The sequence below is a fragment of the Immundisolibacter sp. genome, from assembly GCF_050250495.1.
In the GTDB taxonomy this organism is placed as follows: domain Bacteria; phylum Pseudomonadota; class Gammaproteobacteria; order Immundisolibacterales; family Immundisolibacteraceae; genus Immundisolibacter.
In genome coordinates this window covers 1-57671 of the sequence record NZ_JBFWOM010000010.1, presented here as the reverse complement: position 1 = coordinate 57671, position 57671 = coordinate 1, and the positions used below count along the sequence as shown (strand labels likewise).

The following is a 57671-nucleotide window of genomic DNA, read 5'->3' as shown; positions in this document are numbered from 1 at the left end:
CCCCCACGAGCCCCCGGCGATGTCCGAGCAGATCACCATCACCGTCAAGTAACGACTGCCCGCCCACCGCGCCGCTGCCACACCGGCGGCGGCGCTTTTCTTGCGCTACCAACCGCCCCCTTCCCATGCCGGCACCGGAACCGAGTCTGCTGCAAGTCATCGTGCTCGCCATCGTGCAGGGCATCACCGAATTCCTGCCGATTTCGAGTTCGGCGCACCTGATCCTGGTGCCGGAACTGCTCGGTTGGCCGGACCAGGGCCTCGCCTTCGACGGCGCCATGCACGTCGGCACGCTCGCCGCCGTGCTGTGGTACTTCCGCAAGAACCTGTGGCCGCTGACGCGCGATTTCGGACTCAGCCTGCGCGGCCAGGGCCTGACACCAAACGGGCGTCTCGCCTGGGCGGTGCTGCTCGGCACGCTGCCGGCCGCGGTAGCCGGTCTCCTGCTGCACGACGTGGTCGAGACCACGCTGCGCAGCCCGAAGGTGATCGCCGCCACCACCATCGGCTACGGCCTGCTGCTGCTGCTCGCCGACCGCATCGGCAAGCAGCGGCGGGACGAGTACACGTTTCGCTGGCGCGACGCGGCGCTCGTGGCCTGCGCGCAGGCGCTGGCGCTGGTGCCCGGCACCTCGCGCTCGGGTGTAACCATGACGGCGGGTCTGCTGATGGGCCTCACGCGCGCCGGCGCGGCGCGGTTCTCGTTTCTGCTGTCGATCCCGATCACCGCGCTGGCGGGCGGTTACGAACTGCTCAAGATCGCCCAGACTGGCCCCACCGCCGCACTCGACATGACCCTGCTGGCGGCCGTGGTGGCGGGTATCAGCGGCTATCTCGCCATCGCCTTCCTGCTGCGCCTGTTGCAAAGCCGCGGCATGACGCCTTTCGTCGTCTACCGCCTGTTGCTCGGCGCGTACCTGATCGCAGCGTTTTATTGATCGATGACGGGCCGGCGTCGTGCTGGCCCGTCAGTCACGCCACGTCAGCCGAAGTGACACACGTAGTGCGTCGGCTCCACGACCTCGATGTCGAAGTGGCTGTCGCCCGGCACGTCGAAGGCCTGCCCGGCGCCATACTCCAGCCAGGCTTCGCTGCCGGCCTGGCGCACGCGGCAGCGCCCGGCGACGATTTCCATGCGCTCCGGCGCGCCGGTGTTGAAGGTGAGCGTCGCCGGCAGGATCACGCCAACGGACTTGCGCGTGCCGTCGGCCAGCAGCACGGTGTGGCTGACGCACTTGCCGTCGAAGTAGACGTTGGCTTGCGTGAGGACGCTCACGGCGTCGATGCGGTCGGACATGTCAGGCTCCCGTCGAAAGTTCTAGATGCCGCAGTGTGGGAGCGGCGCCCTCGCCGCGAATCTTGCGGTCTCAAGCATTCGGCCCGAGGGCGGGCCTCCCACCACCCCAATCAGTCGCTTGCGCCCAGACTCACCGCAGCGCCTTGAAGCGCAGCCGGTGCGGTCGGGCGGCTTCCTCGCCCAGGCGCTGGCGCTTGTCCGCCTCGTATTCCTGGTAGTTGCCGGCAAAGAAGGTCCACTGCGAGTCGCCCTCGGCGGCCAGAATGTGCGTGGCGATGCGGTCGAGGAACCAGCGGTCGTGGCTGATGACGAGCGCGCTGCCGGCGAACTCCAGCAGCGCTTCTTCGAGCGCGCGCAGGGTCTCGACGTCGAGGTCGTTGGACGGCTCGTCCAGCAGCAGCACGTTGCCGCCCTTGAGCAACGTCTTGGCCAGATGCAGGCGACCGCGTTCGCCACCGGACAGGCTCCCGACGCGCTTTTGCTGGTCCGCGCCCTTGAAGTTGAAGCGCCCGAGGTACGCCCGCGACGGCATCTCGAACTTGCCGACGGTGATGATGTCCGCGCCGCCCGAGATGTCCTCCCAGGCGGTCTTGTCGTTGCCGAGCTCGTCGCGGCTCTGGTCCACCAGCGCGATGCTGACCGTCTGGCCGAGCTTGATGGCGCCACCGTCCGGCTGCTCGCGGCCGGTCAGCATGCGAAACAGCGTGGATTTGCCGGCGCCGTTCGGGCCGATGATGCCGACGATGGCGCCCGGCGGAACCTGGAAACTCAGGTCATCGATCAGCAGCCGGTCGCCGTAGCTCTTGCGGACGTGCGTGAACTCGATCACCTCGTTGCCAAGGCGCTCGGCGACCGGGATGAAGATTTCCTTGGTCTCGTTGCGCTTCTGGTAGTCGTGGCTCGCCAGTTCCTCGAAACGGTTCAGGCGCGCCTTGCTCTTGGCCTGGCGGCCCTTGGGGTTCTGGCGCACCCATTCGAGTTCCTGCGCGATCGCCTTCTGGCGGGCGGACTCGGAGGATTCTTCCTGCTTCAGGCGCTGTTCCTTCTGCTCCAGCCACGTGCTGTAGTTGCCCTTGAACGGGATGCCGCGCCCGCGGTCGAGCTCCAGGATCCACTCGGCGACGTTGTCGAGGAAATAACGGTCGTGCGTCACGGCCACCACGGTGCCTGGGAAGCGGTGCAGGAACTGCTCCAGCCACTCGACGGACTCGGCGTCCAGATGGTTGGTCGGCTCGTCCAGCAACAGCATGTCGGGCTTCGACAGCAGCAGCCGGCACAGCGCCACGCGGCGCTTCTCGCCGCCTGACAGATGCTCGATGCGGGCGTCCCAGGCCGGCAGGCGCAGCGCGTCGGCGGCGACGTCGAGCTGCACGTCGGCGCTGTCGCCGTCGGCGGCGGCGATTTCCGCTTCGAGTCGGCCCTGCTCCTCGGCCAGCTTGTCGAAATCGGCGTCCGGCTCGGCATACGCGGCGTAGATTTCGTCCAGCCGCTTTTGCGCCGCCAGCACGCCGCCGATGCCCTGCTCCACCGCCTCGCGCACGGTCTGCGTGGGGTCGAGCTGCGGCTCCTGCGGCAAATAGCCGATCTTGATGCCCGGCATGGGCACGGCCTCGCCCTCGATCTCGGTATCCACGCCGGCCATGATGCGCAGCAGCGTCGACTTGCCGGAGCCGTTCAGGCCCAGCACGCCGATCTTGGCGCCCGGAAAGAACGACAGCGAAATGTCCTTCAGGATCTCCCGCTTGGGCGGCACGATCTTGCCCACGCGGTTCATGGTGAAAACGTATTGAGCCATTGGCGGAAAGCGGCGAAAAAAATGGGCGGCAAGGATAGAGCAAAGCGGCCGGTGCTGCCGGCCGCGTACCGCGCCGCCTAACGCCCCGGCCAGCCCACCAGCAGGCCGTTCAGCGCGCTGCACAGCGCGCGCGGCGAATCCAGCATCAGGTGGTGATGGCCGCCCGGAATGGCGAACATGGGCCAGCCGCGCGTGCCTGCCATGCGCTGCATGTAATCGCGCACCGGCGCCGAGAACACGGCGCTGCGGTCGCCGTAGATGACCGCGAGCGGCGTTTGCAGGGCTTTGAGTTCCCGCCAGGGCTCGTGCGCCTGCATGTGCTTGAACAGCGCGTCGTCGAATTTCCAGCTCCAGCCGCCCTGCATGGGCGCCACCGAGTGCTGCGCAACGTGGCGCAGCAGATACGGGTGCTGGCAGGGCTGCTGCGGCAGCGGGAAGAACCGCGCCACGGCGGCCTCAAAATCGGCGCAGATGGTCTTCGGGCGGTACGGCGCCTTGGCCGGGTCGAACGGCGACGGCAGGTCCGGCGGAAACACCGCGGAATCCAGCATGACGATGCCGCGCACGCGCCCGGCGTGGCGCACGCCGAGCGTGAGCGCCACCGCGCCGCCCAGGCTGTGGCCGACCAGCACCGTGCCCGTGCCGAGCCCGGCGTGGTCCATCACGGCGACGACATCGTCCGCGAACACGGCAGTCGAGTACGCGTCCCGGTGGCCGCTGTCGCCCATGCCGGACAGGTGTGGCGCCACCACGTGGTAGCGATCCGCAAACCGTGGCGCGATGACGTCCCACCAGTTGGCGTGCGCCATGGCGCCGTGCACCAGCACCAGGCCCGGGTTTTCCGGCCGGCCCCAGGCGCGGTACGCCAGGGTCACGCCGTGGTGCTCAAAGCGCGTGTCGGCGGCCGGCGTTTGCAGTGCCTCGGCCACCCAGGCGGGCAGCTCGGCGGCGTCGGGGCTCGGCGTGTCGGCACTCATCGCCGACCGCTCGCTGGGGATAGCAGCGTCATGAAGGTCACCTGAAATCGTGGGTCGCCCGCGGGCGTAGACGTTTCAGGATGCCAAAAAAATGGCCGCGGGGCGCCGACTCAAGCGCCCCGCGGCCATGTCGGGACATGGAAGCCTAGATCGGATACGCGACGTAGCGCGGCACGACGTTGGTGTCGAGCACCGCCCGGCGGCTGCGAAACCGCGCGTCGCCGTTCACGACCACGTCATCCACGTAGGTGCCGCTTGCCAGCACGTCGGTGCGGCCGGTATCCGCCGGCGTGTAGTTGACCGTGAAGTGCGTCTCCACGCGGTAGTTCACGCCGCCCAGGTGCTTGATGTCCACCAGTTGCGTGAAATGGCGCGGCTGGTAGTGCTCCACGGCGTCCGGCTGGATCTTGGTGACCTGCGTCACGCGGTCCTGCAGGCGCTCGTAGCAGTCGTCCAGCATGTAGCCGATCGGCAGGCCGCGGTCCTCGTTTTCCTTGGGGATACACACGTAGGAGCCCGGCCGGTCGAAGGTGGCCAGCCAGCCGTGCATGTCGCGCCGGTCGAGCGCGCGGATATAGGTGAGGTTCAGCCGCTCGATGGCGTCGCGAACCTTGCTGTCGATGCCGTTCATGCCTTGGCCCTCCGAAAGCCCATGCGTTTGCGGTAGTGCTCCCAGCGCGGGAGGTTGCCGGATTCGTCGTTCTGTTGGACGTTGAACTCGAGCTTGTACTCGTCCGTCACGCCCTTCTGGAAGATGGCGTTGCCCGGCGAGCGGTTGCCGAGATCGATGCGCGTGAAGATGGCCGCGTCCTCCAGGCTGATGAGACCGCTCGGCCCCAGCAGGTTGGCGGACTGGCGCGTGCGGTGGGCCAGTAGCTCCGGGCTGTCGTCGTCGCGCGCGAAGTAGGTGTAGTGCACCTCCACGCCGCGCGGGCCTTTCGGGAACGCGTAGCGGATGTTCAGCATGTCCATGTGCTTGGTGAACACGGTGATCGGGAACGTGCTGACCACGATCGAGCCCTTGCTGTCCGGGTCGCCCTTGAACTGCACGATGGAGCTGTCCTCCAGCGCCTCGATCTTGCCCGGGATGGTGAGCTCGGAGTCGAACGCGATGTGGCCGTTGTCGGTCACGATCTGCACGCCCTTGCCGCCCTGCCAGCCCATCAGCTTGAACGCCAGATGCAGCAGCGGCGCGTGGTAGCCGTCGTTGTCGACGTAGGCCTTCCAGTTGCAGTCGTAATGGACCTTCTGGTAGCCCAGCAGCTTGAGGTTGTGGCCGTTGCCGAGCACACGCGACAGCGGGTCCGTCACCGCGTCCGTGAGGTAGGTTCGAAGGTCCGGCGTCTTGTCACTCATGGTGACGAAGGTCAGTTCCGAGAAGGAATCGCTGCGCAGTTCCTTCAGCCCGAAGCCTTCCTTGGTGAAGCTCGGCGAGAACTCCTGACTGTTCGGGCAGCCGACCAGCGCACCCTCGCGGCTGAACAGCCAGCGATGGTAGGGGCACTCGAAATCGGCCTTGTTGCCGGCACTGTCGGTCACCAGCGTGGCGCCGCGATGCGCGCAGGCGTTGTGGAACACGCGGATTTTCCCGTCGTCGCCGTGCACGGCGAAGATCGGCATCTCGCCGATGAAGGCCGCCTTGTAGTCGCCGGGGTTCGGAATCTCGGCGCGGTGCACGATGGGGTGCCACTCCTCGCCGTAGAAGATGTTTTCGAGTTCGAGCCGCCACAGGCCCGGTTCCTCGAACACGGCCTTGGGGATCTCGTTGTACTTGGCCGGCCACTCCATGACGGTGTCCGGCAGGTTGATGTTGGCGGTCATCGACGCGACTCCTCCGGGGGAAGAACAGCCGCACGCGGCGTGCGGTGAGCGGCGATCCTAGTCAGCGCCCAGCCGGGACTCCTGACGCGCATCAAGGTTTGCAGCGGAAGTGCGACCGGCCTCGCGATGACCTCGCAGGTGACCGGCGCGCATATAATTGCCGGCATTCCCCGAGACCTTTTTTGCCCCGTGATTCTGGTGGCGGGTTGCCTGCATCCAAATACTGACCGACCGGTCAGCCGCGGGCGACGGCGCCTTCTATGGAGATGGTTCATGGAAGTTGTTCGACCGATCGTGCGCGTCACCCTGCTGGCGGCGGCCATGACCGTGCTGGCTGCCTGCGGTCGGGGCGGTCCGCCGCCGGGGCAGCGACCGCCGCCAGAAGTGGGCGTGGTCGAGCTGCAACCCCGGCCGTTCGAACTGACCACCGAGTTGCCGGGCCGCACGGCGGCGTTTCGCGTCGCCGAGGTGCGCCCACAGGTAAGCGGCATCCTGCAACGGCGCCTGTTCGATGAAGGCAGCACGGTCAAGGCCGGACAGGCGCTGTACCAGATCGACCCCGCGCCCTACGCCGCCGCGGTGCAGCGCGCCGAGGCTGACCTGCAACGCGCCCGTGCCGCCGCCGAGGTGGCCCGCCTGCGCGCCGAGCGCTTTGCGCCGCTCGCCAAGGCCGGCGCCGTGCCCAAACAGGACAACGACGATGTGCAGGCCGCCCACCAGCAGGCGCTGGCCAACGTGCAGGCGGCGCGCGCCGCGCTCGACAGTGCACGCATCGATCTGGGCTACACGCGCATCACGGCGCCGATCGACGGCGTGATCAGCGAATCGTTCGTCACCGAGGGCGCGCTGGTCACCACCGGCCAGGCCCAGGCGCTGGCGCGCGTGACGCAGCTCGACCCGATCTACGTCGACATCCAGCGCCCGACCGCCGAGATGCTGCGCTTGCAACGTGAATTCGAGGCCGGGCGGCTTGAGCGCGCCGGCCCGGACAGCGCGCGGCTGGACCTTATCCTCGAAGACGGCGGCGCCTACCCGCAGCCCGGCCAGTTGCAGTTCTCGGGCGTGACGGTGGACCTGGGCACCGGCTCGGTGAACCTGCGCGCCACCTTCCCCAACCCGAAACACCAGCTACTGCCCGGCATGTACGTGCGCGGTCGCCTGAAGGAAGGCGTGGAACCGGCCGCGCTGCTGGTGCCGCAACGCGCCGTGACGCGCGACGCCGACGGCAACGCCAGCGTGCTGGTGGTGGGCAAGGACGACAAGCTCGAACTGCGGCGGATCGAAACCCGCCGCGCGGCCGGCGATGCGTGGCTGATCGGCAGCGGCCTCAGCGCCGGCGACCGGGTTGTCGTCAGCGGTCCGCTGCGCCTGTCGCCGGGCATGCCGGTGCGGGTGGCGCCCGCGGGAGGCGCCCCGACAGGCGCACCGGGCGCTCCGGGGGCGCCGGCCGCACCGGGCGGGGGCGCCAGGCATGGTTAATTTCTTCATCGATCGACCCATCTTCGCGTGGGTGATCGCGATCGCCATCATGCTGGCCGGTGGCCTTGCCATCACCACGCTGCCGATCGAGAGCTACCCCGACGTCGCCCCGCCGGGCGTGCAGATTCGCGCCGTCTACCCGGGCGCCTCGGCGCAGACCGTGGACAGCACCGTCACGCAGGTCATCGAACAGAAGATGGTCGGCTTGGACGGCCTGCTGTACATGAGCTCCGAGAGCAACATCACCGGCGACTCGCAGATCACCCTCACGTTCGAGGCCGGCACCGATCCCGACATCGCGCAGGTGCAGGTGCAGAACAAGCTGCGCGGCGCGGAACCCCTGCTGCCGGACGAGGTGGTGCAGCAGGGCGTGCAGGTGAACAAGGTCAGCCAGACGTACCTGATGGTGCTGGCCTTCGTGTCCGAGGACGGCCGGCTCGGCATTGCCGACCTTGCCGACTACGTGGCGGCGCACATCCAGGAACCGCTTGGCCGCATCGACGGCGTGGGTGACGTGCTGCTGTTCGGCGCCCAGCACGCCATGAGAATCTGGCTGGACCCGGATCGCCTGGCGCAGTACGGACTGACCGTCCCCGACGTGAACGCCGCCATCCGGGTGCAGAACGCGCAGGTGGCCGGCGGCCAGTTGGGCGGGCTACCGGCCGTGCCGGGGCAGGACCTGAACGCCACCGTGCTGGCACAAAGCCGCCTGCAAACACCCGAGCAGTTCGCCAACATCCTGCTGAAGGTGCAGCCGGATGGCGCGCAGGTGCGCCTGCGCGACGTGGCGCGCATCGGCATCGGCAGCGAGAACTACGCGTTTCGCAACATCTACAGCAGCAAGGCGGCGTCCGGCATCGGCATCGTGCCGGCGCCAGGCGCCAACGCGCTCGAAACCGCCCGCCGCATCCGCGAGCGCCTGGCGGAAATCGAACCCACCTTCCCGCCGGGCGTGGTGGTGCGCTACGCCGAGGACAGCACGCCGTTCGTCAGCACCGCCATCAAGGAAGTGGCGCTCACGCTGCTGGTGGCGGTGGGGCTGGTGTTCCTGGTGATGCTGATCTTCCTGCAGAACCTGCGCGCCACGCTGATCCCGACGCTCGCCGTGCCGGTGGTGCTACTGGGCACGTTCGGCGTGATCGCCGTGGCCGGCTTCTCCATCAACATGCTGACCATGTTCAGCCTGGTGCTGGCGATCGGCCTGCTGGTGGACGACGCCATCGTGGTGGTGGAGAACGTCGAGCGCGTCATGCACGAGGAGAACCTCGACCCGCGCTCGGCAACGCGCAAGTCCATGCGCCAGATCACCGGCGCCCTGGTCGGCATTGCGCTCGTGCTGTCGGCGGTGTTCATCCCGATGGCGTTCTTCCCCGGCACCACCGGCGCCATCTACCGTCAGTTCTCGCTGACGATTGCGTCGGCCATGGGACTTTCGGTGCTGGTGGCGCTGGTGTTCACGCCGTCCCTGTGCGCCACGCTGCTCAAGCCTGCGCGCCATGGCCCGCCGCGGCGTGGCCCGCTCGGCCTGTTCAGCCGCGGTGTGGAGGGCGCCACCAAGCGCTACGTCGGCATCGTCGGCTATATGGCGAAACACTCGCCTCGGTTCCTGGTGCTGTACGCGCTGATCGTCGGCGTGCTCGGCGTGCTGTTCATCCGCCTGCCGGGCGGCTTTCTGCCGGACGAGGACCAGGGCACGCTGTACGCCAACGTGCTGCTGCCACCGGGCGCCACCAACGAGCGCACCGGCAAGGTCATCGAACAGGTCGGCCGCTATTTCTACGAAACCGAGAAGGACATCGTGTTCGGCGCCATGAACGTGTACGGCTTCAGCTTCGGCGGCCGTGGCCAGAACGTGGGTCTGGTGTTCATCAACCTCAAGGACTGGGACGAGCGCCCACGGCCGGACCAGAGCGCGCAGGCGCTGGCCATGCGCGCCACGATGGCGTTTGCCGGCATGGTCAAGGACGGCATGGCGTTCGCGTTCTCGCCCCCGTCGGTGCGCGCACTCGGCCGCTCGGCCGGTTTCGACCTGCACCTGCAGGACCGCGCCGGGCTCGGGCATGAGGCGCTGATCGGCGCCCGCAACCAGCTGCTCGGCATGGCGGCGCAAAGCCCGGTGCTGGCCGCCGTGCGGCCGAACGGCCTCGAAGACGCGCCCCAGTACCGCCTGAACGTGGATCAGCCAAAGGCACGCGCGCTTGGCCTGTCGCTCGCCGACATCAACCAGACGCTCGGCACCGCCTGGGGATCGAGCTACGTCAACGACTTCATCGAAGAAGGACGCACCAAGAAGGTGTACGTGCAGGGGGACGCGCCGTTTCGCATGCTGCCGCAGGATCTCGACCGCTGGTACGTGCGCAACGCGGCGGGCGACATGGTGCCGTTCAGCGCCTTTTCGAGCGCCGAGTGGACGCGCGGCTCGCCGCGCCTGGAACGCTTCAACGGCACCGCGTCGGTAAACATCCTGGGCCAGGCAGCGCCCGGCCACAGCTCCGGCGAGGCGATGGCGGAAATCGAACGCATCGCAAGCCAGTTGCCTCCCGGCATCGGCTACGCGTGGTCAGGCCTCTCCTACCAGCAAAAGCAGGCCGGCTCGCAGGCGCCGGCGCTGTACGCCATCTCGGCCATCGTGGTGTTCCTGGCGCTCGCCGCGCTGTACGAGAGCTGGTCGGTGCCGTTCGCCGTGATGCTGGTGGTGCCGCTCGGCCTGCTCGGCGCGGTGCTGGCGGCGCTGCTGCGCGGGCTCAACAACGACGTGTTCTTTCAGGTGGGCCTGCTGACCACCATGGGCCTGACCGCCAAGAACGCCATCCTGATTGTCGAGTTCGCGCACAACCTGCACATGCACCAGGGCAAGCCGCTGCTCGATGCCGTACTCGAAGCCGCGCGCATTCGCCTGCGGCCGATCCTGATGACGTCGATGTCCTTCATCCTCGGCGTGTCGCCGCTGGCTATTGCCACCGGCGCCGGCAGCGCGTCGCGCATCGCCATTGGCACCGGCGTGATCGGCGGCATGCTGGCGGCGCTGCTGCTGGCAACGTTCTTCATCCCGATGTTCTACGTGCTGGTGCGCCGGCTGATGGGCCGGGCGCCCGCGCGCAAGATGCCGACACCGCACACGGGGGTTTGACCCGCCCGCCCCGGCCGTTGTGGCCGGGGCAAGAAAAAGCCGCGACGAGCGCGGCTTTTTCCAGGACTGCGGCGCGGCCGGCGCGATGCCGGCCGCAAGACCTCGTTACAGCCCCATCGCCTTCTTGACCGTCACGCCCAGGTCCGCCGGCGAGCGCGCGATGTGCACGCCGGCCTTTTCCATGGCGCGGAACTTGTCTTCGGCCGTGCCCTTGCCGCCGGCGATGATGGCGCCGGCATGGCCCATGCGCTTGCCGGCCGGGGCCGTGGCGCCGGCGATGAAGCCGACCACCGGCTTCTTGATCTCGGACGCGATGTACTCGGCGGCTTCTTCTTCGGCGCTGCCGCCGATCTCGCCCACCATCACGATGCACTCGGTCTGCGGGTCGTCCTTGAACAGGCGCAGCGCGTCGATGAAGCTCGTGCCCGGAATCGGGTCACCGCCGATGCCGATGCAGGTGGATTGGCCGGCGCCGATGGCGGTGGTCTGGGCGACCGCCTCGTAGGTCAGCGTGCCGGAGCGCGACACGATGCCGACCTTGCCCGGCAGGTGGATCGAGCCCGGCATGATGCCGATCTTGCACGCGCCCGGCGTGATGATGCCGGGGCAGTTGGGACCGATCAGGCGCGAGCCCGAGCGGTCGACCACCATCTTCACTTCCAGCATGTCGAGTGTCGGCACGCCTTCCGTAATGCACACGATCAGCGGCACACCGGCGTCGACGGCCTCCAGGATCGAGTCCTTGCAGAACGCCGCCGGCACGTAGATGACGCTGGCATCGGCGCCGGTCTGCCGCACCGCGTCGCGCACCGTGTCGAACACCGGCAGACCCAGGTGCTCGCTGCCGCCCTTGCCGGGCGTGACGCCGCCCACCATGCGCGTGCCGTAGGCGATGGCCTGGTCGGAATGGAAGGTGCCCTGCTTGCCGGTGAAGCCCTGGCAGATGACCTTGGTGTTCTTGTCGACCAGTACGCTCATGCCACGCTCTCCACTGCCTTCACGACTTTCTGCGCGGCATCGGTCAGACCGTCCGCGGGGATGATGTTGAGGCCGCTGTCGGCCAGCTTGCGGCCGCCAAGATCAGCGTTGTTGCCGGCCAGGCGCACCACCACCGGCACCTTCACGCCGACCTCCTTCACCGCGGCGATGATGCCGTCGGCAATCAGGTCACAGCGCACGATGCCGCCGAAGATGTTGACCAGCACGCCCTTCACGTTGTCGTCGGCGAGAATGATCTTGAACGCCTCGGTCACGCGCGCCGCTGTGGCGGTGCCGCCGACGTCGAGGAAGTTGGCCGGGTTGCCGCCGTGCAGCTTGATGATGTCCATGGTGGCCATGGCCAGGCCCGCGCCGTTGACCATGCAGCCGATGTTGCCGTCGAGCGCCACGTAGCTGATGTCGTGCTCGCGGGCGCGGTTTTCCTTGGCGTCCTCCTGCGAGGGGTCGCGCATGGCGGCCAGGCGCGGCTGGCGGTACAGCGCGTTGTCGTCGATGTTGATCTTGCCGTCGAGGCACACCAGGCGCCCGTCGCCGGTCACCACCAGCGGGTTCACTTCGAGCAGCGCGAGGTCGCACTCGACGAACATGCGCGCCATGCCGGTCATCAGCGTGGTGAACTGCTTGATCTGGTCGCCGCTGAGGCCGAGGCCGAACGCGAACTGCCGGCACTGGTAGGGCTGCAGACCGACGGTGGGGTCGATGGCGGTGGTGAGGATCTTCTCGGGCGTCTCGGCGGCGACCTTCTCGATCTCGACCCCGCCCTCGGTCGAGGCCATGAACACCACGCGTTGACTGGCGCGGTCGATCACGGCGCCGAGATACAGCTCGCGCGCGATCTGGCTGACCTCTTCCACCAGCACGCTGTGCACCGGCTGGCCCTCGGCGGTGGTCTGGTAGGTGACGAGGTTCCTGCCGAGCATGCCCTCGGCGGCCTGAGCGACCGCTTCGGGGCTGTCGACCAGCTTCACGCCGCCGGCCTTGCCGCGGCCCCCGGCGTGCACCTGCGCCTTCACCACCCAGCGCGTGCCGGGAATGCGCCCGGCAGCGGCTTGGGCGGCCTTGGGACTGTCGGCGACCTCGCCGCGCGGCGCGGCGATGCCGTAATCGGCATAAAGCTGTTTTGCCTGGTACTCGTGCAGGTTCATGGGTGTGTTGTTTCCCTAGCGCTGAGGGAACGGCAACCGGCCGCGGCCGACCCGTTCCCGGGACCGAACGTCATCAAACCCTGACGGCGCGCCGCGGCGACGGTGCCGCGACCGCATCAGATGTGTATCGCCCGCTTGTGGGCGGCCAGCGCCGCCTCGTGCAATGCCTCCGACAGGGTCGGGTGGGCGTGCACGATGCGCGCGAGGTCTTCCGCGCTGGCGCAGAACTCCATCGCCACCACCGCCTCGGCGATCAGTTCCGAGGCATGCGGGCCGATGATGTGCACGCCGAGCACGCGGTCGGTTTCGGCATGGGCAAGCAGCTTCACCTGCCCCTGCGCGGCCTCCATGGCGCGCGCCCGACCGTTCGCCTGAAACGGGAAGGTGCCCACCGTATATGGCACGCCCTCAGCCTTGAGGGCCTGCTCGGTGCGACCGACCCAGGCGATTTCCGGCCAAGTGTAAATGATCCAGGGGATGGTCCCGTAGTCGACATGGCAGTGCTGGCCGGCGATGCCCTCGGCGACGGCGATGCCGTCCTCCGACGCGCGGTGCGCCAGCATGGGCCCGCGCACCACGTCACCGATGGCGTAGACACCCGCTGCGCTGGTACGAAACTGCCCATCGACCGGGATGAAGCCGCGCTCGTCCGGCGCGATGCCGACGGCGTCGAGGCCGAGGCGGTCTGTTACAGGCTGGCGACCCACCGCGACGATCAGGCGGTCGAACGCAGCCTGTTGCGCGCCCTTGGCGTCCTCGAAATCCACCGTCACGCCGTCGCCAGCCAGCGCGGCAGCCGTCACGCGGGCTCCGAGGCGGATTTGCAGGCCCTGGCCGGTGAGTTCCTTGTGCGCCAGCGCCGCGATGGCCCGATCGGCGACCGGCAGGAACTCCGGCATCGCCTCCAGCAGCGTCACCGCGCTGCCCAGGCGCGCCCACACGCTGCCAAGTTCGAGGCCGATCACGCCCGCGCCGATGATGCCAAGCCGCGCCGGCACGTCCGTGAAATCGAGCGCACCGGCCGAGTCGACAATGCGCACGCCATCCAGCGGCGCCACCAGCAAGGGTGTCGGCCGCGAACCGGTGGCGATGATGATGTGCTCGGCCGATACGGTTTGAGCCGCACCATCGGTGCCCGCCACCTCGACCTTGCCCTCGCCCACCAGGCGCCCGCTGCCCTTCAGCCACGTGACGCCGTTTTTCCTGAACAACCCGCCGATGCCGCCCGTGAACTGGCGCACGATGCCGTCCTTGCGCGCCACCATGGCGGCCGGATCGATCGCCACCTCGCCCACGGTGATGCCATGCGCGGCAAGCCCATGGCGGGCGCGGTGGTACTGCTCGGACGATTCGAGCAGCGCCTTCGACGGAATGCAGCCGACGTTAAGACACGTGCCGCCCAGTGCCGGCTGGCCGTCCTTGCCGATCCAGCGCTCCACGCAGGCGGTCTTCAGACCCAGCTGCGCGGCGCGGATAGCCGCCACGTAACCGCCGGGGCCACCGCCGATCACCAGCACGTCGTAACGATCCACGGCCATGCCTTACAGCCCCAGCAGCAGGCGCGAGGGATCCTCCAGCGCCTGCTTGATGGATACCAGGAACTGCACCGCCTCGCGCCCGTCGATGAGCCGGTGGTCGTAGGACAGCGCCAGGTACATGACCGGGCGGATCACCACCGCGCCGTTCTCGGCCACCGGCCGGTCGACGATGTTGTGCATGCCCAGGATCGCGCTTTGCGGCGGGTTCAGGATCGGCGTCGACAGCATCGAACCGAAAATGCCACCGTTGGTGATGGAGAAGGTGCCGCCGGACAGCTCCTCGACGGTGAGCTTGCCGTCGCGGGCGCGCTGGCCGAATTCGGCGATGGCCTTCTCGATGTCGCCAAACGACATGCCGTCCACGTCGCGCAGCACCGGCACCACGAGTCCCCGCGGGCTGCTGACGGCGATGCCGATGTCGAAATAGCCGTGGTAGACCACGTCCGTGCCGTCGATGGAGGCGTTGACGAGGGGGAATTTCTTGAGCGCCTCCACCGCCGCGCGTACGAAGAACGACATGAAGCCGAGCTTGACGCCGTGCGCCTTCTCGAACGCCTCCCGGTGCCGGGCGCGCAGGTCCATCACCGGCTGCATGTTGACCTCGTTGAACGTGGTCAGGATGGCCGCGGTGCGCTGCGCGTCCAGCAGGCGCTCCGCGATGCGCTGGCGGATGCGCGTCATCGGCACGCGCTGCTCGGGCCGCGGGCCGGCGGCGATGACCGGCGACGGCGTCGTTGTGGGCCCAGGCGGGGGGAGCGCGGCCTTGCTGGCGGCCACCACGTCTTCCTTGATGACACGGCCGTCGCGGCCACTGCCGGCGAGTTCCGCCGTGTCGACGCCCTGCTCGGCGGCGAGCTTGCGCGCGGCCGGGCTCGCCGGCGCCACGGCGCGCACCTCCGGCATGATTTGCATAGGTTCCGCGGGCGGCGTCGGGTCGCCCACGGCGGTGTCGAGCGTCGCCAGCAGATCCCCGGAGTGCACCGTGGCGCCGTCGGGCTGGTGCACGGCGCCCAGCACACCATCGGCCGGCGCCACCACCTCCAGCACCACCTTGTCGGTCTCGACGTCGATGAGGCTCTCGTCGCGCCGCACAGTCTCACCCGGCTTTTTCTTCCACTGGAGCAGCGTGGCTTCCGAGACGGACTCCGGCAGTACCGGCGCCTTGATTTCGATCTGCATGGGATCCCCGGCAGGCGATGAAACGAATCAGGCGGATTTTTGCTTGCGCGCGGCACGCGGCGGCGCCAGCGCCAGCGCCTCGTCGACCAGCGCCTGCTGCTGGGCCTGATGCAGCTTGTAACTGCCGCACGCCGGCGCCGCCGAGCGCGGCCGGCCGACGTAGCGCAGCGTCTGGCCGGGCGCCAGGGCATCGGTCAGCTTGTGGCGAATCTGGTACCAGGCGCCCTGGTTGAGCGGCTCTTCCTGCACCCACACCACTTCTGTGGCCTTGCCGTAACGGGCGAGTTCCTCGGCGAGTTGCGTCTTCGGGAACGGGTACAGCTGCTCGACGCGTACGACGGCGATGTCGCCGCTGCTGCGCTCCACGGCACCCGTGTAGAGGTCGAAATAGACCTTGCCGCTGCACAGCAGCACGCGCCGCACTTGAGCCGGGTCGGGCGCGCGCGTGTCGCCGATCAGCACCTGGAACTCGCCCTGCGCGAGATCCTCCAGCGACGACACCGACAGGCGGTGCCGCAGCAGGCTCTTGGGCGTCATCACCACCAGCGGGCGACGATACCGGCGCAGCATCTGCCGGCGCAGCATGTGGAACATCTGCGCCGGCGTGGAGGGCACGCACACCTGCATGTTCTGCTCCGCGCACAGTTGCATGTACCGCTCAAGACGCGCCGACGAGTGCTCCGGGCCCTGGCCCTCGAAGCCATGCGGCAGCAGCAGCACCATGCCGCACAGGCGCTGCCATTTGGCCTCCGACGAGCTGATGAACTGGTCGATCACCACCTGCGCGCCGTTCGCGAAGTCGCCGAACTGCGCCTCCCAGATCACCAGCGTGTGCGGGTCGGCGCTGGCGTAGCCGTACTCGAAGCCGAGCACCGCCTCCTCGGACAGCAGCGAGTCGATGATGAAGATGCTCGGCTGATCCGGCGCGAGATGCTGCAGCGGCACGTGACGCTGGCGGTCGTCCGGCGCGTCGATGTCCTGGTTGTGCAGCACCGCGTGGCGGTGGGCGAAGGTGCCGCGGCCGCTGTCCTGCCCGGACAGGCGCACGCGGTGGCCCTGGACCACGAGTGAGGCGTAAGCGAGCGTCTCCGCGCCGCCCCAGTCGAGCGGCAGGTCGCCGGCTGCCATCTGCCGGCGATCATCCAGAATCTTGGCGACGCGCGGATGCACCTTGAAGTCCGCCGGCACCTCACACAGCTTGCTGCCAAGACTGCGCAGCGTGTCGATCGGGACTGCCGTCGTGGCGGGCTCGGTCCACACCGCGTCCATGTACGGCGCCCAGTCGATGGCGAGCAGCGGCCGCTCGTCGCTCATCGGCCACGGCGCCACGGACTCGCAACGCTCCAGCGCCTGCTGGTAATCCTCGGCCATGCGCTGTGCGTCGCCCGCAGCCAGCACGCCGGCGGCTTCGAGTCGCCTGGCGTAGATCTCGCGCACCGTCGGGTGCGGCACGATCTTCGCGTACATGCGCGGCTGCGTGATGGCCGGCTCGTCGGCCTCGTTGTGGCCCTGGCGGCGGTAGCAGACGACATCAATCACGACGTCGCTGCCGAACGCGAGACGGAAATCGACCGCCAGGCGCGTCACGAACAGCAGCGCCTCCGGGTCGTCGCCATTGACGTGGAAGATCGGCGCCTGCGTCAGGTGGGCGATCTCGGTGCAGTAGTAGGTCGAGCGGGCGTCGGTCGGGTTGCTGGTGGTGAAGCCGATCTGGTTGTTGATGACGATGTGCAGCGTGCCGCCGGTGGCGTAGCCGCGCGTCTTGGCGAGGTTAAGCGTCTCCATCACCACGCCCTGGCCGGCGAACGCGGCATCGCCGTGCATCAGCACCGGCAGCACCTGCCGGCGGGCGAGATCGAGCCGGCGCTCCTGGCGCGCCCGCACCGAGCCCTCGACCACCGGATTGACGATTTCAAGATGCGACGGGTTGAAGGCGAGCGTGAGGTGAATCGGCCCGCCGGCGGTGATCGGGTCAGCCGAGAAGCCCTGGTGGTATTTGACGTCGCCGGAGCCGATGACCTCGACCTTGCCCTCGAATTCCGCGAACAGCTCGCTCGGCCGCTTGCCGAGGATGTTCACCAGCACGTTCAGGCGACCGCGGTGCGCCATGCCAAGCACCAGCTCCTTGACGCCGGCACCACCCGCGCGGCGCACGAGTTCGTCCAGCACCGCGATCAGCCCGTCGCCGCCTTCGAGCGAAAAGCGCTTCTGGCCGACGTAGCGTCGATGCAGGTAGCGTTCGAGTCCTTCGGCTGCGGTGATTGCCTGCATGACCTGCATCTGCTCGTCGGCATTCAGCACCGCCCGGCCACGGCCGGCTTCGATGCGCTCGCGCAGCCACGCCACCTGCGCGGAATCGGACAGGTAGGCATACTCGAAACCGATGGCGCCGCAGTAGGTGGCCTGGAGTGCCGTCACCAACTCGCGCAGCGGCGCGCCAGCGGACAGCGGAAAGTTGCCCGGCGAGAAGCTGAGCGCGAGATCCGCGTCGGTGAGACCGTGGAAGCCCGGCGCGAGACTCGGCACCGGCGTGGGCGGCTGGAGCTTGATCGGGTCGGTATCGGCCGCGAGGTGACCGCGCTGGCGATACTCGTTGATCAACTGCTGGACGGCGTTCTGCTTGTGCAGGTTGTCGGCCGTCACCGCGCCCGACGCGCCCGGCGTCATCGAGTCGGTACGCGGCCTGCGCGCCAGCTCGCGAAACTGCTGCTGCACCGCAGCGTGCGTCGCGGGGGGCTTGCCCGCGGCCCAGGTCTCGAACTCGCACCGCCAAGCGTCGGGCACGCTCGCCGGGTCGACGAGAAAGTCCTCGTACAGCGCCTCGACGAAGCCGGCGCTGCCGAACCCAAGACTGGAACTGACGTCCATCGACGATTCCCTTCAGAGATAGGCGCTGCCGATTTTACGGGCGCCACCCGCGGCAAGCGACCGAAACTACGACAACGCCGTTACCGATCAGTCGCTGCCATGGTGTTCGAGCGCCTGCTGCACACCGGCCGCGAGGCGCCGACTCACCGGTAGAGGCGCCGTCACGCCGTCGACCACCGCCCACACGCGCCCGTCGGCGTCGCGCTGCAAACCGATGAGGTATCGCACGTTCACCAGCAGCGCGCGGTGAATCCGTAGCAACTGCGGGGCCAGACGCAATTCGAGGCGCGCCAGCGAATCTTCGAGCAGCCATTCCCCTGCGGCCGTATGAACGGCGAGGTATTTCGCCTCCGCGCGCACGTACAGCACGCTCGCCACGGTGACGCGCTGGACCTGCGACCCGCGCGATACCAGCAGTGTCGGCGGCGCGGCGCTGCTCACCCGATCGAGCGCCTGGGCCAGGCGCTCGGCCGAGACCGGCTTCAGCAGATAGTGCACGGCGGCGACGTCGAAGGCCTCGGCCGCAAAGTCGCTGAAGGCGGTCGTGAACACCACGGCCGGCGGCACCGGCAGTGCCGCCAGCGCGCGGGCGGTGGACAGGCCGTCGCGGCCCGGCATGCGGATGTCGAGCAACACGAGGTCAGGGTTCAGCCGCTCGCAGGCGTCGAGCGCGGCGTCGCCGTCTGCGGCCTCGCCCACGCAGGCATGCCCCGGCAGGGCTTCAAGCAACCGCCTCAGGCGCGCGCGCGCCAGCGGCTCGTCGTCGACGATCAGCACGTTCATGGCATCACACCGGCCGACCACGGCAGACACAAACGCACCGTGTGGCGCTCGCCGTCCGTGCCTTCCAGCAGACTCGCCGCGGCGCCGAAATGCCCGGCAAGCCGCGCCCGCAGATTGGCGAGGGCCATGTGCAGGCCGGCGCTCGGCCCACTTGCCGGCAGCGGATTGTCGATGCGAATCTCGACGCCGCCGTCCACGGTGCGCTGCACCTGCACCGCGATTCGCCCGCCGCGTGGCAACGGCTCGATGCCGTGAAATACGGCGTTCTCGAGCAGCGGCTGCAGGCTGAGCGGAGGCACCCGGGCCTCGGCCGGCGCCTGCGCCACCGCCCAGTCGACGGCCAGGCGCTCGCCCAGGCGTAGCTGCTCCATCGCCAGGTAACGGCGACACAGGTCGAGCTCGTCGCTGAGCGGAATCAGGCGATCCCCGGCCTGGAGGCTCGCCCGCAGCAGGTCGGCGAGCGCCAGCGTGACCTCCTCGGCGCGCGCAGGGTCGCTCACCGTGAGACTCGCGATGGTGTTCAGGCTGTTGAACAGAAAATGCGGGCGCATGCGCGCCTGCAGCAGGTCCAGTCGCGCGCGGTCGTGAGCGCGCTCGCGCGTACGCGCCACGTGCGCCAGGTACAGGATGCGCAGCACGGCGCCACCCACCAGCGCGGTCAGCAGGAGGTTGCGTGCCAGCAGGCGGGGGAATTCGTCTGACGCCGCCGGCCACCAACCGAAGGCCGCCGCCGCGAGCGTGGTGCAGGTCGCGAGCAGCAGCAGCCAGCCGAGCGCGCACGCGCCGGCGACACCGGCCGGTAACCGCGCGAGCATTCGGCGGGCGGCACACAGGCCGGCCGTGCCGAGCAAGCCCACCCACTGCGTGGCGAGCGACCACATGCCAAGGCGCGACCACCACAGGTCCGGCGGCAGCGGCTGCGCCAGCACCAGCAGCAGCGCCAGCAGCTGCGCGCCAACCACAACCGTGAGCACGGCCCGCGGCTGACACAGGTCTGGAATAAAGCCCCCGTCGGCAGGCGGCCGGTCCGCTATAATCCGCCGCTTCGCCACGCCCGCCTCCCTTCCATGTCCGACGCAGCCCGCAAGCCCTGGGGCGGCCGTTTTGCCGAACCCACCGACGCCTTCGTCGAGCGCTTCACGGCGTCGATCGGCTTCGACCGTCGCCTCGCCCGACACGACATTATGGGTTCCGTCGCCCACGCCCGCATGCTGGGCCGGGTAGGCGTGCTGACAGCGGATGAAGTCAGCGCCATCGTCGGCGGGCTCGAAGGCATCCACACCGAGATAGAGGCCGGCCGCTTCGACTGGCAACTGGCGCTCGAAGACGTGCACATGAACGTCGAGACGGCGCTCGTGGCGCGCATCGGCGAGGTCGGCAAGAAGCTGCACACCGGCCGCTCGCGCAACGACCAGGTGGCGACCGACGTGCGCCTGTGGCTGCGCGACGAGCTCGACGCCATCGACGGCCAGGTGCGGGACGCGCTCGGCATTCTGGTCGACCTTGCCGAGCGCGAGGCCGACACGCTGATGCCGGGCTTCACGCATCTGCAGACGGCTCAACCGATCACGCTCGGGCACCACCTGCTCGCCTGGTTCGAGATGCTGGCACGCGACCGCGAACGCTTTGCCGACTGCCGCCGGCGCGTCAACGTGATGCCGCTCGGCGCCGCTGCCCTGGCCGGCACCAGCTTCCCCATCGACCGCGCCTACACGGCCGAGCTGCTGGGTTTCGAGCGGCCGGCCGAGAACTCGCTCGACGCCGTCAGCGACCGCGACTTCGCCATCGAATTCGTGTCCGCCGCGGCGCTGCTGATGACGCACCTGTCACGACTGTCGGAAGAACTCGTGCTGTGGTCGTCGGCTCAGTTCGGCTTCGTGACGCTTGCCGACGCCTGGTGCACCGGCTCGTCGATCATGCCGCAGAAGAAAAACCCGGACGTGCCGGAACTGCTTCGCGGCAAGACCGGGCGCGTCAACGGGCATCTGGTGGCGCTGCTGACGCTGATGAAGGCGCAGCCGCTCGCCTACAACAAGGACAACCAAGAAGACAAGGAGCCGCTGTTCGACACCGTGGATACGGTACGGGACAGCCTGACGGCGCTTGCCGGGATGCTGCCCGGCATGACCGTGAACGCCTCGCGCATGCGCGAGGCGGCAAAGGCAGGTTTCGCGACGGCGACCGATCTTGCCGATTACCTGGTGCGGCGCGGGCTGCCGTTTCGCGACGCGCACGAGGTGGTCGGCCGGGCGGTGCGCGAGGGCGTGGCGAGCGGCCGCGATCTGGCCGACTTCCCGCTGGATGAACTGCGCGCCTTCTCGCCGCTGATCGAGGCCGACGTGTTCGCCGTGCTGACGCTGGAGGGCTCGGTCGCCGCGCGCGATCACCTCGGCGGCACGGCGCCCCGGCAGGTGCGGGCGGCGGCGGCACGCGCCCGCGCGCGCCTCGGGCTGTCGCCTTGACACGCGCGAAACCAATCGCCGCGGCCATGGTCTTCACTATTTTTCACCGTCCGGGCCGCGGCGGCCCGGACACCGCGCCACGGACCGACGCGGTGCACGGGTCATACGGGGGAATTTGCTCATGACGTCGAATCAGGCGCTCGCGGACTGGGTTCGCGAGGTGGCAGCACTCACGCAGCCGGACCGCATCCACTGGTGCGATGGCTCACAGGCGGAGTACGACACGCTCGTCAGCGACATGCTGCGAAGCGGCACGCTGCTGGAACTGGACCCGGAAACCCGCCCGCACAGCTACCTGCACCGCTCGCACCCGTCCGACGTGGCGCGCACCGAGCATCTCACCTTCGTGTGCACGCCCGAGCGCGACGATGCCGGCCCCAACAACCAGTGGCTGGCGCCGGCCGAAGCGCACAGCAAGATGGACGCCCTGTTCGCGGGCGCCATGCGCGGTCGCACGCTGTACGTGGTGCCCTACTGCATGGGACCGATCGACTCGCCACTGGCGCGCTGCGGGGTCGAGATCACCGACAGCCCGTACGTCGCCGCCAACATGCGCATCATGACGCGCATGGGCAAAGCGGCGCTGGCACGCATCGAGCGCGAGGGCAGCTTCGTGCGCGGCCTGCACTCACTCGGCGACCTCGACCCCGAGCGGCGCTTCATCATGCACTTCCCGCAGGAGCTGCTGATCCAGAGCATCGGCTCCGGCTACGGCGGCAACGCGCTGCTCGGCAAGAAATGCCACGCGCTGCGCATCGCCTCCTACCAGGCGCGCCAGGAAGGCTGGCTCGCCGAGCACATGCTGATCATGGGCGTCGAGGACCCGCAGGGGCGCTTGCACTACATCGCGGCGGCGTTTCCGTCGGCCTGCGGCAAGACCAACATGGCCATGCTGATCCCGCCGGTCGAGTACCAGGGCTGGAAGGTCAAGACCATCGGCGACGACATCGCCTGGCTGCACGTGGGCGAGGATGGCCGGCTGTGGGCCATCAACCCGGAGGCCGGCTTCTTCGGCGTGGCGCCCGGCACCAGCCGGCACACCAACCCCAACGCCGTGGACATGCTGGAGCACGACACCATCTTCACCAACGTGGCGATGACCGGCGACGGCCGTCCGTGGTGGGAAGGTCTCTCGGACGAGACGCCAGCCACCGACTGGCAGGGCCGGCCGTACGATCCGGCCAACGGCCCGGCGGCGCACCCGAACGCCCGCTTCACGGTGTCGGCCAGACAATGCCCGTCCTGGTCACCCGAGGCCGAACACCCTGCCGGCGTGCCGATCACGGCCATCATCTTCGGCGGCCGGCGGGCGTCGCTCGCGCCGCTGGTGCTGGAAGCGAAAAACTGGCAGCACGGCGTGCTGCTCGGCGCCGGCATGGCGTCCGAGACCACCGCCGCCGCCACCGGCAAGGTGGGCGTGGTGCGCCGCGACCCGATGGCCATGCAGCCGTTCTGCGGCTACCACTTCGGCGACTACTGGGCACACTGGCTCGCCACCGGCGCGCGCCTTACCAAGGCGCCCGGCATCTACCAGGTCAACTGGTTCCGCCGCGACGCGGAGCGCCGTTTCCTGTGGCCGGGGTACGGTGAGAATCTGCGCGTGCTGAAGTGGATCATCGAGCGCTGCCAGGGGCAGGTGAACGCCGAGCAGACGCCGGTCGGCAACCTGCCGCTGCACGGCGGCATCGACCTTGCCGGCCTCGACGTGTCGCGCGAGCACATGCGCGAACTCACGCACATCGACCCCCAGGCCTGGCTCGCCGAGATGGACGAGGTCGGCAGCTTCCTGCACGGCTTCGGGCCGCGCGTGCCGCAGGCGCTGCACGACGAGCGCGAGCGGGCGGCCCAGGGCCTGCGTCAGCTCGCCGGCTGAGCGCCCGGCCACCGCCCAGCGGTGGCCCGATCAGGACACCCCGCCAACAAAAAAGCCGGTCGGAGCAATCCCCGACCGGCTTTTTTGTTGGCGGCCGACCCGCCCCGCGGCGGATCGGCAATCGCTTGCGACCTTACTCGCCCTCGGCGAGCGCCTTCATGCTCAGGCGAATGCGGCCCTGCTTGTCGACCTCCAGCACCTTCACGCGCACCACGTCGCCCTCGGTCAGCTTGTCGCTGACGCGCTCGACGCGCTCCTCGGAAATCTGCGAGATGTGCAGCAGCCCGTCGCGGCCCGGCAGGATGGTGACGAACGCGCCGAAGTCCATCAGGCGCGCCACGCGGCCCTCGTAGATCATGCCCACCTCGATGTCCGAGGTGATGCGCTCGATCATGGCCCGCGCCTGCTCGCCGGCGGTGCGGTCCACCGACGCGATGCGCACCGTGCCGTCATCGTCGATGTCGATGGTGGTGCCGGTCTGCTCGGTGATGCCGCGGATGGTCACACCGCCCTTGCCGATGACGTCGCGAATCTTGTCCGGGTGGATGCGCATGGTGAGGATGCGCGGCGCGTAATCGGACATCTGCTCCCGCGGCGCGGCCAGCGCCTTGGCCATTTCGCCCAGGATGTGCACGCGGCCTTCGCGCGCCTGCTCCAGCGCCGCCTGCATGATCTGGGCAGTGATGCCCATCACCTTGATGTCCATCTGCAGCGCGGTGACGCCGGTCGCGGTGCCGGCCACCTTGAAATCCATGTCGCCGAGGTGGTCTTCATCGCCCAGGATGTCGGACAGCACGGCAAAGCGGCCGCCGTCGGTGATCAGACCCATGGCGATGCCGGCCACGGCTTCGGTCACCGGCACGCCGGCATCCATCAGCGCAAGGCTGCCGCCGCACACCGTGGCCATGGAGCTCGACCCGTTCGACTCGGTGATCTCGGACACGATGCGCAGCGTGTACGGGAACGCGCCCTTGGCCGGCAGCACGGCGGCAATCGCCCGCTTCGCCAGGCGCCCGTGGCCGATCTCGCGGCGCTTGGTGGCGCCCATGCGGCCGGTTTCGCCCACGCAGTACGGCGGGAAGTTGTAGTGCAGCAGGAAATCGTCGCGGTACTCGCCTTCCAGCGCGTCGATGATCTGCGCGTCGCGCTCGGTACCGAGCGTGGTCACCACCAGCGCCTGCGTCTCGCCGCGCGTGAACAGCGCCGAGCCGTGCGTGCGCGGCAGCACGCCGGTGCGGATGGTGATGGGGCGCACCTGGCGGGTGGTGCGGCCGTCGATGCGCGGCTGGGCGTCCAGAATGCGCCCGCGCACGATGCCCTTCTCGACCGACGAGAACAGCGACTGCACCTCGTTGCCGCGCTCGCCGTTCTCGCCGGCCAGATGCGACACGCGCTCGCGCACCGCGGCGACAGCCTCCTGGCGCGCCTGCTTGTCCGGAATCGAATACGCCTCGCTCAGCGGCTGCTCGGCGACGGCGCGCACGGCGACGGCGAGTTCCTCGTCCTTCTGCGGCGGCGTCCACGGCCACGGCTGCACACCGGCCTCGGCCACCAGCGCGTGGATGGTCTCGATCACCGCCTGCATGGCCTGATGACCGAACATGACGCCGTCCAGCATCACCGACTCGGACAGCATCTTGGCCTCGGACTCCACCATCAGCACGCTGCTGGCAGTGCCGGCCACGACCAGGTTCAGGTCGGACTCGGCGGTTTCCTTGTAGGTCGGGTTCAGGATGTAGGCGCCGTCCTTGTAGCCGACGCGCGCCGCGCCGACCGGGCCCTGGAACGGCAAGCCGGACAGCATCAGCGCAGCGGACGCGCCGATCATGCCCAGGATGTCCGGATCGACCTCGTCGTCCGCCGACAACACCGTCGGCACCACCTGAACTTCGTTGTAGAAGCCCTTCGGAAACAGCGGCCGCATGGCGCGGTCGATCAGACGCGAGGTCAGGATGGCCTTCTCGGAGGGCCGCGCCTCTCGCTTGAAGAAGCCGCCCGGGATGCGGCCGGCGGCGTAGGTGCGCTCGATGAAATCGACCGTCAGCGGGAAGAAGTCCTGCCCGGGCTTCACGCTCTTGCTGGCGGTAACCGCCGTCAACACCATGGTGTCGCCCATGCGCGCCATGACCGAATACGCCTGCTTGGCGATTTCGCCGGTCTCCAGCGTGAGCAGGTGTTTGCCGAACTGGACTTCCTTGCGGATCAATTTCACGTGCCGTACTTCCTTTGCTTTGAACGACAGCCACCGCCGCCCTGCGGCGGGGCTTTGCCCCAGAATCGGGGCGAGAGCTGCCTCAGCGGCGCAGGCCCAGGCGCTCGACCAGCGCGCGATAGCGGCCGTTGTCGCTGCCCTTGAGGTAATCAAGCAGCTTGCGCCGCTTGGCCACCAGACGCAGCAGGCCCTGACGCGAGTGGTGATCCTGGCGGTGCAGCTTGAAGTGCTCGTTGAGCCCCTCAAGACGCGCCGAGATCAGCGCCACCTGCACTTCCACGGAGCCCGTGTCGTTGCCGGCGCGGCCGTAGGCCTGCACCAGTTCGGATTTCTTCTCGACGCTCAGCGACATGTCTTGCTCACTCCGGACAGGAATTGAAAACGCCGATACGCCAATGCGGGTTCGGCGAAACGGGGCATTCTAACCGCGCGCTTGGGGCCGGCTCAAGCCGATGCGGCGGGCACGCCGTCGGCGGCCGGTTCCTGGCTGACCAGGCGGCGCGGCAACAGCTGACCATCGGCCGACTCGGCCATGCCGAGAAAGGCGCGCTCTTCGTCGAACACGGCCACCCAGCCGGTCGCCGGCAACGCTGCGAGCCTCACGGGCTGGCCGCGCAGCAGGCGCTGCGCCTGGTCGGTGTCGAGCTGTACCTGCGGCAGATGGGCGAGCGCGTCGGCTACCGGCAGCAGGCAGGCGTCGAGCGCCTCCGACCCCTGCTCCGCCACCTCCCGCAGACGGTCGACATCGACGGCTTCTGCGATATCGAGCGCGCCCACGCGCAGGCGGCGCAGCGCCGTCATGTGCGCGCCGCAACCGAGCGCCTCGCCGATGTCCTCGATCAGGCTGCGTACGTAGGTGCCCTTCGAGCAGTCGATCTCGACCTCGAACGCGTCGTCCTCGACATGCAGCAGCTCCAGCCGGCCGATGTGCACCGGCCGCGCCTGGCGCTCTACGGTCTGCCCGCGGCGGGCCAGCTCGTACAGGCGCTGGCCGTCGTGCTTGAGCGCCGAGTGCATGGGCGGCACCTGCAGGATGTCGCCGGTGAGTGCGGCGAGCGCGGCACGGATCGTCGCCTCGTCCACCGCCACCGGGCGTTCGCGCAGCAACTCGCCTTCGCTGTCGCCGGTGGTGGTGGTGATGCCAAGCCGCGCGCGGGCACGATAGGTCTTGTGCGCGCCGAGCAGGAACTGCGACACCTTGGTCGCCTCGCCGAAACACAGTGGCAGAAGGCCCGTCGCCAGCGGGTCGAGGGTGCCGGTGTGGCCGGCCTTGGCGGCATCGAGCAAACGCCGCGCGGTCTGCAGCGCCTGATTCGAGGTGATGCCCGCCGGCTTGTCGAGCAGCAGCACGCCGCTGACCGGCCGGCCGCGACGGCGCCTCAAGCGGCGCTGTCCTCGGCGCTGATCTGGCGCAGCAGTTCACCCACGCGCGACGCCTGGTCGATCTCGAAGCGCAGCTCCGGCATGCGACGCAGGCGCAGCACCGCCGCCAGACGGCTGCGCAGGAAGCCCGCCGCGTGACGCAGACCCTCGGCCGCAGCCTTGGCATCCGCGCCACCCAGCACGTCGAAACGCACCTTCGCGATGCCCAGATCCCGGCTCACCGACACCTCGTGCACGGTGATGAGGCCGGTCACGCGCGGGTCGTTCACCTCGCGCAGCGCCGCCGGCAGCTCTTCTGCTATGGCCTGTGCCACGCGGCGCGTGCGATCGACACCCTGCATGGTTACAGCGTGCGCTCCACGGTGACGCGCTCGAAGCACTCGATCTGGTCGCCCACGCGCACGTCGTCGTACTGCTTGACGGCGATGCCGCACTCGGTGCCGGCGCGCACTTCGGTGACGTCGTCCTTGTGTCGGCGCAGCGATTCGAGCTCGCCCTCGAAGATGACCACGTTGCCGCGCAGCACACGGATCGGGCAGCGCCGACGCACCACGCCGTCGGCCACCATGCAGCCGGCCACGGCACCGAACTTGGCCGAACGGAACACGTCCCGCACCTCGGCCAGACCCAGGATGGTCTCCTTGATCTCCGGCTCCAGCAGCCCGCCAAGCGCCCGCTTCACCTCGTCGATCACCTCGTAGATGATGCTGTGGTAGCGGATCTCGACGCCGGTTTCCTTGAGCAGCTTGCGCGCCGTGGCGTCGGCGCGCACGTTGAAGCCGATCAGCACCGCGCCGGTCGACTGCGCAAGATTGACGTCGGTCTCGGTGATGCCGCCCACACCCGACGCGACCACGCGCACCGTCACCTCGTCGGTCGCAAGACCCAACAGGGAGGCGGCGATGGCCTCGGCCGAACCCTGCACGTCGGCCTTGATGATGACGTTCAGCGCCTTGATCTCGGCCGCGCGCAGCTGACTGAAGATGTCGCCACCCGGCACCACCTCGCGGCGGGTGAGCGCCGCCTCGCGCGCCGATTGCTGGCGGAACTGCGCGATCTCGCGCGCCTTGCGCTCGTCCTCGACCACGTTGACCGGGTCGCCGGCGTTCGGCACGCCGGACAGGCCCAGCACCTCCACCGGCCGCGACGGACCCGCCTCCAGCAGCGGCTGGGCGTGTTCGTCGAGCAGCACGCGGGCGCGGCCGAACTCGCTGCCGATCAGCAGCATGTCGCCGCGCTTGAGCGTGCCGGCCTGCACCAGCACCGTGGCCACCGGACCGCGGCCGCGATCGAGCTTGGCCTCAACCACCACGCCCACCGCCGGACCTTCGGCAACGGCGGTCAGCTCCATCACCTCGGCCTGCAGCAGCACCGCTTCCAGCAGCGTGTCGATGCCCGTCCCCACCTTGGCGGAGACCGGCACGAACTGCACCTCACCGCCGAAATCCTCGGCGATCACCTCATGCTGGATCAGCTCCTGCTTGACGCGGTTCGGGTCCGCGTCCGGCTTGTCCATCTTGTTGACCGCCACCACCAGCGGCACGCCGGCCGCCTTGGCGTGCCGCACGGCCTCGATGGTCTGCGGCATCACGCCATCGTCCGCCGCCACCACCAGGATGACGATGTCGGTCAGCGCCGCGCCGCGCGCGCGCATGGACGAGAACGCCGCGTGACCGGGCGTATCGAGGAAGGTGATGGCGCCGCGCGGCGTCGTCACGTGATACGCGCCGATGTGCTGGGTGATGGCGCCGGCCTCGCCGGCCGCCACCTGGGACTTGCGGATGTAGTCGAGCAGCGTGGTCTTGCCGTGATCGACGTGGCCCATGACGGTGACCACCGGCGCGCGCGCCAGCGCCTCGCCGGTCGGCCCCAGCTGGTCGAGCAGCGATTCCGGCGTCTGCGCGGCGGCAGCCGTTGCGGTGTGGCCCATTTCCTCCACCACCAGCATCGCCGTGTCCTGATCCAGCGCCTGGTTGATGGTGGCCATCTGCCCCATCTTCATGAGGCACTTGATGACCTCGGCCGCCTTCACCGACATGCGGCTTGCGAGTTCCGCCACGGTGATGCTGGCCGGGACTTCCACCGCACGCGTGATGGCGCCCTGCGGGCGCTCGAACTGGTGCCGACCCGCGCCCTGCGAGCGGTGCGCACCCGGCCGGGCGCGGCTGCGCAGCCGGCCCTGCGCGTCGTCGCCGAAGCCGCCGCGGTCGTCACGGCCGCCCTTCTTGCGCTTGCCGGCACCGCGGCCGGGCTCCTCGCGACGGGCGGGCGCGGGGGCCGGGGCACCGCGTACCGGCGGCCTGCCGGGCGCGGGACGCGCGCCGGCCGGCTCGGGTCGTGCGGCGGCCTGGGCCGGACGACGCGGCGCTTCCGCCGCCGGTGCCGGCTCGGGCGCGGCCACCGGCTGGGGCTCGACAACCTCAGGCGCGGCGGCAACCGGCTCCGGCGCCGCCTCGACAACCTCGGGCGGGGACGCGAGCACTTCGGCCGCGGCGGCCGCTTCCAGCTCGACGCCGGCTGCCTCCTCGCCTGCCTTCTCGACATCCTCGCGCTTGACGTAGGTACGCCGCTTGCGGGTGACCACGGTCACCTTGCTGGCTGGCGTGGCCGGCGCCGCGCCGGGCCCGGCGCGGCGCGCCACGGCGGGCTGCTTGAGCTCCGACACCACCTGCCGGGTGAGGGTGATCTTGCGCGGCGTCGGGCTCGCGTCGGTCGCCTCGGCGCCGTGCGAACGGCGCAGGAAACCCAGCAGCTGCGCCTTCTCGTCGTCGGTGATGGAGTCGGCGGCGCTGCGCTCGCCGACGCCGGCCTCCTGCAACTGGCGCAGCAAACGCTCCACCGGCACGCGGATGGAGGCGGCGAATTTTTCGATGGACTGGGCAGCCACGTGCGTTGATCCTCTCAGGCCTGGGCGGCGTCGTCGGTGAACCAGGCGGCGCGGGCGGCCATGATCAGCTGCCCGGCCAGCGCCTCATCGATGCCTTCGATGTCCAGCAGGTCCGGCACCGCCTGGTCGGCGAGATCCTCCCGGCTAACGATGCCGTGGGCGGCCAGCTGATAGGCCACGCGGCGCGTCATGCCGTCGACTTCCAGCAGGTCCGCGGCCGGCTCGGCGTCGCCGAATGCTTCCTCGCGCGAGATTTCCTGCGCCAGCAACACGGCCTGGGCGCGGTCGCGCAGCTCCTGCACCAGGTCTTCGTCGAATTCCTGGATGGCCAACAGCTCGGCTGCCGGCACGAAGGCGACTTCCTCGACGCTGGTGAAGCCTTCCTGCACCAGGATGTCGGCGACGCTTTCGTCCAGATCGAGCTTGTCGACGAACATCTGCCGCAGCACGCCGACCTCGGCCTCCTGCTTCTCGGCCGCCTGTTCCTCGGTCATCAGGTTCAGCGCCCAGCCGGTCAGCTCGCTCGCCAGGCGCACGTTCTGCCCACCGCGGCCGATGGCGATCGACACCTGGTCCTCGGCGACCGCCACGTCCATGGTGTGCGTCTCCTCGTCCATGGTGATCGACACCACCTTGGCCGGCGACAGCGCGTTCAGCACGAACTGGGCCGGGTTGGCGTCGTAGAGCACGATGTCGACACGCTCGCCGGCGAGTTCGTTCGACACCGCCTGCACACGCGTGCCGTGCATGCCGACGCAGGCGCCGATCGGGTCGATGCGCGGGTCGTAGCTGCGCACGGCAATCTTGGCGCGCACGCCCGGATCGCGCGCACAGCCCACCACATCGACGATGCCGTCGGCCACTTCCGGCACCTCGCGGCGGAACAGCTCCATCATCAGCTTCGGCGCGCGGCGCGTCAGGAACAGCTGCGGGCCGCGCGGCTCGATGCGGGCATCCGACAGCAGCGCGCAGACGCGGTCGCCGATGCGGATGTTCTCGCGGGCAATCATGTCCTCGCGCGTCAGCAGCGCGTCGATGTTGCCGCCCAGGTCCACGATCAGGTTGCCGCGGTCCAAGCGCTTCACCTGCCCGACCAGCATGTGGCCGATGCGCGGCGTGTACAGGTCGACGATCTTCTCGCGCTCGGCGTCGCGCACCTTCTGCACGATCACCTGCTTGGCCATCTGCGACGCGATGCGCCCGAACGGCGCGGTCGGCAGCGGCTCCTCGATGGCGTCGCCGATGGCGGCGTCCGGCCGCTCGCGCTGCGCCCGCGACAGCGTCATCTGCTGGTCGGGGTTGAACTCGTCGGCCTCGTCGTCCACCACGGTCCAGCGGCGGAAGGTCTCGTAGGCGCCGGTTTGACGGTCGATGGCGACGCGCACATCCATGTGCTCGCCGGCCACCTTGCGCGTGGCCGCGGCGAGTGCGGCCTCGATGGCCTCGAAGATGACTTCCTTGGAGACGCCCTTCTCGTTCGAGACGACGTCAACGACTTGCAGGATTTCCTTAGTGTCCATCGCCCTTGCTCCGCAGTTCCGCCGCCAGGTCCGGCACCAGGCGGGCTGCCCGGATATCCGCCAGCGACACGGCCAGCCGCTGACCATCCACGTCGATCTCGATCACGCCGTTCGCCTCGGCACACAGGCGCCCGCGCAGGCGGCGCGCGCCGTTCACCGGCCGGTGCAGCTGCACCCTCGCCTCGCTGCCGACAAATCGCCGAAAGTGCTCCGCCGTCACCAGCGGCCGGTCGAGACCCGGCGACGACACTTCCAGCGAGTACGCACCCGGCAGCGGGTCTTCCACGTCCAGCAAGCCGCTCACGTACTCGCTCACCTTCTGGCAGTCGTCCAGCGTCACGCCGCCGGCGTCCTCACCCAGCCGGTCGATGTACAGGCGCAGCACCGGCCGCCGGGTGGCGACCTGCTCCACCTGGATCAACTCGTAGCCCAGTTTTTCGAGCGCCGGCGCAATCGCGTCGCGCAGCCGGTCGGTCAATGGCCCCGACAAATCCGCCACCTGAAATAAAAAATGGGCCAAAGGCCCATTCAATGCACGCTGAATAGAGGGCGGCGATTATAGCCGCCCGCACCGCGAAATGACACCCCGCGGCGGGCCCGGAACGCTCCGTCAGGCGTGCCCGAGGGCCTGGATCAGCCCCTCCACCACCTTCTTGGCGTCGCCGAACACCAGCGCGCAGTTGTCCTGGTAGAACAGCGCATTGTCGACGCCGGCGTAGCCCGGCTTCATGCTGCGCTTGACGAAGAAGATCTGCCGCGCCCGGTGCACGTCCAGGATCGGCATGCCGTAGATGGGGCTCGCCCGATCGGTCTTGGCGGCCGGGTTGGTCACGTCGTTCGCGCCCAGCACCAGCGCCACGTCGCAGGTGGCGAAGTCGGGGTTGATCTCCTCCATCTCGAACACCTTGTCGTAGGCGATGTCGGCCTCGGCCAGCAGCACGTTCATGTGCCCCGGCATGCGGCCGGCGACCGGATGGATGGCGAACTTGACCTCGACGCCGTTTCGTTCGAGCGCGTCCACCAGCTCGGCGGTGGCGTGCTGCGCCTGCGCCACGGCGAGACCATAGCCCGGCACGATGATGACCTTGCCGGCGTTCTCCAGCATGAAGGCGGCGTCGTCCACCGCCGCCGACTTGACCGTACGGCCCTCGGCGCCACCACTCGCCGCCGCAGCCTCCTCGCCGGTGCCAAAGCCGCCGAAGATCACGCTCAGGATCGAGCGGTTCATGGCGCGGCACATGATGTACGACAGGATGGCGCCCGACGCGCCGACCAGCGCGCCGGTGATGATGAGCAGTTCGTTGTGCAGGGTGAAGCCGGTGGCCGCCGCCGCCCAGCCCGAATACGAGTTCAGCATCGACACCACCACCGGCATGTCGGCGCCGCCGATCGGCACGATCAGCAGCACACCCAGCAGCAGCGCCAGCGCGGTCAGCGCCGCGAACGCCGACAGCCCGCCGCCCAGCACGAACTGCACCGTCGCGCCCAGCATGGCGAGCGCCAGCGCGAGATTCACCCAGTGCTGGCCGGCAAAGCGCAGCGGCGCGGAGCCGATCAGCCCCTGCAACTTGCCGAACGCGATCACCGAACCCGTGAACGTGATGGCGCCGATGAAGCTGCCGATGCCGAGCTCGCTCAGCAGCAGCGCGTTCAGCGCCCCGGCGTCGCGGTGCGTGAAGTAGGTACCCAGCGCCACCAGCACCGCGGCAAGACCGACGAAGCTGTGCAGGATGGCCACCAGCTGCGGCATGTCGGTCATCTTCACGCGCCGCGCCAGCACCGCGCCGATGCCGCCGCCGATGGCAACGCCGGCCACGATCCAGCCGTACTCGCCCACCTGCGGCGAGGCCAGCGTGACCAGCGCCGCCAGCACCATGCCGGCCATGGCGTAGGCGTTGCCGGCGCGCGCCGTGCGCGGCGAGGCCAGCCCCTTCAGGCCCAGGATGAACAACACCGCGGCGGCGAGGTACGCCACGGCCAGCGTGCTGGCGCCCATGCTCACTGCTTCTTCTTGAACATGGCGAGCATGCGCTGGGTGACCAGGAAGCCGCCGAAGATGTTGATCGAGGCCAGCACCACGGCCACGAAGCCGATGCCGCGCGTGAGCGTGTCGGCCTCGTGAAAGCCGGTTACCAGCATGGCGCCGACGATGATGATTCCCGAGATGGCGTTGGTCAGCGACATCAGCGGCGTGTGCAGCGCCGGGGTCACACCCCAGATCACCTGGTACCCGATGAAGCAGGCCAGCACGAAGATGTACAGCGATACGACGATGGCGGTCATGGTGGCCTTCGGTCAGCGTTTGGCGAAGCGCACGGCGCCGGTCTGCACGGCCAGTGCGCCTGCGATGATCTCGTCGTCAAGATCGAGCACGACGCGCGTGCCGGCGTCGTCCTTTTTCAACACGAGTTCCAGCAGGTTCAGCAGGTTTCGGGCGTAGAAGGCGCTGGCGTCGGTGGCCAGGCGCGACGGGTAGTCGGTGATGCCGACCAGCGTCACGCCGTGTTTTTCGACCACCTGGTCGGCCTCGGTCAGCGGGCAGTTGCCGCCATTGGCGGCGGCAAGATCGACGATCACCGAGCCCGGCCGCATGCCCTGCACGACCGCTTCCGGCACCAGCACCGGCGCCGGGCGACCGGGAATCAAGGCCGTGGTGACGATGATGTCGGCGGCCTTCAGGCGCTCGCCGAGCAGCTCCTGCTGGCGCGCCTGCGCCTGTGCAGACAACTCGCGCGCGTAGCCGCCCTCGCCGGCACCGCTCTCGCCAACGTCAATGTCGATGAACTTCGCGCCGAGCGACAGCACCTGCTCGCGCGTTTCCGGCCGCACGTCGAAGGCCTCCACCTGCGCGCCGAGGCGCCGCGCGGTGGCAATGGCCTGCAGACCCGCCACGCCGACGCCGAGGATCACCACCCGACTCGGCTTGGCGGTGCCGGCGGAGGTCATCATCAGCGGCAGGAAGCGCCGGTAATGGAAGGTCGCCTCCAGCACCGCCCGGTAGCCGGCGATGTTGGCCTGCGACGACAGTGCGTCCATCGACTGCGCCCGCGAAATGCGCGGGATGAGTTCGACCGACAGCGCGCTCAGGCCCGCCTGCGCCAGCGCATCGAAGCGAGCGGCGTGCGGTTCGAGAAAGCCAACCAGCAGCGCGCCCGGGCGCATGGCCGCGATCTGCGCGTCGGCCGGGCGGCGCACGCACAGCACCACGTCGGCGGCGAGCGCGTCGGCGGCAGTACCGATGCGGGCGCCGGCCTCGGCATAGGCGGCGTCGGGGTAGCGGGCCGCCTCGCCGGCGCCCGCCTCCACGCACACCTGCGCGCCCCGCGCCAGGAATTTCTTGACCGACTCGGGCGTCGCCGCCACGCGGCACTCGCCCGCCGCGCGCTCGCGCAGCACTCCCACCAGGACCGTCATGAATGGAATTGTTGTGGTTGGCTCGAAGGCGATGTTGGATTGCCGGTCGGCGCCGGCCACTGTGGCAAACTCGGCGCCCGGCCCGAACGGCCGGCGCGCGCGAAGAGCGCCGGCATTCTACACGCCGGCCCCCACGTTCCAGCGACCCTCAAACACGGAGAAACGCGATGATTCGGCACATGGTGATGGTGAAGCTGAAGCCCGGCTCGGAGGCTGCCGCGCAGTCCCTGTTCGACCGTTTTCGCAGCATGGTCGGCAGCTTCGACGGCCTGCTGACCTTCAGCGGCGGCGCGTACTCGAGCCCGGAGGGCATCAACCGCGGCTTCAACTACGGCTTCTCGATGGATTTTCGCGACGCCGCCTCGCGCGACCGCTACCTGCCGTCGCCGGAGCACGTCGCCATCGCCCAGGACATCGGCCCGCTGCTCGACGGCAGCTTCGATGACTGCGTGGTGGCCTTCGACTACGTATGCTGAGGGCGGCGCCGGGCCGCGATGTCGTCATCGCCGCGCTCGGGCTCACACCCGCAGCGCGGCGATGTCGCTGAGCCCACAGGCCAGCATCAGCAAGCGATCAAAGCCCAACGCCACGCCGGCGCAGTCCGGCAGGCCATGCTGCAGGGCGGCGAGCAGACCCTCATCCAGCGGCACCGGCGGCAGGCCCTGCGCCTGCCGCGCACGGTTGTCGGCCTCGAAGCGGCGCCGCTGTTCGTCGGCGTCGGCCAATTCGGTGAAGCCATTGGCGAGCTCGATACCGTCCACGTACAGCTCGAAGCGCTCGGCAAGCTCTGGCCGATCCGGCCGCAGGCGCGCCAGCGCCGCCTGGCTCGCCGGGTAGTCAAAGACGAACACCGCGCCAAGCGGCGCAATCGCCGGCTCGACGAGCCGCGTCAGCAGCAAATCGAGCGCCGCATCGCGCCCGGCCGCGCGCAGTGCGGGTGAGGGCTCGATGCCGGCCATCGCCACGCGCTGCCACAGCTCGTCATCGGAGGCCGCAAGCGGATCGAGCCCGGCGTGGCGCTCGAACAGTTCGCCATAACTGAACGCCTGCGCCGGCGGCCGGCCAAGCAGCCCGCACACCAGCGCGGCCACCTCGTCCATCAGCGCCCGGTAGCCGAAACCGAGTCGGTACCACTCGACCAGCGTGAACTCGGTGCGGTGCCGCGGCCCGTCCTCGCCGGCCCGAAACGCCTTGCAGATCTGGTAGATGCTGCCACTGCCGGCCGCGAGCAGGCGCTTCATGGCGTACTCGGGCGACGGCTGCAGGTAGCGCCGGGCGCCACTAGGCAGGGTCACATCGAGGCAGTGCTGCTGCGGGTCGCTGCTCGGCGCGGGGCCGAGCAGGTCGGTGTCGACTTCGAGCACGCCGCGGGCGCCGAAGAACGCCCGGATGTCGGCGAGCAACTGCGCGCGCCGGCGCAGGGTTTCGAGACTGGCCGCCGGACGCCAACTGTCCGGGGCTGGCATCCGTGGCTTATTCCTTGACGCGCGAGATGTACTCGCCGGTGCGGGTATCGACGCGCAGCAGGTCGTCGATCTCGATGAACAGCGGCACCTTCACCGTGGCGCCGGTCTCCAGCGTGGCCAGCTTGGTGGCGCCGCTGCTGGTGTCGCCGCGGACGGCGGGCTCGGTGTAGGTCACCTTCATCACCACGTGGTTCGGCGGCGCCACGGCGATCGGCTCGCCGTTCCACAGCGTGATGGTGCACATGTCCTGTTCCTTGAGCCACTGCGCCTTGTCGCCGACCACGTTGGCGCCGGCATGCACCTGCTCGAAGCTCGACGGGTTCATGAAGCAGAACGCCTCGCCGTCGTTGTAGAGGTACTGCATTTCGGTGTCGAGCACGTCGGCGGCCTCGATGGACTCGCCGGACTTGAAGGTGCGCTCCCACACGCGGCCGGACTTCAGGTTGCGAAGACGCACGCGGTTGAAGGCCTGGCCCTTGCCGGGCTTCACGAACTCGTTCTCGATGATGTCGCACGGATCCCCGTCCAGCATCACCTTGAGCCCGGCGCGAAATTCGTTGGTGGAGTAAGACGCCATAATTTCCCCGTTATTCGGAATGTCAGCGAGAGAACGACATGCATAGCCCGGTCGCGCCACGGCGCCCCGCCGCGCCCTGGCAGCGGCTGCTGGCCGATGCCATCGACGACCCCGCCGTGCTGCTGCGCGCGCTAGAGTTGCCGGAACACCTGCTGCCGGCAGCGCGGCGCGCCGCGGCGCTGTTTCCGCTGCGCGTGCCGGCGCCGTTCCTGCAACGCATCCGGCCCGGCGATGCCGCCGACCCGCTGCTGCGCCAGGTACTGCCGCTGGATGTGGAATGCGAAACCCGGCCCGGCTACAGCGCCGATCCGCTCCACGAATCGGCCGCCCAGCCGGCGCCGGGGCTGCTCAAAAAATACCACGGCCGGGCACTGCTGATCGCCACCGGGGCGTGTGCGGTGCACTGCCGATATTGTTTCCGGCGGCATTTTCCGTACGCCGACGCGCACGCCGGCGGCTCGCGCCTGGAACCCGCACTCACCGCCATCGCGGCCGATGCGAGCATCGGCGAAGTCATCCTGAGCGGCGGCGATCCGCTCACGTTGAGCGACACGCGTCTGGCCGACCTCGCCGCGCGCCTCGCGGCCATCCCCCACGTGCACACGCTGCGCATCCACAGCCGCCTGCCGGTGGTGCTGCCGCAGCGCGTCGACGGCGACCTGCTCGCCTGGCTCGAACGCCTACCGCTGCGGAGCGTACTGGTGCTGCACAGCAACCATCCGGCGGAGATCGACGGCGAGGTCGATGACGCGCTCGCGGCGCTCGCCGAGGCCGGGGTCACGCTGCTCAATCAGACAGTGCTGCTGCGCGGCGTGAACGACGACGCGGGCACGCTGATCGCACTCAGCGAGCGCCTGCACCGCACCGGCGTTCTTCCCTACTACCTGCACCTGCTGGATCGCGTGCAGGGGGCTGCGCATTTCGATGTACCGGAAACCCGCGGCGTGGCGCTGATCGCGGCGCTGCGCGGGCGCCTGCCGGGGTATCTCGTGCCGCGGCTGGTGCGGGAAATTCCGGGCGCCGACGGCAAGACGTTGATTACGTAAAAGACGCGCCGGCGGCGGCGCGTCGAATCAACCGTCGGGGAATTCCGCCAGGGCGCGCGCCTGCGCCAGCACGGGCAGCAGCCCTGCTGTGAGCGGCAGACGTTGTAGTTCCTGTTGCGTCAACCAGCGCGCGTGCGAAGCGTCATCGCCGGCAGTCGGCTCGGCGTCGCGCCGCACGGGCGTCGCGACGAAATCGAGAATCACGTAGTGGTGCGCATCGTCCATGCGCTCGATCCAGGTCACCAGCGGCCCCACCGCGATCTCGACGCCCGTCTCCTCCAGCACCTCGCGCCGGCAGGCGTCGGCCACGGCCTCGCCCCACTCCACCTTGCCGCCTGGCACCGACCACAGGCCCTTGCCGGGCGCGCGACCGCGCTCGATCAGCAGCACCCGGCCGGCGGCGTCGAACACGAACACGCCGACTGCAAGACGCGGTACCTGCGTCAGCGTTGACAGCACTACAGGGTCGGCGCGTGCCGGCCCTGCTCGGCGGCGGTCTGGCAGTCGATGCAGCGCTCGACCGCCGGGTCGGCTTCCAGGCGCGCGCTGCCGATCTGAACGCCGCAGGCCCGGCACAGGCCATAACGCCCCGTGTCGATGGCCCCGAGCGCGGTTTCGATGAGCCGCACACGGTGCACGTGGCGATCGAGCGCGGCGATTTCGAGATCCTCCAGCAGATCGGCTACCGCTTCATCACCGCGGTCGTGTACCTGCCCGGCAAGTTCCACGTAGCGGCCCTGGCTGCTGCGGGCGAGTTCGGCCGCAACCTCGCGGCGCAACTGGCCGTGCTCGGTGCGCAGGCGTTGCTTCAGGTGGTCGACTTCCTGGGCGGACAAACGATTCATCATGGAGGGTGTTCCTCGATCGGCGTTCGGGACGGGCGCCTCAGCGCTCCAGCAGCCGCGGCATCAACTCCACCAGGTTGCAGGGCCGGGTGCGGTAGTCGAGCTGCGGGGCGATCAGCTTATCCCAAGCCGTGCGGCAGGCGCCGGACGAACCCGGCACACAGAACACGTAAGTGCCGTTGGCCACACCCGCCACGGCGCGCGACTGGATCGTCGACGCGCCGATTTCCTCGTAGGACAGCGCCCGGAACACCTCGCCGAAACCGTCGATGGTCTTGTCGAGCAGGGGCGCCAGCGCCTCGGGCGTACCGTCACGACCCGTGAGGCCCGTGCCGCCGGTCGAGATCACCACCTGCACCGCCGGATCGACAATCCACGCCGACACCTGCGCGCGGATGCGGTACACGTCATCCGGCAGGATGGCGCGGCCGGCCAGCCGGTGGCCCGCCGCCGCCAGGCGCTCGATCAGCACACGCCCGGAGCTGTCCTGCTCCAGGCCGCGGCTGTCGCTCACCGTGAGTACCGCGATACCGACCGGTACGAACTCCCTGTCCGCACCTGTGCTCATGACGCCCCCTCGCGCTCAGCGCGTACCGAACTTGCGCATGCCCTGCGGCGTGAAGATTTCCGCATCGATGGTCGAGTCCTTCAACAGACCGACTGTTGGTTGCCCGGCGCCAAGGTTGCCGTACCAGCCGAAGAACGTCGTGTACCGGCCGTTGACCATGTCCACCAGCTGATCGCCCCAGATCAGGTGCGAGCGGCTGTCATACAGGTTCAGCACGTAGGCCTCGCCCATACGCCACAGGCGATCGCGTGCGTCGTACGCCTCGTGGCTCATGCCGTGCCAGGTATCCTCGTCAATGTGCGCCACGATGCGCTTGTACAGGTGCCGCTGGCCGGCCTTGAGGGTGGCTTCCACCTCCCACACCCGGTGCAGCTCGTAGCGCACCAGGTCCTGATTCACATGCTTCTTGCCGAAGATGTCATCCGGCCGCTTGGCTGGATCGGCCAGGGCGTACGCGTTGTACGGCACGAACAGTTCCTTCTTGCCGTTCAGCTTCAGCTCGTGGCGCGATTCCTTGCCGCCGAACCACCACTGCCAGCGCGAGGACACCGTCCGTTGGCCATCCGATCCGAACGAGGGGCTGTCCTGAAAGCCGATCTCCGGCGCCTTGCGCACGCGCCGCTGGCCGGGCACGTACAGGTAGGACTGAAAGTCGACCTCCTGCGCGAAGTTGCAGCCGCCGCCGATCAGGCCCGACTGGCGCGGCGGCTGCTTCACCTGGAACGCGTCACACAGCAGCGGTCCGCCGCGGCTATGGAACCACTCGCTCGCCGGCCGCTCGGCTTTCGGCACCCACCACATCCACGATTGCCACTGCTCCATGATCACGTCGACCCGGTTGCCGAGTGAATCAATCAGGGGCGCGTCCATGGTGCCCTCGATGGATTGCCCCTGGTAGGCGAGGTAGTGGTTCCAGCCGACCTCGAAGGCGTTCTTCGGGATCGGAAACGGATAACCGCCGCCGTCCACGTGGTTTTGCAGGCACACATGGCCTTCCGTGTCCCAGCCAGGACACATCTCCGCGTTCAGCGCCTGTTGCCGCGTCGCCTCGTACACCCAGTCCGGGAACGAGGCGCTGCGTCGGGTGGGGTACACGTGCATCCGGAAACTGTCCGGATACTGCTTGAACATGGCCACCTGACCGGCCGAGAGCTTGCCCTCGTACTGCGAGTAATTCTGGGCTGTGATGGTGAACAACGGCTTGTCGTCCGGGAACGGGTCCACCCACTGCCCGCCGGGTGTGAAGTTGGCCGGCGGTTTCTCGATGCCGCCGGTCCACTCCGGAATGCTGCCGTCGGCATTACCGGCGCGCTCCGCACCGACCGGCGTCAGCGGCGTGCCGGTGAGGCCGAGCTGGGCTGCTTCGTCCGGCGTGATCTTGGCCCAGGCCGCACTGGTCGCCACCAGCAAACCGGCCGCGATCACCTTCAGGCAAGGTCGTGTGTGCATGGTCTCCTCCGTCTTTGTTGAAACCCCGATCGCCTCCCGTCAGGCCGCCGCCGCCGCAGGCCGGGACTGGTCACCTCGCATCAGGAAGCGCGCCAGCGCCGGCATCAGCAACACCGCGCCCAGCATGTTGACGAAGAACATGTACGCCAGCAGCACGCCCATGTCGGACTGGAACTTGAGGTCCGAGAAATACCACAGGGCGACGCCAAGGCTCATGGTGACCGCCGTGAACACCACCGCCGTACCGACCTCGCGATACGAGGTGCGGAATGCGGTCTCGACGTCCTGCCCACTGCGCATGTGCACGAAGGCGCGCGCGAAAAGATAGATGCCGTAGTCCACCCCCACGCCAACGCCAAGCGCCAGCACCGGCAGCGTCGATACCTTGAGGCCGATGTTCAAAAACACCATCACCGCGTTGGCGAAGATCGACACCGCCAGCAGCGGCAGCATCACGCACAGCGATGCCCGCCACGAGAAGAACGTGAAGAACACGCACAGCACGATAGCCACGAACAGGATCACGTCCATCGTGCGCACGGAGCTTTTCACCGCCTCGTTGGTGGCCGCCCAGATGCCGGCGTTGCCCATGGCCATGCGGAAGGTCACGTCCGGATTGGCGTTGGCCGCCTGATAGGTTTTCACCGCCTCGACGATTCGCTGCAACGTGCCCGCCTGGTGATCGACCGGGTAGATCGTGACCGGCATCACGCTGCAGTTGTTGTTGAACAGGCGCTGCGACATCTCCACCCGGTAGATGTTGGCGGCGATCATCTGCTCGTTGCGCGGCAGGCCAAGGAACTTGGGATTGGCCTCGTAGTTGCCCACATTGCGCTCGCGCACCACCTGCGACAGGGACTTGACCGAGCGGACGCCCTCCACGTTGCGCATGCGCCACACGAAGTCGTCGACCGTTTCCATGACGCCGTAGTTCACACAGGCGCTGTCCTTGGTCGACTCGGCGATCACCACGAACTCATCGAGCCCCACCGTGAACTTGCTGACGATGTTCTGGATGTCGCGGTTGTAGCGGGCATCGGGCCAGAACTCCGGCGCACCGGCTTCCGAATCACCGATCACCAGGTCGTCCGACCGCGACGCGCCGAACGCCACAAGCCCCAGCGTCAGCAGCACGATGATGGCCGCCGGCAGCGGACGGCTGGAGCGTGCCAGGAGGTTCCACAACGGGTGGTCGGCGCCCTCCGACGCACGCCTTGCGCGGGCGACCTCCCGCTCGTTCAGGCGCAGGTACGACAGGATCGCCGGCAACATGAACTTGTTGGTCAGCAGCATCACGCCGACGCCGATGCTGGCCGTGATGCCAAGCTCCCGGATGATGTCGATGTCGATGATCATGATCACCGCGAAGCCGACGGCGTCCGAAATCAACGCCGTCGCGCCCGGGATGAACAGCTTGTTGAACGCATCCTTGGCCGCGGCCGGGCCGTCCAGGCCGGACAGCACGCCAAGTCGCCACGCATTCGTCATCTGCACCGCGTGGCTGACGCCGATCGCGAGCACCAGGAACGGCACCAGAATCGACAGCGGATCCACGCCATAACCCAACAGCTTGACCAGCCCGAGCTGCCAGGCCACCGCCGCCAGCGACACCGCCATAGCCGCCACGGCGAGCTTCCACGAGCCGGCAAAGAACACCAGCAGCACGAAGGTGACCACCAGCGTGACGGCGAAGAACAGGATGACGCCCCGAGCGCCCTCGATGATGTCCCCGATGAACGTGGCAAAGCCGATGATGCCGATGTCGACACCCTGGGCCTCGTACTTGGCTCTGAGCGCCTCCAGCCGCTGCGCGACCACCTGATAGTCGAGCTTCGCGCCGGTGGCCGGATCCCGCTCCACCAGCTCGGCGATCACTAGGGCGCCGGAGAAATCCTTAGCCACCGTGCGGCCGATCTCGTCCGACCGGTAGAGGTTCTGCCGGACCTGCTCCATGCCGTCTTCGGTGGCCTCGAAATCCGCCGGCACGATGCGCGAGCCGGTGAAACCTTCCTCGGTCACAGCCACGTAGTTCACGTTCGGCGTGAACAGCGAGGTCACCGTGCGCGCGTCCACGCCGTCCATGACCAGGATCTCCTGCGTCACCTGCTCCAGGGCGCGGAAGAACTCGGCGTTGAACATGTTGCCGCTGCGGTCCTGCACGAACACGGTGATGGTGTTCGAACCGCCAAACTCGGGCTTGTACTCGGTGTAGGTCTTCATGTACGGGTGCGAAACCGGCACCGACTTGTCGAAGCCCGGATCAAGGCGCTGCGTGAAGGCCTGGTAGCCCAGAAAAGCAGTGAGCAACGCCGTCACCGCAAGCACCAGCGCCCGCTTGCCGATCAGAAAACTGGAAATTGCCGCCGAGAAACGTTCGAGCCCGGCGCCGTAGCCCATGTCCGCTGCCATCGTTCAATCAATCCTGTGCTGCACTGAAACGGGCCGACCGGCCCGGCGCTTGGTCGAAACGGTTACTTGAAAAGATCGGACAGCGGCCGGCGCTGCACGCCCCCTGCTTCCGTGGCCACGTACAAGGCATCGCCAATCGGCAGCACGGCCGTGATGCCGTTGCGTTCGGGCAACTGGCCCGCGGACACCTGCTGGGTGAGGGGATCGACGCGCAGCACCGTGCCGCCACCGCCCGCGATCAGCGCTGCACCATCAGGCAACAGACCGCCCGCTAACAGGAACTGCCTGGTAGCTGTATCGATGACTTGCCAGGTGGTCCCGGCGTCCGCGGACACAAAGGCATGGCCATTCATACCAAAGATGACCACACGCCCGTCGCTCAAGGCCTGCGCGCCGAAGAACGAGCCGTCGTACGGCGACTCGATCGGCGCGAACGCGGCGCCTGCCTGTGCGCGGTACAACACGCCCTTTTCCGCGACCGCCAGCGTGGTGCCATCCGCCGCCCAGGCCACGTCGAAAATGTGGTTCTGATACCAATCCTCGACCGCCAGCGTGGTCCGCTGCCAACTGGCGCCGCCGTCCGCTGTGGTCCACAGCTGGCCATTGCTGCCGACCACGTAGCCACGACGCGGATCGCGAAAGCGCACGTTGAGCAGCGCCACATGGGAATCGGGCTCGAAATTGAGCAATGACCAGGTCACGCCGCCATCTACCGTTTTCAGCACGACCGCGTCGTGGCCTACCGCAAACCCGGTCTGCGCGTCGACGAACGTTACCGCCGTCAGCGTGGCGCGCACCGGAACGTCGGATTGCGTCCAGGTGGCGCCCTGATCGTCCGAGCGGATCACCACGCCCCGCTCGCCCACGGCCACCACCCGCTCACCGGGCGCGGCAAGCCCCAGAAAAACTACCCGCGGCGCCAGCGGCACTTTCAGAGCAGGTGCCGGAGAGACCTCCGCCTGCACCACGCCGCCCAACATGAACAACGCCAGCACTGCGCCGGCCAGTCGACTCAACATGGATCGCTCTCACTCAGATCAACCGTGACTCCACATCCCGGCGTCGCACAGACCAAAACACCCCGCGGATCATCCAATCCGCGGGGTGTCTGGCATCCGTAACGCCCGCCGTCCGACAAGCGAGGCCGGGACCGGCCTATCGCGTGCCGAACTTGCGCAATCCCTGCGGCGTGTAAACGGAGATATCCACCGTGGACTCCTCGGTGGTCTCGAACTTTGGCGGCCCGAAGCCCGTCAGGCGCCCGGCCGTCCCGTGCCAGTACGGGTAGGTCGTGTAACGGCCGTTGATCAGGTCGATCTGGGAATCGCCCATGATGCGCAGCAAGGGCTTGTCGTACAGATTCAGCACGTGCTGCTCGCCCATGCGCCACAGGCGATCCTTGGCGTCGTAGGCCTCGAACGCGACGCCCATCCATGTGTCCTCGTCGAAGTACGCCACGTGGCGCTTGTACAGGTGCCGATAGCCGGCCTTGAGCTCGCCGTCGATCACCCACACCCGATGCAGCTCGTAGCGCAGCAGATCCTGGTTGATGTGCTTCTTGCCGTAGATGTCGTCGTAGTTGAGGTTCGGATCGGCAATCTTGTACGAGTTGGCCGACACGAACAGCTCCTTGCCCTGTTCAAGCTTGTAGCTGTGGCGCGGCTCCTTGCCGCCGAACCACCACATCCACCGGGACGACACCGTTCTTTGGCCGTCCGAGGCAAACGACGGGCTGTCGTGGAAACCGATCTCGGGAGCCTTGCGGACCCGCCGTTGGCCTGGGACGTAGAGGTAAACCTGAAAATCGACGTTCTGCGCGAACATGCAACCGCCGAATACGAGCCCGGACGACCGCGGCGGCTGTTCGATCTGCCATGAGTCGCACAGGAACGCGCCGCCCCACTGCGTGAACCATTCGTTGGTCGGCTTCTTGTCAGCCGGCAACTGGTACGGCCAGAATTCACGTGAACGCATGATCACGTCGGTGCGGTTGCCGAGCGAATCGATCAACGCGCCGTTACCCATGGCGTCCATGGTGGTGCCGTTGTAGTGGCCGAGCAGCGTGTTCCAGCCGGCTTCTTCCGGAATCTTCGGAATCGGGAACGGAACGCCGCCACCCGGCTGCACGTTCAGCAGGCACATTTCGTTCTTTTCCGCGTACTGCGGGCAGATCTCGATGGTCTTGGCCTGCGCCTTGGTGGCTTCGACAAACCAGCCGGGATAGGACGTGCTGCGCCGCGTCGGGTACACGTGCATCCGGAACGAATCCGGATACTGCTTGAACATTGCAATCTGGCCGGGCAGCAGGTTGTCCTTGTACTGCTCGTAGTTTTGCGCCGTGATGGTGAACAGCGGCTTGTCGTCCGCGAACGGATCGGCCCAACCCGCGCCGGCCTTGAAATTGGCCGGCGGCGCCTGGATACCGCCAGTCCACTCGGGAATCGTGCCGGCGGCGTTGCCGGCCCGGGTAGCGCCGACCGGGGTCAGCGGCGTACCCGTCATGCCGAGCTGAGCGACTTCATCGTCGTTCAATTTGGCGTTGGCGGTGCCCGCCATCGACAGGCCGGCGATCACCGCGATGACGGCGCCGCAACGGCTATCGTTGACAAACCACATCTTCAAAATCCTCCTGAAACGTGCGAGCGCGCGGCGCTCACTCAGAACGAATAACTGGCGTTGAACGACAGGAAATCGCGATCGTTGGTGCCGTTAAGACGGCTACCTGCGGCGTTCACCTGGTTGTCGTTACCCCAGAAGTTGGTATAGGACACCCCGCCCTTCCAGCGACCGCCGCCATAGTCGAGATTGACGCCGACCGACAGCGCCTTGCGTCCTTCCACCATGAGTTTGGCGCCACCTAGTTCGTTGGAATAACCGTGGAAGTCCCAGGAGAAGGCGAAGTTCGGTTCCAGCGCGATCAGGTTGAACAACGCCGCCTGGTAGGTCATCGAGTGCCGGATCACCAGCTTGCCGAAGTCTTTGCTGATTTGTGGCTCGAAGAGGTTATACAACCTATTGGTACCCCCCAATGGGTTTGGCTGAACGCCGAGTGGCCCGCCGACCGGCGTCAGCGACGGTAGACCGCCAATCCAGCCCCACGCGATCTCCCCGATAGTGCTGGCGGCGTCCGCGCGCAGCGCGTGCAGTACACCCCAGTTCTTCTGGACCGTGAACTGCGTCTGGTAGCGTTCGATGCGCCCATAACCCTTGACGACGTCCCCCAACGCCCCACCGCCAGCGAGATAGGGCCCGATGTACGCGTTGAAGGGACCAAACGCCGGACCTGCCAAGAACAGCGGCAGGGTCATCTGCACCGGCGCGTTACGCCGGTACGAAAACTCCCCGCTCAACGCCAGGCCATACATATTGGTGTTGAACGAGGCCCCCCAACGCTCAATGTTCTCCGGGTAATCCACCTGAAACTTCCCCGCCCCGACGATGCCTGAAATCGACGGCAGGTGATCGTGCAGGTTCTGGTAGTAGATCGCCACCTCGCCACCGTTGCCGAAATTCGGCAGGAACTTGCGCAGCGCGAGACCCCACTGGCCGCCACTGCCCAGATCGTCCCCGGCGCGGGTCAGGAACCCCCCTAACAAGTCACAGGCAACCCCATCCGGCGCAAAACAACGTGGCCTAAACGCCCCTCCCAGAAAACCCGTTGCATTCGCGAAACCACCGCCGTCGGCAATGGCATCCAGACCCGTGAAGAAATTGCCCATCGGGTCGACCTTGATCTCGTCATAGACGAACAGGGCGAAACCCTCGATCGTGTAGTTCTCAAGGAAGTTGTACGACACGTGCAGGGCGGGCGTGCCGGTGAACGCGTCCTTCAACTCCGCGCCAGGCGTGCGCAGCTTGGAAATGTCAACGGTGTTGATGTCGTTGATGGCGCCGCCGATGAAGGTGTTCTCGCCCCAGGAAATCACCTGTTTGCCGAGGCGGACCGACAGCGACTGGTCATCGAAAAACCGCTTGTAAACGTAGGCGTCGGTCAGGTCGCCGTGCTGCTTTGCACGATTTTCGGCCGCGTCGGGCAGGTTCTGGTTCGCCATCTCGAAGTCGTAGAACCAGTTACCACGCAGCAAGCCGCCATAGCTGTCGCCGCTCACCTCAAAGGTATGAGAGCCCTTGATGGTGTTGGAAAAGATGTCCCACTTATCCTGAAACAGATAGCGGTTGCCGTACGGGCCAAGATTCTTGCCGTCCGGCGTCACCGTGCGCTGCGAAAGCCCCCATCCGATATCGGAGTCAAAGGACGCCTCCAGTTCCCCGATCGTGAAATCAAAGGCCAGTACGGACCCCGAAATCACAGCGGTACCCGCCGCCATTGCGATGCGTGATTGCAAACGCTTGGTCATGTTCTGCCTCCACACCCATTCCTAGACCGAAAGCAAAGAGGCGCGCGGCGGTCCGCAGACAGCCGCGCCCCGATAGTCAATGAATCCTAGTGCGACAAGCCACGCGTCGACACCCGTTCCTTGTCGACATCGATCAGCCACGCCGCCAGCGCCGGCAGCAGCAGCACCGCACCGACCATGTTCACGAAGAACATGTAGCCGAGCAGCACGCCCATGTCGGACTGGAACTTCAGCTCCGAGAAATACCAGGTGGCCACGCCGATGGACATGGTGCTGGCCGTGAAGATCACCGCCGTGCCCGCCTGCTTGAGGCCGGTGTAGTAGGCCTCCTTCAGATTGAGTCCGAGGCGGATGTTGGCCTGGGTGCGGGCGAACAGGTAAATGCCGTAGTCGACACCCACGCCCACGCCGAGCGCCACCACTGGCAGCGTCGACACCTTGAGGCCAATGTTCAGTATCACCATCACCGCGTTGGCGAGAATGGACACCAGCGCCAGCGGCAGCAGGATGCACAGCGACGCCCGCCACGACAGGAACGTGAGGTAACACAGGATGCCGACCGCCACGAACAGGGCGCCCATCATGGTCAGCTCGGCGCGCTCGACGGCCTCGTTGGTCGCCGCCATCACGCCGGCCGGGCCGGACACGAGCTTGAATTCAACCTTGGAGCCATCGCCTTCGGCCGGTTTCTGAAAGCTCTTCACTGCCTCGATCACCCGGTGCAGCGTCGGCGCCTTGTGATCCCACAGGAAGATGCGGATGGGCACCGCCTCGCAGGTGTCGTTAAAGAGTTTCTGATTCAGCTCGATGTTGCGCATGGCCGATCCCAGCCCCGGCGCCGTGCGCGGCAGGCCATAGAACTTGATGTGGCCCTCGTTGTTGCCGACGTTGCGGTCCTTCATCACCTGCGACAGGGTGCCGACGGCCTGCACGCCCTCCACGTTGCCGACGTGCCACACGAAGCGGTCGATCGTCTGCATCATGCCAAACGTGGTGCAGCCGTCGCGCGGCATCTCGGCGATGACCGTGATCTCGTCGATGCCGATGTTGAAATTGCTGATGATGGACTGGATGTCCTGGTTGTATCGGGCATCAGGCCAGAACTCCGGGGCGCCGGCCTCGCTGTCGCCGATGATCAGTGACTGCCACTTCCACCAACCTAACCCGAGCAGGACTACCGCCACCAGAATGACGGCCGTGCCGCGACGACGGTCCGCAAATCCCGACAGGAAGCGGAAGAAGGGCTTCTCCTGTTGCAGAACCCGCGTACGAATGCGTTCGACCGTGGCCGGCTTCATGCTCGCGTAGGACAGCAGCACCGGCAGCATGAACTTGTTGGTGGCCACCATTACCGCGACACCAATGCTGGCCGTGATACCCAGCTCCTGGATGATGTCGATGTCGATGATCATGATCACGGCAAAGCCGACGGCATTGGCCAGCAGCGCCGTGGTGCCAGGAATGAACAGCTTGTTGAACGCCTCGCGCGCCGCGGTACGGGAATCGGCGCCACCCAGAATCTCCAGCTTCCAGGTGTTGGTCATCTGGATGGCGTGACTCACGCCGATAGACAGGATCAGGAACGGCACCAGAATCGACAATGGGTCGATGCCATAGCCGAGCAGCCGAATCAGGCCAAGCTGCCAGACCACCGCGGTGACAGCGACCAGAATCGCCAGCACGGTGATCTGAATCGAGTTCGAGTAGAAATACAGCATCACCGCCGTGATGACCACGGCAATAACAAAGAACAGCACGACGCCCAGCGCGCCCTGAATGACGTCATCAATGAACTTGGCGAAGCCGATGATCTTGACGTCGACGTTGTCGCTGGCGTACTTGGTACGGATCTCTTCGAGCGCGGTCGCGACTTCCGTGTAGTCCAGCGGCTTGCCGGTGGCCGGATCCTTGTCAACCAGCTCGGCCCGGATCAGCGCGCCGCGGAAGTCGTGCGACACAAGGCGCCCGACGTGCTGCGATACCAGCAGGTTGCGCCGCACCTGCTCGATGCTTTCCTGACTGGGTTTGAAATCCGGCTCCACCACGCGATGGCCGGCGAAGCCTTCCTCGTTCACCAGCACGTAATCGACGTTCGGCGTGAACAGCGAGGTGACGGACGATCGATCGACACCCTTGATGAACAGCACGTCCTGCGTGGACTGTTCGAGCGTCTTGAAGAAATCGATGTTGAAAATGTCGCCGTCCTTCTGCATCAGGGCGACGATGATCACGTTGGCCCCACCAAACTGGTCCGTGTACTTGGTGTAGGTCTTCATGTACGGGTGGCTCAGCGGGATGGACTTGGTGAAGCCCGGATCCATCCGCAAGAACGAGGCGTGATAGCCCAGAAATGCCGTCAGCAAGGTCAGCACGATCAGAACCGGGACGCGGTTGCGAATCAGCGCGTCGGCCAGCCAGGCGGAAGCGCGCGCCATTGCGTTCGCGTAATTGGACGTCAGCATGTCTCCTCCGAAATTCGTGTGCGCGGACGCTTGCTTACTTGATGGCGAGGTCGATGCTGCGCGCACCGCCCTCGCCAAACGAGAGCCACGTGCCGTCGCGCTTTTGCAGCAGGCGGGCGATCTTGCGCCGGTCGGGCTGGGACATCAGCTCGAAGCTGTCGCCTCCGTCGCGGCTCACGGCGATGGCGCCGTCGAGCCCAGCCAGCACCACCGCGCCACCGGCGGAGAGGGTGGCGGACATGAACGACTTGTCGGTGCCGGTCGGCACCATGCGCCAGGTCACGCCGTCGTCGTCACTGACCGCCACATTGCCCAGCATCGCAAACGCGATCACGCGACCGGTAGCGGTGGTGGTCACGCCAAAGAAGGAGCCGCGGTAGGGGCTATCCAACTGCGTCCAGGTGGCACCGCCATCGTCCGACCGGTACAGAACCCCCTGCTCGGAACCCAGGAAGTAGCTCCCGGATGTCGCCTTGCTGATTCCAAACAGGTGGCTGTCGAACTCGTCCCGCGTCAGGATGACCTGGTTGGTCCAGGTCTTGCCGCCATCCTGAGTACTGAAGAAGTTGCCGCGCCCGCCCACGGCAAAGCCGGTGGTCGGGGACTCGAACAGCACGCCCAGCAGCGGCACATCCAGCTCGGGCTCCGCGTGCTGCAGGGTCCAGTTGGCGCCGCCGTCTTCGGTTGCCAGGATCACGGCATCGTGTCCGGTGGCCCAACCGCGCTGCGCGTCGGCGAACGACACTGCCGTCAGCGTGACGTCGACCGGTGCCGTGCCCTGAGCCCAGGTATGCCCCTCGTCGTCCGAGTACAGCACGATGCCCCGCTCGCCGACGGCGACAATCCGCTCACCCGCGCGGGTGGCATCCAGCAGCAGCGACTTCGCAACGCGCGGGCCGGTGGCCGAGGGCAACATGTTCCCTTCCGCCTGCACCCAACCCGGCAGCGCCAGCGCGGCGAGCGCAAGCGCGCCAACCAGCCAGCCGAAGGCACATGATCTGGCCGCTTTGATCGAGTTCAACACGAATCCCCCTTCACTTGCATCCGGCACAAAACGATGAGAAAGCGACGCCCCCGAGGCGGGGGCGTCCTTGCGATCTGCTACTGATACGCTGCCGCCTCGGCGTCGGCGGCCTTCAGTACTGAATCAACGCACGCCGTACTTGCGCAGCCCGGCCGGGGTCATCAGGTCCGCGTCCGGCTTGCCGGTCGGCGAATAATCCGGCGGGAAGGTGCCGAGCTTGGCGCCGTGGTTGAAATACCCGTTCACGCCGGCGTGACGGCCCGAAATCAGATCGGAGTGGTCATCCCCCCACCAGTGCACCATCGGCACGTTGTAGTAGTTCAGCAGATACGCCTCCGACACGCGCCACAGATTGCCCTGCGCGTCGTACATGTCGGCCAGCGCGCCGGCCCAGCTGTCCTCATCCACGTAGACCAGGCGATGCGGCCCCAGGTGGCGGAAGCCCCCCTTCAGCTTGCCCTCGATCACCCACACGCGGTGCAGCTCATAGCGCTTCAGATCCGCGTTGATGTGCCCCTTGCGCACGATGTCCTTGAAGTCGTACTCCGGCTGCGCGAGTTTGTAGCTGTTGTACGGGATGTACATCTCCTTGCGCACTGGGGCCGACCAGTCGTACCACTCCTCGCCCCCGGTCTGCGCGAACAGGTTGCGCGCATCAGCCGTACGAAGGCCATCCGAGCCAGTGCCGGGGCTGTCGTAAAAGCCGATCTCCGGCGCCTTGCGCACGCGCCGCTGCCCCGGCACGTACAGATACGCGTCGAAGTCGACGCTCTGGAAGTAGTTGCAGCCACTGAACATGGTGCCCGCCGTGCGCGGCGGCGCCAGATCCTCCTGAGAGAAGCACCAGGCAGCGCCCCCCAGACGGTCGAACATCTCTCCCTTCGGCCGCTCGGCGTCGTTCAGATACATCAGCTGGAGCCAGCGCTCGCGCTTTATATGCTCAGCGTAGGTTCCATCGGGGAAGGCGTTGAAGCCGTAGGCAACCGACGTGAACCACTTGCCGAAGAAGTAGAACGTGTGGTTGTACATGGCTTCGCCCCCGTCCTTGGGGATGGGGAAGAACACGCCAGGGCGATAATTTTCCCGTGTCACACAACGCTGGGCGGTGTTGGGGCCGCCCGGCGGCGGATTGCACCAGTCAGTGTTGGTGGCATTCCAGATGGAGTTGTCGTAGAGCCACTGCGGGTAAGACGCGCTGCGACGGCTCGGGTACACGTTCAGCTTGAACGAGTCGGGATACTTCTTGAGCATGGCCACAGTGCCGGCGGACAGCTTGTCCTCGTACTGCTGGTAGTTCTGCGCGGTGATGGTGAACAGCACCTGGTCGTCCTTGTACGGATCCGGGTACCACTTGCCTTCCTCGTAGCCAGCCGGTGGCGCCTTGATGCCGCCCTCCCAGGCGGGAATGCTGCCGTCGGCATTGCCGGCACGGATGGCGCCGATAGGCGTCAGCTCAGTACCTTCAATACCGAGCTTCGCCGCTTCCTCGTTCGACACCTTGGCGGTGGCTGTTTGGGTGAACACCGCCGCACCTGCGAGCGCCAGGCTCGCCGCACACTTGGCTAAACCGTTCATGACCTCTGTTGTCCTGTTGAAGCAATCACATCGGGGCGGTGGTTCCCGGCGCCACCCTCGCCGGGAACCATCCGTCATCAGATCAACGCATGCCGTACTTTCGCAGTCCCGCCGGGGTCTGAATTTCCGGGTCCGGCATCACATGGAAGTTCGGAAAATTTTTCGGGTCACCGCCCACGTTCGCAAATCCGCCGTTCGACGCATGTCGGCCGCTGATCACGTCCGCATGATCGTCGGCGAAGTGGTGCGTGAGGGGCACGTCGTAGTAATTGAGCAGATAGCCCTCCATCACCCGCCACAGATCGCCCCGGGCGTCGTACATGTCGGACGCCACGCCGGCCCAGGTGTCTTCGTCCACGTACACCACTCGGCGCGGCGACAAGTGCCGGTACTCCGGTTTCAGTTTGCCCTCGATCGCCCAGACGCGATGCAGCTCGTAGCGGATCAGGTCCGAATTGACATGGCCGGGCCGCACGATGTCCTTGAACGTGACCCCCTGCTGCGCCATCTTGTAGGTGTTGTACGGCACGTACATCTCCTTGCGCTCGGCCGTCCACACGTACCACTCATCGTCACCGGTCATGGCGCCCATGTGCTTGGAGTCGGCAGTGCGCAAGCCGTCCGAGTTGGTGCTCGGGCTGTCGTAGAAACCGAGTTCCGGCGCCTTGCGCACGCGGCGTTGGCCGGGCACGTACAGATAGGCGTCGAAGTCGGTGGTCTCGAAATAGTTGCAGCCGCCGAAGATGCTGCCGGCATTACGCGGCGGGGCGAGCGTTTCTTGGGAGAAACACCACGCGGCACCGCCCAGCCGGTGGAACACATCGTTGCTGGGAACCTCGTCCGGGTTCATCCCCGAGGGCAGAATCCAGCGCTCGCGCGTCGTGAACTCCGAATACGTGCCGTCCGCGAACGCGTTGAAGCCATAGTGCGTAGTGATGTAGTACTTGCCGAACCAGTAGAACGTGTGGTTCCACATGGCCTCGCCGCCGGTCTTCGGAATCGGGAAGAAGATGCCCGGCTTGTAGACCTCGCGCTTCACGCAGCGCTCCTCGCGGTCCTTGCCGAGCGGAGGGTTACACCAATCGGTATTGCTCGCATTCCAGATGCTGTTCTCGTACACCTCTTTCGGATACGACGCACTGCGCCGGGTCGGGTACACATTCAGCTTGAAGCTGCCCGGGTACTTATTGAGCATCGCGATCTGACCCGCGGACAGCTTGTCCTTGTACTGCTCGTGGTTCTGCGCGGTGATGGTGAACAGCACCTTGTCGTCGGCGTACGGGTCGATATACCAGCCGCCCTGCGTGTAACCGGCGGGCGGCGTCTTGATGCCACCCTCCCAAGCCGGGATGCTGCCGTCCGCATTCGCCGCGCGAATGGCACCCAGCGGCGTCAGCTCGGTGCCTTCGATGCCGAGCTTGGCCGCTTCCTCCGGCGATACCTTGGCGTTTGCCGCGGTCGGCACGCCGCTCACAACCACGGCGAGCGCCAGGCTCGCCACCGATATGATCGCTTTCATGACTCCCCCGAATGATCAGAAAAACGGGCCGGCATCAACCCCTAGACGCCGGCCCGGATGCAACATCAGAACGTGTAGCTCACGTCCAGCGACAGGAAGTCGCGGTCGACGTTGTTGATGGGACGCGAACGCGTGATCGGCCGGAACTGGTCGTCCTCGCCGTCAAAGATAAAGGTCTGGTTGATGCCCACCTTCCAGCGCAGCGCGTAGTCAAAGGTGACGCCGAGCGACAACTGCTTGCGGCCACCGACGAACAACTGGCCGCCGCCCAACTCCGGCGACACGCCCTCCACGTCCCAACGGAAGGCCGTGTTGAAGTCCATGTTGATGCGGTTGAACAGAATGTTGTTGTAGGTGAGCGTCGACCGCGCCTGAAAGCCCCAGAAGTGGCCCGTGATGTCGTCGAAGCGGACGAAGCCGTCGCCGGCAATCGCCGCCGCCTGCAGCAGCGCGAGCGTCGCCGGCGTTCCAGACGGCGAGTTCGCGTGGCCATCTACAGGCACACCCGGCACGTCGTCCACCCAGCCCAACGCCACCTCGCCGATGGTGTTCCACTGGTCGGCGCCGAGCAGCATCGGCATCGGCCCCCACAGCCGCTGCGTGGTGAGCTGAATCTGGTGCCGCTTGTACCGCTCGTACCCACGGTAATTGGTGCCAGCGACCAGATTGGGGGCAAGTCCGGTCCGACCATCGGCCCCGTAGGCCGCGGCGAACAGGTATCCCAAGCCCTGAATCGGTGCGTTGCGCCGGTAGCTGTACTCACCACCGACGGCCCAAGGGCCAAGAGTCGTGTTGAAGCTCAGGCCGTAGCGCTCCACGTCCTCGGCGTACTCGACGAAATACCTGCCGGGAGCCGTGGATCTGCCCACAATCGACGAAACCTGCGGGTTGTGGTCGTGCAGGTTCTGGTAGTACAGGCCAAAGTCGAAACCATTGCCAAGATTCGGCGCGTAGTAGCGTAGCGCCACGCCGTACTGACCACCCTTTGGCGCGATGTCATCCGGCGCTCTGGCCACAGGAATTCCTCCCGGCGCAACGGCTCCGCATACACCACCGTCCGGTGACACACACTGCGCGCCAAGCTGCGCCGGGGGCGGGCCAGGTGGGTCATACAGGACCATCGTGTTGGCAAATCCCCCGCCGTCGACGATTTGATCGTTGGTGCCGAAGAACTGACCAAGCGTATCGACCTTGAGTTCGTCGTAGCCGAACAACACGAACGTCTCCAGCGAGAGCGCATCGGTCATCTGCCAACTGAAGTAGGCCGCCGGCGTGCCGACCAGCGCGTCCTTCAGTTCCACGCCGGGCTGCCGAAGCTTGCTGATGTCGACCGTGTTGATGTCGTTCAGCGACCCGCCGATGAAGGTGTTCTCACCCCAGGAGATCACCTGCTTGCCGAGGCGAACGGTGAACTGGTCGCTGCTGCCGAGACGGGTCAGGAAATAGGCATCCGTGATGTCACCGTGCTTGATGGCACGGTTCTCGGCCGCCTGCGGCAGCCACTCGTCCTTGCCCAACATGGCGAAATCATAGAAATAGTTGCCACGCAGGAAGGCGCTCCAGCGACCACCGTTCAGTTGCACGTCGTGCGAGGCCTTGACGATGTTGGAAAACACATCCCATTTATCGTCGAACACTGTACGGTTGCCGTACTGAATGTTGCCGAGCTCGCCAGCTAGTGTGCCGCCCGGCCGAGCCTGCGACAGGTCGCGGTCGTAATGCTCGGTGCGCAGTTGGATGCCGTAGCCCAGCGTGGTATCGAACGAGCCTTCGATGCTGTCCGTCAGTTGGAACTTCAAGGCGTGCGCGCCGCCGGATGCGGCCAGCGCCGCCGCGGCGAGCACGTACCGGCCGGCGCGGGCGCGCGCGGTGGCTTTGTTGCGTAGTTTCATATCCCCTCCCGGTTGAAACACTACACGTCACAGCCGGCCCTGCGGGCGCCGGCAATTACACGGTCGGAACGGGGAGGGGTGGGCTGACGCGCGACCTTGCACTCGGCAAAGCACACGCTCTTGACTGGCTTGCGATCGCAACGGGCAACCCTTCCCGCCGACGACCCCCCTCTTCGCTCCTCGCCGCGCCGCTGTCAAGCCCTCCAGGCCGCCCAGTCAGCACGGTGCGGCGCGGAACCTAACACTCGGGAACTTGGCCTGTCAACAAATCGCAGCCTGTATCCGCCGGCTGTTGGCGTGGGCGGCTGCGGCGTCGCCGAGGGCTGCGGCGATAATGGCGGGCCGCCCGCAGGCCCACCCCGGAACGCGCCCATGCATCCTGACGACGCCTCACCATCGAACACGCCGATCGACCCCGCCACGCTGCTGCAACTCGCGCGCGACGCGCTGGATACCGAGGCGGACGCGGTGCGCCAGCTGGCGCCACGCCTGGGCGAGCCGTTCGTCGCCGCCTGCCGGCTGCTGGTCGGCTGCCGCGGGCGGGTGGTGGTGCTCGGCATGGGCAAGTCGGGGCACATCGGCGGCAAGATCGCCGCCACGCTGGCCAGCACCGGCACGCCGGCGTTCTTTGTGCACCCGGGCGAGGCGAGCCACGGCGATCTGGGCATGATCACGCCGCAGGACGTGGTGCTGGCGTTATCCAATTCCGGCGAGACCGGCGAGATCCTGCTCATCCTGCCGATGATCCGCCGCCTGGGCGTGCGCCTGATCGCCATCACCGGCGACGCCGGCTCCACCCTGGCGCGCGAGGCGGACGTGAACCTCGACGCCAGCGTGGCGCGGGAGGCCTGCCCGCTGGGTCTGGCCCCCACCGCCAGCACCACCGCCACGCTGGCGCTGGGCGACGCGCTGGCCGTGGCGCTGCTGCACACGCGCGGCTTCTCGCGCGAGGACTTCTCGCGCAGCCACCCGGGCGGCAAGCTCGGCCGGCGCCTGCTGCTGCACGTGGCGGACGTGATGGTGAAGGGCGATCGGCTGCCGGCGGTGCCGCAGACGGCAAGCCTGACCGAAGCGCTGCTCGAAATCAGCCGCAAGGGGCTTGGCATGACGGCGGTGGTGGACGACGCGGGGCGCGCGGTCGGCATCTTCACCGACGGCGACCTGCGCCGCGTGCTGGAGCGGGTGGACAGCGTGCGCGCGGTGCCCATCGCGGACGTCATGACGCCCGGCGGCGTGCGCATCCGGCCGCAGGTGCTGGCCGCCGAGGCAGCGCAGATCATGGAGCAGCGGCGCATCAACGCGCTGCTGGTGGAAGATGCGGACCGCCGGTTGGTCGGCGCGCTCAACATGCACACGCTGCTTGATGCAGGCGTGATCTGACACGCCGTCGCATCCGACCACCGACCCAGGGCGCGCGAGCGCGCCTCCTACAATGCGGGCCTCTTGCCCGACCCTACCCGACACACACATGGCCGTTGATTCCGAACTGCAGACGCTCGCCGCACGCATAGAGCTGGTTGTTTTTGATGTGGACGGCGTGCTGACCGACGGTCGCCTGTACTTCGGCGACGACGGGACCGAGTTCAAGGCGTTTCACGTGCGCGATGGACACGGCTTCAAGCTGCTGCGCGAGGCCGGCATCAAGGTCGCTGCGCTGAGCGGTCGGCGCTCGGCGGCGGTCACCCGGCGCATGGACGAGTTGCAGGTGGACATCTTCCG

Annotated in this window: 46 protein-coding genes and 1 pseudogene (1 of these 47 running past the window's edge); 10 read left to right on the top strand and 37 right to left on the bottom strand. The window is 67.5% G+C overall.

Annotated elements, in window-relative coordinates; genetic code table 11:
* On the top strand, positions 1–52 hold the 3' portion of the coding sequence (locus AB7F93_RS08705; protein ID WP_428302510.1) for a DUF4399 domain-containing protein. It extends 365 nt beyond the left edge of the window; only the last 52 of its 417 coding nucleotides appear in the window; its start codon lies off the left edge, out of view; the stop codon is at positions 50–52.
* A gap of 73 nt (positions 53–125) precedes the next feature.
* On the top strand, positions 126–938 hold the full coding sequence (locus AB7F93_RS08700; RefSeq protein WP_428302509.1) for an undecaprenyl-diphosphate phosphatase: 813 nt from the start codon (positions 126–128) through the stop codon (positions 936–938).
* Between the two features lie 44 nt (positions 939–982).
* On the opposite strand, the gene AB7F93_RS08695 is transcribed toward AB7F93_RS08700, so the two are convergent.
* The 5 genes from AB7F93_RS08695 to AB7F93_RS08675 all read right to left on the bottom strand — a co-directional run bounded on the left by AB7F93_RS08695 (position 983) and on the right by AB7F93_RS08675 (position 5890).
* Positions 983–1297 (bottom strand): pyrimidine/purine nucleoside phosphorylase, encoded by a 315-nt coding sequence (locus AB7F93_RS08695; RefSeq protein ID WP_428302508.1) that lies wholly within the window; start codon positions 1295–1297, stop codon positions 983–985.
* 130 nt (positions 1298–1427) lie between these two features.
* On the bottom strand, positions 1428–3092 hold the full coding sequence (gene ettA, locus AB7F93_RS08690) for an energy-dependent translational throttle protein EttA (RefSeq protein ID WP_428302507.1): 1665 nt from the start codon (positions 3090–3092) through the stop codon (positions 1428–1430).
* 77 nt (positions 3093–3169) lie between these two features.
* Positions 3170–4069, bottom strand: a complete 900-nt coding sequence (locus AB7F93_RS08685; protein WP_428302506.1) for an alpha/beta fold hydrolase — start codon at positions 4067–4069, stop codon at positions 3170–3172.
* 145 nt (positions 4070–4214) lie between these two features.
* Positions 4215–4700 carry an aromatic-ring-hydroxylating dioxygenase subunit beta gene (locus AB7F93_RS08680; RefSeq protein ID WP_428302505.1) on the bottom strand — a complete coding sequence of 162 codons (486 nt, stop codon included), beginning with the start codon at positions 4698–4700 and terminating at the stop codon, positions 4215–4217.
* Positions 4697–5890, bottom strand: coding sequence for an aromatic ring-hydroxylating oxygenase subunit alpha (locus AB7F93_RS08675; RefSeq protein ID WP_428302504.1), 1194 nt, complete (start codon positions 5888–5890; stop codon positions 4697–4699). The genes AB7F93_RS08680 and AB7F93_RS08675 overlap by 4 nt, the downstream gene beginning before the upstream one ends.
* 273 nt (positions 5891–6163) lie before the next feature.
* Between AB7F93_RS08675 and AB7F93_RS08670 the strand changes: the two genes are divergently transcribed.
* A complete protein-coding gene (locus AB7F93_RS08670) occupies positions 6164–7369 on the top strand; it encodes an efflux RND transporter periplasmic adaptor subunit (RefSeq protein ID WP_428302503.1) in 1206 nt (401 codons plus the stop codon).
* Complete coding sequence (locus AB7F93_RS08665) at positions 7362–10499, top strand: efflux RND transporter permease subunit (protein WP_428302502.1); 3138 nt, start codon at positions 7362–7364, stop codon at positions 10497–10499. The genes AB7F93_RS08670 and AB7F93_RS08665 overlap by 8 nt, the downstream gene beginning before the upstream one ends.
* 105 nt (positions 10500–10604) lie before the next feature.
* On the opposite strand, the gene sucD is transcribed toward AB7F93_RS08665, so the two are convergent.
* From sucD to AB7F93_RS08630, 7 genes are all read right to left on the bottom strand, one after another.
* Positions 10605–11477: a succinate--CoA ligase subunit alpha gene (gene sucD / locus AB7F93_RS08660; RefSeq protein ID WP_428302501.1), complete on the bottom strand. Its 873-nt coding sequence runs from the start codon at positions 11475–11477 to the stop codon at positions 10605–10607.
* The gene (gene sucC / locus AB7F93_RS08655; RefSeq protein ID WP_428302500.1) at positions 11474–12643 is read right to left on the bottom strand and encodes an ADP-forming succinate--CoA ligase subunit beta; all 1170 of its coding nucleotides are present in this window, start codon (positions 12641–12643) and stop codon (positions 11474–11476) included. The genes sucD and sucC overlap by 4 nt, the downstream gene beginning before the upstream one ends.
* A 116-nt stretch (positions 12644–12759) precedes the next feature.
* Complete coding sequence (lpdA, locus tag AB7F93_RS08650) at positions 12760–14181, bottom strand: dihydrolipoyl dehydrogenase (protein WP_428302499.1); 1422 nt, start codon at positions 14179–14181, stop codon at positions 12760–12762.
* Between the two features lie 3 nt (positions 14182–14184).
* Positions 14185–15360 carry a 2-oxoglutarate dehydrogenase complex dihydrolipoyllysine-residue succinyltransferase gene (odhB, locus tag AB7F93_RS08645; RefSeq protein WP_428302498.1) on the bottom strand — a complete coding sequence of 392 codons (1176 nt, stop codon included), beginning with the start codon at positions 15358–15360 and terminating at the stop codon, positions 14185–14187.
* 27 nt (positions 15361–15387) lie between these two features.
* Positions 15388–18228 (bottom strand): 2-oxoglutarate dehydrogenase E1 component, encoded by a 2841-nt coding sequence (locus tag AB7F93_RS08640; RefSeq protein WP_428302497.1) that lies wholly within the window; start codon positions 18226–18228, stop codon positions 15388–15390.
* Between the two features lie 87 nt (positions 18229–18315).
* Complete coding sequence (locus tag AB7F93_RS08635; protein ID WP_428302496.1) at positions 18316–19011, bottom strand: LytR/AlgR family response regulator transcription factor; 696 nt, start codon at positions 19009–19011, stop codon at positions 18316–18318.
* Positions 19008–19985, bottom strand: coding sequence for a sensor histidine kinase (locus tag AB7F93_RS08630; RefSeq protein ID WP_428302495.1), 978 nt, complete (start codon positions 19983–19985; stop codon positions 19008–19010). Before AB7F93_RS08630 ends, AB7F93_RS08635 begins: the two co-directional genes overlap by 4 nt.
* A gap of 93 nt (positions 19986–20078) precedes the next feature.
* On the opposite strand from AB7F93_RS08630, the gene argH reads away from it, so the two are divergent.
* The gene (gene argH / locus AB7F93_RS08625) at positions 20079–21473 is read left to right on the top strand and encodes an argininosuccinate lyase (RefSeq protein ID WP_428302494.1); all 1395 of its coding nucleotides are present in this window, start codon (positions 20079–20081) and stop codon (positions 21471–21473) included.
* Between the two features lie 121 nt (positions 21474–21594).
* The gene (locus tag AB7F93_RS08620; protein WP_428302493.1) at positions 21595–23346 is read left to right on the top strand and encodes a phosphoenolpyruvate carboxykinase (GTP); all 1752 of its coding nucleotides are present in this window, start codon (positions 21595–21597) and stop codon (positions 23344–23346) included.
* Positions 23347–23479: 133 nt separating this feature from the next.
* On the opposite strand, the gene pnp is transcribed toward AB7F93_RS08620, so the two are convergent.
* The 10 genes from pnp to AB7F93_RS08570 all read right to left on the bottom strand — a co-directional run bounded on the left by pnp (position 23480) and on the right by AB7F93_RS08570 (position 34762).
* On the bottom strand, positions 23480–25558 hold the full coding sequence (gene pnp, locus AB7F93_RS08615) for a polyribonucleotide nucleotidyltransferase (RefSeq protein WP_428302492.1): 2079 nt from the start codon (positions 25556–25558) through the stop codon (positions 23480–23482).
* Between the two features lie 82 nt (positions 25559–25640).
* Positions 25641–25910 carry a 30S ribosomal protein S15 gene (rpsO, locus tag AB7F93_RS08610; protein WP_428302491.1) on the bottom strand — a complete coding sequence of 90 codons (270 nt, stop codon included), beginning with the start codon at positions 25908–25910 and terminating at the stop codon, positions 25641–25643.
* Between the two features lie 92 nt (positions 25911–26002).
* Complete coding sequence (gene truB, locus AB7F93_RS08605) at positions 26003–26941, bottom strand: tRNA pseudouridine(55) synthase TruB (protein WP_428302490.1); 939 nt, start codon at positions 26939–26941, stop codon at positions 26003–26005.
* The gene (gene rbfA / locus AB7F93_RS08600; RefSeq protein WP_428302489.1) at positions 26938–27282 is read right to left on the bottom strand and encodes a 30S ribosome-binding factor RbfA; all 345 of its coding nucleotides are present in this window, start codon (positions 27280–27282) and stop codon (positions 26938–26940) included. The genes truB and rbfA overlap by 4 nt, the downstream gene beginning before the upstream one ends.
* A gap of 2 nt (positions 27283–27284) precedes the next feature.
* Entirely contained in the window at positions 27285–29828 is a 2544-nt protein-coding gene (infB, locus tag AB7F93_RS08595; protein ID WP_428302488.1) for a translation initiation factor IF-2, read from the bottom strand.
* A 14-nt stretch (positions 29829–29842) separates the two neighbouring features.
* Positions 29843–31348, bottom strand: coding sequence for a transcription termination factor NusA (nusA, locus tag AB7F93_RS08590; RefSeq protein ID WP_428302487.1), 1506 nt, complete (start codon positions 31346–31348; stop codon positions 29843–29845).
* A complete protein-coding gene (gene rimP, locus AB7F93_RS08585) occupies positions 31338–31826 on the bottom strand; it encodes a ribosome maturation factor RimP (protein WP_428302486.1) in 489 nt (162 codons plus the stop codon). The genes nusA and rimP overlap by 11 nt, the downstream gene beginning before the upstream one ends.
* Positions 31827–31958: 132 nt before the next feature.
* Positions 31959–33344 (bottom strand): NAD(P)(+) transhydrogenase (Re/Si-specific) subunit beta, encoded by a 1386-nt coding sequence (locus AB7F93_RS08580; RefSeq protein WP_428302485.1) that lies wholly within the window; start codon positions 33342–33344, stop codon positions 31959–31961.
* Positions 33345–33346: 2 nt separating this feature from the next.
* A complete protein-coding gene (locus AB7F93_RS08575; RefSeq protein ID WP_428302484.1) occupies positions 33347–33631 on the bottom strand; it encodes a proton-translocating transhydrogenase family protein in 285 nt (94 codons plus the stop codon).
* A 12-nt stretch (positions 33632–33643) separates the two neighbouring features.
* Positions 33644–34762, bottom strand: a complete 1119-nt coding sequence (locus AB7F93_RS08570) for a Re/Si-specific NAD(P)(+) transhydrogenase subunit alpha (protein ID WP_428302483.1) — start codon at positions 34760–34762, stop codon at positions 33644–33646.
* Positions 34763–34929: 167 nt separating this feature from the next.
* On the opposite strand from AB7F93_RS08570, the gene AB7F93_RS08565 reads away from it, so the two are divergent.
* A complete protein-coding gene (locus AB7F93_RS08565; protein ID WP_428302482.1) occupies positions 34930–35238 on the top strand; it encodes a Dabb family protein in 309 nt (102 codons plus the stop codon).
* A gap of 42 nt (positions 35239–35280) precedes the next feature.
* Here AB7F93_RS08565 and epmA read toward each other — a convergent pair whose 3' ends face one another.
* A complete protein-coding gene (gene epmA, locus AB7F93_RS08560) occupies positions 35281–36228 on the bottom strand; it encodes an EF-P lysine aminoacylase EpmA (RefSeq protein WP_428302481.1) in 948 nt (315 codons plus the stop codon).
* Positions 36229–36235: 7 nt separating this feature from the next.
* The gene (gene efp, locus AB7F93_RS08555) at positions 36236–36805 is read right to left on the bottom strand and encodes an elongation factor P (protein ID WP_428302480.1); all 570 of its coding nucleotides are present in this window, start codon (positions 36803–36805) and stop codon (positions 36236–36238) included.
* Between the two features lie 38 nt (positions 36806–36843).
* On the opposite strand from efp, the gene epmB reads away from it, so the two are divergent.
* Positions 36844–37851 carry an EF-P beta-lysylation protein EpmB gene (epmB, locus tag AB7F93_RS08550; protein WP_428302479.1) on the top strand — a complete coding sequence of 336 codons (1008 nt, stop codon included), beginning with the start codon at positions 36844–36846 and terminating at the stop codon, positions 37849–37851.
* Between the two features lie 27 nt (positions 37852–37878).
* On the opposite strand, the gene AB7F93_RS08545 is transcribed toward epmB, so the two are convergent.
* The 13 genes from AB7F93_RS08545 to AB7F93_RS08485 all read right to left on the bottom strand — a co-directional run bounded on the left by AB7F93_RS08545 (position 37879) and on the right by AB7F93_RS08485 (position 55952).
* On the bottom strand, positions 37879–38310 hold the full coding sequence (locus tag AB7F93_RS08545) for an NUDIX hydrolase (protein ID WP_428302478.1): 432 nt from the start codon (positions 38308–38310) through the stop codon (positions 37879–37881).
* Positions 38310–38696, bottom strand: coding sequence for a TraR/DksA family transcriptional regulator (locus AB7F93_RS08540; protein WP_428302477.1), 387 nt, complete (start codon positions 38694–38696; stop codon positions 38310–38312). The genes AB7F93_RS08545 and AB7F93_RS08540 overlap by 1 nt, the downstream gene beginning before the upstream one ends.
* Before the next feature lie 40 nt (positions 38697–38736).
* Positions 38737–39264 (bottom strand): molybdenum cofactor biosynthesis protein B, encoded by a 528-nt coding sequence (moaB, locus tag AB7F93_RS08535; protein ID WP_428302476.1) that lies wholly within the window; start codon positions 39262–39264, stop codon positions 38737–38739.
* A gap of 15 nt (positions 39265–39279) precedes the next feature.
* A complete protein-coding gene (locus tag AB7F93_RS08530) occupies positions 39280–40713 on the bottom strand; it encodes a DUF1329 domain-containing protein (protein WP_428302475.1) in 1434 nt (477 codons plus the stop codon).
* A gap of 39 nt (positions 40714–40752) precedes the next feature.
* A complete protein-coding gene (locus tag AB7F93_RS08525) occupies positions 40753–43122 on the bottom strand; it encodes an efflux RND transporter permease subunit (RefSeq protein ID WP_428302474.1) in 2370 nt (789 codons plus the stop codon).
* A 62-nt stretch (positions 43123–43184) separates the two neighbouring features.
* Positions 43185–44141, bottom strand: a complete 957-nt coding sequence (locus tag AB7F93_RS08520) for a WD40/YVTN/BNR-like repeat-containing protein (RefSeq protein ID WP_428302473.1) — start codon at positions 44139–44141, stop codon at positions 43185–43187.
* A 136-nt stretch (positions 44142–44277) separates the two neighbouring features.
* Positions 44278–45738, bottom strand: a complete 1461-nt coding sequence (locus AB7F93_RS08515) for a DUF1329 domain-containing protein (RefSeq protein WP_428302472.1) — start codon at positions 45736–45738, stop codon at positions 44278–44280.
* A gap of 41 nt (positions 45739–45779) precedes the next feature.
* The gene (locus tag AB7F93_RS08510) at positions 45780–47480 is read right to left on the bottom strand and encodes a DUF1302 domain-containing protein (protein ID WP_428302471.1); all 1701 of its coding nucleotides are present in this window, start codon (positions 47478–47480) and stop codon (positions 45780–45782) included.
* A gap of 86 nt (positions 47481–47566) precedes the next feature.
* Positions 47567–49942, bottom strand: coding sequence for an efflux RND transporter permease subunit (locus AB7F93_RS08505; protein WP_428302470.1), 2376 nt, complete (start codon positions 49940–49942; stop codon positions 47567–47569).
* 34 nt (positions 49943–49976) lie between these two features.
* Complete coding sequence (locus tag AB7F93_RS08500) at positions 49977–50963, bottom strand: WD40/YVTN/BNR-like repeat-containing protein (protein ID WP_428302469.1); 987 nt, start codon at positions 50961–50963, stop codon at positions 49977–49979.
* 126 nt (positions 50964–51089) lie between these two features.
* Complete coding sequence (locus AB7F93_RS08495; RefSeq protein ID WP_428302468.1) at positions 51090–52541, bottom strand: DUF1329 domain-containing protein; 1452 nt, start codon at positions 52539–52541, stop codon at positions 51090–51092.
* Positions 52542–52623: 82 nt separating this feature from the next.
* The gene (locus tag AB7F93_RS08490) at positions 52624–54060 is read right to left on the bottom strand and encodes a DUF1329 domain-containing protein (RefSeq protein WP_428302467.1); all 1437 of its coding nucleotides are present in this window, start codon (positions 54058–54060) and stop codon (positions 52624–52626) included.
* Between the two features lie 65 nt (positions 54061–54125).
* On the bottom strand, positions 54126–55952 hold the full coding sequence (locus tag AB7F93_RS08485) for a DUF1302 domain-containing protein (RefSeq protein ID WP_428302466.1): 1827 nt from the start codon (positions 55950–55952) through the stop codon (positions 54126–54128).
* Positions 55953–56324: 372 nt separating this feature from the next.
* On the opposite strand from AB7F93_RS08485, the gene AB7F93_RS08480 reads away from it, so the two are divergent.
* The gene (locus tag AB7F93_RS08480) at positions 56325–57332 is read left to right on the top strand and encodes a KpsF/GutQ family sugar-phosphate isomerase (RefSeq protein WP_428302465.1); all 1008 of its coding nucleotides are present in this window, start codon (positions 56325–56327) and stop codon (positions 57330–57332) included.
* An 88-nt stretch (positions 57333–57420) separates the two neighbouring features.
* Positions 57421–57671: pseudogene (locus AB7F93_RS08475) on the top strand (3-deoxy-D-manno-octulosonate 8-phosphate phosphatase); the annotation flags it as partial.

Bases quoted from the DNA above. Each gene is read 5' to 3' on its own strand.
- AB7F93_RS08520 (WP_428302473.1), bottom strand. From the start codon at position 44,141: ATGTTGAGTCGACTGGCCGGCGCAGTGCTGGCGTTGTTCATGTTGGGC.
- epmA (WP_428302481.1), bottom strand. From the start codon at position 36,228: ATGCCAGCCCCGGACAGTTGGCGTCCGGCGGCCAGTCTCGAAACCCTG.
- AB7F93_RS08490 (WP_428302467.1), bottom strand. From the start codon at position 54,060: ATGAAAGCGATCATATCGGTGGCGAGCCTGGCGCTCGCCGTGGTTGTG.
- ettA (WP_428302507.1), bottom strand. From the start codon at position 3,092: ATGGCTCAATACGTTTTCACCATGAACCGCGTGGGCAAGATCGTGCCG.
- odhB (WP_428302498.1), bottom strand. From the start codon at position 15,360: ATGCAGATCGAAATCAAGGCGCCGGTACTGCCGGAGTCCGTCTCGGAA.
- AB7F93_RS08640 (WP_428302497.1), bottom strand. From the start codon at position 18,228: ATGGACGTCAGTTCCAGTCTTGGGTTCGGCAGCGCCGGCTTCGTCGAG.
- AB7F93_RS08505 (WP_428302470.1), bottom strand. From the start codon at position 49,942: ATGCTGACGTCCAATTACGCGAACGCAATGGCGCGCGCTTCCGCCTGG.
- AB7F93_RS08700 (WP_428302509.1), top strand. From the start codon at position 126: ATGCCGGCACCGGAACCGAGTCTGCTGCAAGTCATCGTGCTCGCCATC.
- AB7F93_RS08495 (WP_428302468.1), bottom strand. From the start codon at position 52,541: ATGAACGGTTTAGCCAAGTGTGCGGCGAGCCTGGCGCTCGCAGGTGCG.
- efp (WP_428302480.1), bottom strand. From the start codon at position 36,805: ATGGCGTCTTACTCCACCAACGAATTTCGCGCCGGGCTCAAGGTGATG.
- AB7F93_RS08685 (WP_428302506.1), bottom strand. From the start codon at position 4,069: ATGAGTGCCGACACGCCGAGCCCCGACGCCGCCGAGCTGCCCGCCTGG.
- AB7F93_RS08510 (WP_428302471.1), bottom strand. From the start codon at position 47,480: ATGACCAAGCGTTTGCAATCACGCATCGCAATGGCGGCGGGTACCGCT.
- AB7F93_RS08670 (WP_428302503.1), top strand. From the start codon at position 6,164: ATGGAAGTTGTTCGACCGATCGTGCGCGTCACCCTGCTGGCGGCGGCC.
- rbfA (WP_428302489.1), bottom strand. From the start codon at position 27,282: ATGCAGGGTGTCGATCGCACGCGCCGCGTGGCACAGGCCATAGCAGAA.
- AB7F93_RS08635 (WP_428302496.1), bottom strand. From the start codon at position 19,011: ATGAACGTGCTGATCGTCGACGACGAGCCGCTGGCGCGCGCGCGCCTG.
- AB7F93_RS08665 (WP_428302502.1), top strand. From the start codon at position 7,362: ATGGTTAATTTCTTCATCGATCGACCCATCTTCGCGTGGGTGATCGCG.
- sucD (WP_428302501.1), bottom strand. From the start codon at position 11,477: ATGAGCGTACTGGTCGACAAGAACACCAAGGTCATCTGCCAGGGCTTC.
- argH (WP_428302494.1), top strand. From the start codon at position 20,079: ATGTCCGACGCAGCCCGCAAGCCCTGGGGCGGCCGTTTTGCCGAACCC.
- AB7F93_RS08565 (WP_428302482.1), top strand. From the start codon at position 34,930: ATGATTCGGCACATGGTGATGGTGAAGCTGAAGCCCGGCTCGGAGGCT.
- AB7F93_RS08680 (WP_428302505.1), bottom strand. From the start codon at position 4,700: ATGAACGGCATCGACAGCAAGGTTCGCGACGCCATCGAGCGGCTGAAC.
- AB7F93_RS08525 (WP_428302474.1), bottom strand. From the start codon at position 43,122: ATGGCAGCGGACATGGGCTACGGCGCCGGGCTCGAACGTTTCTCGGCG.
- lpdA (WP_428302499.1), bottom strand. From the start codon at position 14,181: ATGGCCGTGGATCGTTACGACGTGCTGGTGATCGGCGGTGGCCCCGGC.
- AB7F93_RS08675 (WP_428302504.1), bottom strand. From the start codon at position 5,890: ATGACCGCCAACATCAACCTGCCGGACACCGTCATGGAGTGGCCGGCC.
- AB7F93_RS08515 (WP_428302472.1), bottom strand. From the start codon at position 45,738: ATGTGGTTTGTCAACGATAGCCGTTGCGGCGCCGTCATCGCGGTGATC.
- sucC (WP_428302500.1), bottom strand. From the start codon at position 12,643: ATGAACCTGCACGAGTACCAGGCAAAACAGCTTTATGCCGATTACGGC.
- AB7F93_RS08575 (WP_428302484.1), bottom strand. From the start codon at position 33,631: ATGACCGCCATCGTCGTATCGCTGTACATCTTCGTGCTGGCCTGCTTC.
- AB7F93_RS08580 (WP_428302485.1), bottom strand. From the start codon at position 33,344: ATGGGCGCCAGCACGCTGGCCGTGGCGTACCTCGCCGCCGCGGTGTTG.
- AB7F93_RS08695 (WP_428302508.1), bottom strand. From the start codon at position 1,297: ATGTCCGACCGCATCGACGCCGTGAGCGTCCTCACGCAAGCCAACGTC.
- AB7F93_RS08620 (WP_428302493.1), top strand. From the start codon at position 21,595: ATGACGTCGAATCAGGCGCTCGCGGACTGGGTTCGCGAGGTGGCAGCA.
- nusA (WP_428302487.1), bottom strand. From the start codon at position 31,348: ATGGACACTAAGGAAATCCTGCAAGTCGTTGACGTCGTCTCGAACGAG.
- AB7F93_RS08530 (WP_428302475.1), bottom strand. From the start codon at position 40,713: ATGCACACACGACCTTGCCTGAAGGTGATCGCGGCCGGTTTGCTGGTG.
- AB7F93_RS08570 (WP_428302483.1), bottom strand. From the start codon at position 34,762: ATGACGGTCCTGGTGGGAGTGCTGCGCGAGCGCGCGGCGGGCGAGTGC.
- epmB (WP_428302479.1), top strand. From the start codon at position 36,844: ATGCATAGCCCGGTCGCGCCACGGCGCCCCGCCGCGCCCTGGCAGCGG.
- AB7F93_RS08540 (WP_428302477.1), bottom strand. From the start codon at position 38,696: ATGAATCGTTTGTCCGCCCAGGAAGTCGACCACCTGAAGCAACGCCTG.
- AB7F93_RS08485 (WP_428302466.1), bottom strand. From the start codon at position 55,952: ATGAAACTACGCAACAAAGCCACCGCGCGCGCCCGCGCCGGCCGGTAC.
- moaB (WP_428302476.1), bottom strand. From the start codon at position 39,264: ATGAGCACAGGTGCGGACAGGGAGTTCGTACCGGTCGGTATCGCGGTA.
- AB7F93_RS08480 (WP_428302465.1), top strand. From the start codon at position 56,325: ATGCATCCTGACGACGCCTCACCATCGAACACGCCGATCGACCCCGCC.
- rpsO (WP_428302491.1), bottom strand. From the start codon at position 25,910: ATGTCGCTGAGCGTCGAGAAGAAATCCGAACTGGTGCAGGCCTACGGC.